Annotated in this window: 53 protein-coding genes and 5 pseudogenes (2 of these 58 running past the window's edge); 27 read left to right on the forward strand and 31 right to left on the reverse strand. The window is 56.1% G+C overall.

Annotation, left to right across the window (positions count from 1 at the left end; translation table 11 throughout):
• On the forward strand, window positions 1-597 hold the 3' portion of the coding sequence (locus tag ACR0AH_RS00285) for a LacI family DNA-binding transcriptional regulator (RefSeq protein WP_480589798.1). It extends 411 nt beyond the left edge of the window; only the last 597 of its 1,008 coding nucleotides appear in the window; its start codon lies beyond the left edge, outside the window; its stop codon occupies window positions 595-597.
• Window positions 598-903: 306 nt separating this feature from the next.
• A pseudogene (locus ACR0AH_RS00290) lies at window positions 904-1,611 on the forward strand (IS6 family transposase).
• A gap of 598 nt (window positions 1,612-2,209) precedes the next feature.
• On the opposite strand, the gene ACR0AH_RS00295 reads toward ACR0AH_RS00290, so the two are convergent.
• On the reverse strand, window positions 2,210-2,356 hold the full coding sequence (locus ACR0AH_RS00295) for a GntR family transcriptional regulator (protein ID WP_480589800.1): 147 nt from the start codon (window positions 2,354-2,356) through the stop codon (window positions 2,210-2,212).
• An 82-nt stretch (window positions 2,357-2,438) separates the two neighbouring features.
• Here ACR0AH_RS00295 and ACR0AH_RS00300 point away from each other — a divergent pair, with 82 nt between their 5' ends.
• From ACR0AH_RS00300 to ACR0AH_RS00350, 11 genes and pseudogenes are all read left to right on the forward strand, one after another.
• A complete protein-coding gene (locus ACR0AH_RS00300) occupies window positions 2,439-3,446 on the forward strand; it encodes a LacI family DNA-binding transcriptional regulator (protein ID WP_170686775.1) in 1,008 nt (335 codons plus the stop codon).
• Window positions 3,447-3,557: 111 nt separating this feature from the next.
• Window positions 3,558-4,865: an ABC transporter substrate-binding protein gene (locus tag ACR0AH_RS00305; RefSeq protein ID WP_170511702.1), complete on the forward strand. Its 1,308-nt coding sequence runs from the start codon at window positions 3,558-3,560 to the stop codon at window positions 4,863-4,865.
• A gap of 120 nt (window positions 4,866-4,985) precedes the next feature.
• On the forward strand, window positions 4,986-5,852 hold the full coding sequence (locus ACR0AH_RS00310) for a carbohydrate ABC transporter permease (protein ID WP_170800117.1): 867 nt from the start codon (window positions 4,986-4,988) through the stop codon (window positions 5,850-5,852).
• A gap of 10 nt (window positions 5,853-5,862) precedes the next feature.
• Window positions 5,863-6,693: a carbohydrate ABC transporter permease gene (locus tag ACR0AH_RS00315; protein ID WP_170403632.1), complete on the forward strand. Its 831-nt coding sequence runs from the start codon at window positions 5,863-5,865 to the stop codon at window positions 6,691-6,693.
• A 12-nt stretch (window positions 6,694-6,705) separates the two neighbouring features.
• Window positions 6,706-7,710 (forward strand): ABC transporter ATP-binding protein, encoded by a 1,005-nt coding sequence (locus ACR0AH_RS00320; protein WP_170383437.1) that lies wholly within the window; start codon window positions 6,706-6,708, stop codon window positions 7,708-7,710.
• Complete coding sequence (locus ACR0AH_RS00325; RefSeq protein WP_480438860.1) at window positions 7,707-8,480, forward strand: L-iditol 2-dehydrogenase; 774 nt, start codon at window positions 7,707-7,709, stop codon at window positions 8,478-8,480. The genes ACR0AH_RS00320 and ACR0AH_RS00325 overlap by 4 nt, the downstream gene beginning before the upstream one ends.
• A complete protein-coding gene (locus ACR0AH_RS00330; RefSeq protein ID WP_170733478.1) occupies window positions 8,468-9,943 on the forward strand; it encodes a mannitol dehydrogenase family protein in 1,476 nt (491 codons plus the stop codon). The genes ACR0AH_RS00325 and ACR0AH_RS00330 overlap by 13 nt, the downstream gene beginning before the upstream one ends.
• Before the next feature lie 185 nt (window positions 9,944-10,128).
• Window positions 10,129-10,365, forward strand: coding sequence for a helix-turn-helix domain-containing protein (locus tag ACR0AH_RS00335; RefSeq protein ID WP_170733477.1), 237 nt, complete (start codon window positions 10,129-10,131; stop codon window positions 10,363-10,365).
• A 2-nt stretch (window positions 10,366-10,367) separates the two neighbouring features.
• Window positions 10,368-10,631, forward strand: coding sequence for a hypothetical protein (locus ACR0AH_RS00340; protein ID WP_480589806.1), 264 nt, complete (start codon window positions 10,368-10,370; stop codon window positions 10,629-10,631).
• A 15-nt stretch (window positions 10,632-10,646) separates the two neighbouring features.
• Window positions 10,647-11,054: pseudogene (locus tag ACR0AH_RS00345) on the forward strand (glycogen/starch/alpha-glucan phosphorylase); the annotation flags it as partial.
• 31 nt (window positions 11,055-11,085) lie between these two features.
• A pseudogene (locus ACR0AH_RS00350) lies at window positions 11,086-11,793 on the forward strand (IS6 family transposase).
• 258 nt (window positions 11,794-12,051) lie between these two features.
• On the opposite strand, the gene ACR0AH_RS00355 reads toward ACR0AH_RS00350, so the two are convergent.
• From ACR0AH_RS00355 to ACR0AH_RS00380, 6 genes are all read right to left on the reverse strand, one after another.
• Window positions 12,052-12,909 (reverse strand): SDR family oxidoreductase, encoded by an 858-nt coding sequence (locus ACR0AH_RS00355; RefSeq protein WP_170733476.1) that lies wholly within the window; start codon window positions 12,907-12,909, stop codon window positions 12,052-12,054.
• Between the two features lie 63 nt (window positions 12,910-12,972).
• Window positions 12,973-13,536, reverse strand: a complete 564-nt coding sequence (locus ACR0AH_RS00360; protein ID WP_170399724.1) for a TetR/AcrR family transcriptional regulator — start codon at window positions 13,534-13,536, stop codon at window positions 12,973-12,975.
• 6 nt (window positions 13,537-13,542) lie between these two features.
• Complete coding sequence (locus ACR0AH_RS00365; RefSeq protein ID WP_480589808.1) at window positions 13,543-14,604, reverse strand: flavin monoamine oxidase family protein; 1,062 nt, start codon at window positions 14,602-14,604, stop codon at window positions 13,543-13,545.
• Window positions 14,605-14,607: 3 nt separating this feature from the next.
• The gene (locus ACR0AH_RS00370) at window positions 14,608-15,291 is read right to left on the reverse strand and encodes an SDR family NAD(P)-dependent oxidoreductase (RefSeq protein WP_170399731.1); all 684 of its coding nucleotides are present in this window, start codon (window positions 15,289-15,291) and stop codon (window positions 14,608-14,610) included.
• A 3-nt stretch (window positions 15,292-15,294) separates the two neighbouring features.
• Window positions 15,295-15,963, reverse strand: coding sequence for a cupin domain-containing protein (locus ACR0AH_RS00375; protein WP_170399734.1), 669 nt, complete (start codon window positions 15,961-15,963; stop codon window positions 15,295-15,297).
• Window positions 15,964-15,999: 36 nt separating this feature from the next.
• Complete coding sequence (locus tag ACR0AH_RS00380) at window positions 16,000-16,620, reverse strand: glutathione S-transferase family protein (protein ID WP_480589810.1); 621 nt, start codon at window positions 16,618-16,620, stop codon at window positions 16,000-16,002.
• 159 nt (window positions 16,621-16,779) lie between these two features.
• Between ACR0AH_RS00380 and ACR0AH_RS00385 the strand changes: the two are divergent.
• Window positions 16,780-17,486: pseudogene (locus tag ACR0AH_RS00385) on the forward strand (IS6 family transposase).
• A 60-nt stretch (window positions 17,487-17,546) separates the two neighbouring features.
• Here ACR0AH_RS00385 and ACR0AH_RS00390 read toward each other — a convergent pair.
• The 5 genes from ACR0AH_RS00390 to ACR0AH_RS00410 all read right to left on the reverse strand — a co-directional run bounded on the left by ACR0AH_RS00390 (window position 17,547) and on the right by ACR0AH_RS00410 (window position 21,860).
• The gene (locus tag ACR0AH_RS00390) at window positions 17,547-18,062 is read right to left on the reverse strand and encodes a redoxin domain-containing protein (RefSeq protein ID WP_170733474.1); all 516 of its coding nucleotides are present in this window, start codon (window positions 18,060-18,062) and stop codon (window positions 17,547-17,549) included.
• A gap of 84 nt (window positions 18,063-18,146) precedes the next feature.
• Window positions 18,147-19,427 carry a TRAP transporter large permease gene (locus ACR0AH_RS00395; RefSeq protein ID WP_480590829.1) on the reverse strand — a complete coding sequence of 427 codons (1,281 nt, stop codon included), beginning with the start codon at window positions 19,425-19,427 and terminating at the stop codon, window positions 18,147-18,149.
• 9 nt (window positions 19,428-19,436) lie between these two features.
• Window positions 19,437-19,964, reverse strand: a complete 528-nt coding sequence (locus tag ACR0AH_RS00400; protein ID WP_480589812.1) for a TRAP transporter small permease — start codon at window positions 19,962-19,964, stop codon at window positions 19,437-19,439.
• A gap of 75 nt (window positions 19,965-20,039) precedes the next feature.
• On the reverse strand, window positions 20,040-21,023 hold the full coding sequence (locus tag ACR0AH_RS00405) for a TRAP transporter substrate-binding protein (RefSeq protein ID WP_170512686.1): 984 nt from the start codon (window positions 21,021-21,023) through the stop codon (window positions 20,040-20,042).
• 51 nt (window positions 21,024-21,074) lie between these two features.
• Window positions 21,075-21,860, reverse strand: a complete 786-nt coding sequence (locus ACR0AH_RS00410; RefSeq protein ID WP_480438726.1) for an SDR family NAD(P)-dependent oxidoreductase — start codon at window positions 21,858-21,860, stop codon at window positions 21,075-21,077.
• Between the two features lie 260 nt (window positions 21,861-22,120).
• On the opposite strand from ACR0AH_RS00410, the gene ACR0AH_RS00415 reads away from it, so the two are divergent.
• On the forward strand, window positions 22,121-22,801 hold the full coding sequence (locus ACR0AH_RS00415) for a GntR family transcriptional regulator (RefSeq protein ID WP_170733473.1): 681 nt from the start codon (window positions 22,121-22,123) through the stop codon (window positions 22,799-22,801).
• Window positions 22,802-22,836: 35 nt separating this feature from the next.
• Window positions 22,837-23,148, forward strand: coding sequence for a cupin domain-containing protein (locus ACR0AH_RS00420; RefSeq protein ID WP_170396125.1), 312 nt, complete (start codon window positions 22,837-22,839; stop codon window positions 23,146-23,148).
• 140 nt (window positions 23,149-23,288) lie between these two features.
• Here ACR0AH_RS00420 and ACR0AH_RS00425 read toward each other — a convergent pair whose 3' ends face one another.
• Window positions 23,289-24,926, reverse strand: coding sequence for a GMC family oxidoreductase (locus ACR0AH_RS00425; protein WP_480589815.1), 1,638 nt, complete (start codon window positions 24,924-24,926; stop codon window positions 23,289-23,291).
• Between the two features lie 10 nt (window positions 24,927-24,936).
• The gene (locus tag ACR0AH_RS00430) at window positions 24,937-25,965 is read right to left on the reverse strand and encodes a LacI family DNA-binding transcriptional regulator (RefSeq protein WP_480589818.1); all 1,029 of its coding nucleotides are present in this window, start codon (window positions 25,963-25,965) and stop codon (window positions 24,937-24,939) included.
• A 238-nt stretch (window positions 25,966-26,203) separates the two neighbouring features.
• Here ACR0AH_RS00430 and ACR0AH_RS00435 point away from each other — a divergent pair, with 238 nt between their 5' ends.
• The 8 genes from ACR0AH_RS00435 (at window position 26,204) to ACR0AH_RS00470 (ending at window position 35,168) form a co-directional block, all read left to right on the forward strand.
• Window positions 26,204-27,670 (forward strand): aldehyde dehydrogenase family protein, encoded by a 1,467-nt coding sequence (locus ACR0AH_RS00435; protein ID WP_480459264.1) that lies wholly within the window; start codon window positions 26,204-26,206, stop codon window positions 27,668-27,670.
• A 55-nt stretch (window positions 27,671-27,725) separates the two neighbouring features.
• Window positions 27,726-28,700 (forward strand): ABC transporter substrate-binding protein, encoded by a 975-nt coding sequence (locus tag ACR0AH_RS00440; protein ID WP_170396129.1) that lies wholly within the window; start codon window positions 27,726-27,728, stop codon window positions 28,698-28,700.
• A gap of 67 nt (window positions 28,701-28,767) precedes the next feature.
• On the forward strand, window positions 28,768-30,303 hold the full coding sequence (locus tag ACR0AH_RS00445; RefSeq protein ID WP_480589820.1) for a sugar ABC transporter ATP-binding protein: 1,536 nt from the start codon (window positions 28,768-28,770) through the stop codon (window positions 30,301-30,303).
• A complete protein-coding gene (locus ACR0AH_RS00450; protein WP_170565646.1) occupies window positions 30,288-31,265 on the forward strand; it encodes an ABC transporter permease in 978 nt (325 codons plus the stop codon). Before ACR0AH_RS00445 ends, ACR0AH_RS00450 begins: the two co-directional genes overlap by 16 nt.
• 3 nt (window positions 31,266-31,268) lie before the next feature.
• Window positions 31,269-32,264 carry an ABC transporter permease gene (locus ACR0AH_RS00455; RefSeq protein ID WP_170403549.1) on the forward strand — a complete coding sequence of 332 codons (996 nt, stop codon included), beginning with the start codon at window positions 31,269-31,271 and terminating at the stop codon, window positions 32,262-32,264.
• On the forward strand, window positions 32,264-33,364 hold the full coding sequence (locus tag ACR0AH_RS00460; protein ID WP_480589823.1) for a mandelate racemase/muconate lactonizing enzyme family protein: 1,101 nt from the start codon (window positions 32,264-32,266) through the stop codon (window positions 33,362-33,364). The genes ACR0AH_RS00455 and ACR0AH_RS00460 overlap by 1 nt, the downstream gene beginning before the upstream one ends.
• Complete coding sequence (locus ACR0AH_RS00465) at window positions 33,361-34,401, forward strand: zinc-dependent alcohol dehydrogenase (RefSeq protein WP_480589826.1); 1,041 nt, start codon at window positions 33,361-33,363, stop codon at window positions 34,399-34,401. The genes ACR0AH_RS00460 and ACR0AH_RS00465 overlap by 4 nt, the downstream gene beginning before the upstream one ends.
• Entirely contained in the window at window positions 34,398-35,168 is a 771-nt protein-coding gene (locus tag ACR0AH_RS00470) for an SDR family oxidoreductase (RefSeq protein ID WP_170800150.1), read from the forward strand. The genes ACR0AH_RS00465 and ACR0AH_RS00470 overlap by 4 nt, the downstream gene beginning before the upstream one ends.
• Before the next feature lie 30 nt (window positions 35,169-35,198).
• On the opposite strand, the gene ACR0AH_RS00475 is transcribed toward ACR0AH_RS00470, so the two are convergent.
• From ACR0AH_RS00475 to ACR0AH_RS00505, 7 genes are all read right to left on the reverse strand, one after another.
• Window positions 35,199-35,618, reverse strand: a complete 420-nt coding sequence (locus tag ACR0AH_RS00475) for a secondary thiamine-phosphate synthase enzyme YjbQ (protein ID WP_480589828.1) — start codon at window positions 35,616-35,618, stop codon at window positions 35,199-35,201.
• A gap of 112 nt (window positions 35,619-35,730) precedes the next feature.
• The gene (locus tag ACR0AH_RS00480) at window positions 35,731-36,594 is read right to left on the reverse strand and encodes a sugar phosphate isomerase/epimerase family protein (protein WP_170733467.1); all 864 of its coding nucleotides are present in this window, start codon (window positions 36,592-36,594) and stop codon (window positions 35,731-35,733) included.
• A gap of 11 nt (window positions 36,595-36,605) precedes the next feature.
• Window positions 36,606-37,496: an NAD(P)-dependent oxidoreductase gene (locus ACR0AH_RS00485; RefSeq protein WP_480589831.1), complete on the reverse strand. Its 891-nt coding sequence runs from the start codon at window positions 37,494-37,496 to the stop codon at window positions 36,606-36,608.
• Window positions 37,497-37,720: 224 nt separating this feature from the next.
• Entirely contained in the window at window positions 37,721-38,902 is a 1,182-nt protein-coding gene (gene uxuA, locus ACR0AH_RS00490) for a mannonate dehydratase (RefSeq protein ID WP_170733465.1), read from the reverse strand.
• The gene (locus ACR0AH_RS00495) at window positions 38,899-39,951 is read right to left on the reverse strand and encodes a Gfo/Idh/MocA family protein (protein ID WP_170733464.1); all 1,053 of its coding nucleotides are present in this window, start codon (window positions 39,949-39,951) and stop codon (window positions 38,899-38,901) included. Before ACR0AH_RS00495 ends, uxuA begins: the two co-directional genes overlap by 4 nt.
• Window positions 39,948-40,949 (reverse strand): Gfo/Idh/MocA family protein, encoded by a 1,002-nt coding sequence (locus ACR0AH_RS00500; RefSeq protein WP_480589834.1) that lies wholly within the window; start codon window positions 40,947-40,949, stop codon window positions 39,948-39,950. Before ACR0AH_RS00500 ends, ACR0AH_RS00495 begins: the two co-directional genes overlap by 4 nt.
• Window positions 40,946-41,962 (reverse strand): Gfo/Idh/MocA family protein, encoded by a 1,017-nt coding sequence (locus ACR0AH_RS00505; RefSeq protein ID WP_480589837.1) that lies wholly within the window; start codon window positions 41,960-41,962, stop codon window positions 40,946-40,948. The genes ACR0AH_RS00500 and ACR0AH_RS00505 overlap by 4 nt, the downstream gene beginning before the upstream one ends.
• A 123-nt stretch (window positions 41,963-42,085) precedes the next feature.
• Between ACR0AH_RS00505 and uxaC the strand changes: the two genes are divergently transcribed.
• On the forward strand, window positions 42,086-43,429 hold the full coding sequence (gene uxaC, locus ACR0AH_RS00510) for a glucuronate isomerase (RefSeq protein WP_480590831.1): 1,344 nt from the start codon (window positions 42,086-42,088) through the stop codon (window positions 43,427-43,429).
• The gene (locus ACR0AH_RS00515) at window positions 43,430-44,626 is read left to right on the forward strand and encodes a mannitol dehydrogenase family protein (RefSeq protein WP_480589840.1); all 1,197 of its coding nucleotides are present in this window, start codon (window positions 43,430-43,432) and stop codon (window positions 44,624-44,626) included.
• Here ACR0AH_RS00515 and ACR0AH_RS00520 read toward each other — a convergent pair.
• The 10 genes and pseudogenes from ACR0AH_RS00520 to ACR0AH_RS00565 all read right to left on the reverse strand — a co-directional run bounded on the left by ACR0AH_RS00520 (window position 44,613) and on the right by ACR0AH_RS00565 (window position 55,617).
• A complete protein-coding gene (locus ACR0AH_RS00520; RefSeq protein WP_480589842.1) occupies window positions 44,613-45,476 on the reverse strand; it encodes a sugar kinase in 864 nt (287 codons plus the stop codon). The two genes, ACR0AH_RS00515 and ACR0AH_RS00520, sit on opposite strands and share 14 nt — an antisense overlap.
• Window positions 45,473-46,354, reverse strand: a complete 882-nt coding sequence (locus tag ACR0AH_RS00525) for a DMT family transporter (RefSeq protein ID WP_170423974.1) — start codon at window positions 46,352-46,354, stop codon at window positions 45,473-45,475. Before ACR0AH_RS00525 ends, ACR0AH_RS00520 begins: the two co-directional genes overlap by 4 nt.
• A gap of 3 nt (window positions 46,355-46,357) precedes the next feature.
• Window positions 46,358-47,278: pseudogene (locus ACR0AH_RS00530) on the reverse strand (NAD(P)-dependent oxidoreductase); the annotation flags it as partial.
• A gap of 106 nt (window positions 47,279-47,384) precedes the next feature.
• Window positions 47,385-48,389, reverse strand: a complete 1,005-nt coding sequence (locus ACR0AH_RS00535; protein WP_170733458.1) for a Gfo/Idh/MocA family protein — start codon at window positions 48,387-48,389, stop codon at window positions 47,385-47,387.
• Window positions 48,386-49,888 carry a UxaA family hydrolase gene (locus ACR0AH_RS00540; protein WP_480589844.1) on the reverse strand — a complete coding sequence of 501 codons (1,503 nt, stop codon included), beginning with the start codon at window positions 49,886-49,888 and terminating at the stop codon, window positions 48,386-48,388. Before ACR0AH_RS00540 ends, ACR0AH_RS00535 begins: the two co-directional genes overlap by 4 nt.
• Before the next feature lie 24 nt (window positions 49,889-49,912).
• Window positions 49,913-50,863 (reverse strand): phytanoyl-CoA dioxygenase family protein, encoded by a 951-nt coding sequence (locus ACR0AH_RS00545; protein WP_170423968.1) that lies wholly within the window; start codon window positions 50,861-50,863, stop codon window positions 49,913-49,915.
• 10 nt (window positions 50,864-50,873) lie between these two features.
• Window positions 50,874-52,496, reverse strand: a complete 1,623-nt coding sequence (locus tag ACR0AH_RS00550; protein WP_170403499.1) for a TRAP transporter large permease — start codon at window positions 52,494-52,496, stop codon at window positions 50,874-50,876.
• A complete protein-coding gene (locus ACR0AH_RS00555; protein WP_255612041.1) occupies window positions 52,496-53,338 on the reverse strand; it encodes a TRAP transporter small permease subunit in 843 nt (280 codons plus the stop codon). Before ACR0AH_RS00555 ends, ACR0AH_RS00550 begins: the two co-directional genes overlap by 1 nt.
• A gap of 16 nt (window positions 53,339-53,354) precedes the next feature.
• A complete protein-coding gene (locus ACR0AH_RS00560; RefSeq protein ID WP_480589848.1) occupies window positions 53,355-54,524 on the reverse strand; it encodes a mandelate racemase/muconate lactonizing enzyme family protein in 1,170 nt (389 codons plus the stop codon).
• A gap of 79 nt (window positions 54,525-54,603) precedes the next feature.
• The gene (locus tag ACR0AH_RS00565) at window positions 54,604-55,617 is read right to left on the reverse strand and encodes a TRAP transporter substrate-binding protein (protein ID WP_170396175.1); all 1,014 of its coding nucleotides are present in this window, start codon (window positions 55,615-55,617) and stop codon (window positions 54,604-54,606) included.
• A gap of 197 nt (window positions 55,618-55,814) precedes the next feature.
• On the opposite strand from ACR0AH_RS00565, the gene ACR0AH_RS00570 reads away from it, so the two are divergent.
• A protein-coding gene (locus tag ACR0AH_RS00570) for a GntR family transcriptional regulator (RefSeq protein ID WP_170396177.1) crosses the window boundary here: on the forward strand, window positions 55,815-56,145 show its 5' portion. Its footprint extends 320 nt past the window's final position; the window shows 331 of its 651 coding nt (coding positions 1-331); its start codon is at window positions 55,815-55,817; its stop codon lies beyond the right edge, outside the window.

A 56,145-nucleotide genomic window follows, 5' to 3' on the forward strand; every position in this document is an offset into this window, starting at 1 on the left:
GAGCGAGCTGGCATTCCGTTGATGCAAGTCTTGCGACAGGTTGAAAGCGAAACAGGCAGATTTCCCTTTATCGCCCCTGATTACGCAGAGGGTGGACGCGCGGCAACGCAGTATCTGATCGAAACGGGCGCGCGGAACATCGCCTTTGTCGGTGGTCTGGATGGTGCCGAAGTCACTCAGGAAAGACTGTCCGGCTATATCAGTGCGATGAAAGACAACCACTTGCAGCCTATTGTAAAAACAGGGGAATCCAGCCGATCATTTGGACATGAAACAACGGTCAACCTCTTCAAAGAGCATCCTGCGTGCGATGCCGCAGTCTGTTTCAATGATCTTGTTGCTTTTGGGATGATTAATGCCTGCCATGAAACTCAGGTAAAGATTGGCACGGAGTTTCAGATTGTCGGTTTCGACGACATCAAGGAAGCATCAGAATGCTGGCCAGCTTTGTCTACCGTACACTGCGGCGTCTCTGAGTTTGGAGAACAAGTTGCGGACACTGTTTTGCAGTGGTTGCAGGATGGTGCTACGCCAGCACAACCCACGCGGACTTCAACGCGCTTGGTATTGAGGCAAACTACGAAAGACACGGTGTAGCAAAAGACTATACCAGCCTTTGTCCAGAGGTCTTGTCAGAAGAGCTTTTGTTGAGCGGGACATAGCGGTCGCGTGGTTTTGCCATGACCAGACCTGCCTCTTTCAAATTCTTTGAAATTAGTCCCGTGATCATCCGCATTGCGGTGACGCTATACAATCGATTGCCGCTCTCGCTTCGAAATCTCGAAGATCTGCTGCAAAAGTTTGGCATCGAAGTGAGTTCCGAAACTTTCCACCAATGTGCTTATTGGTCTTGTCAGAAGAACTTTGATTGAGCGGGGTAGGGTTGTTGTGTAGCTTTTGCCCATGATCAGGCCTGCCTCATTCAAATACTTTAAAACCAGTCCCGAGATCATCCGCCTTGCGGTGATGCTGAACATCCGTTTCCCGCTCTCGCTTCGGAATGTCGAAGACTTGTTGCACGAGCGAAGCATCGACGTGAGCCACGAAACCGTCCGATACTGGTGGAACAAGTTCGGCCCGATGTTTGCATCAGAGATCCGAATATAACGGGTTCAGCAACTCCGTGCCTTTTCAAGATGGAAGTGGCACGTAGACGAAATACTCGTGAAAGTGAACGGCAAACGCCACTACTTCTGGCGTGCCGTCGATCACTAAGGTGAAGTGCTTGAGGCCGTCGTCACCAAACGCCGAATCAAAGCTGCAGCACTGAAATTCCTCAAGAAATTGATGAAGCAGCACGGTTGCGCCGAAGAGATCGTCACAGATCGCTTCGCTTTCTACAAGGCTGCGCTCAAAGAAATGGGCGCGCTCAAAAAACAGCAGACGGGCAGGTGCCTCAATAAGCGCGTCGAGAATTCGCACCTGCCGTTTCGACGACGCGAACGCGCGATGCAACGTTTCAGGCGCATGCGAAGTTTGCAGAAATTCGCCTCCATCCATTCCTACGTCTACAACCACTTCAACCAGGAAAGATCGCTTGCCAGCAGAGACACCTTCAAGCTGACACGCAGCGCCGCACTTGCCGAGTGGCGTCGACTTTGTTCCGGATAGGTTCGCGGTTTCCGCGGCAAACTGAGACTGGTTCGAATTCGTCTTACAGCACCTCCAGAACTGGAAACCCTGATATAGGAGATCAGAAATGCTGAATTGTCAGTCCTCAATGCTTCGCGCGGCAGGCGCAGTAGCCCCTTAAAGCGGTCTGACAGATTTCCGATCTGAAGGCCGCCTCGTGAGCGGCCTTTTTTGTGTTTTCTTCACGTGGCGGCTTTCCATAATCAATAGAGAGAACAATGCCAACCTTATCACTATACATCCCCTTCAAACGGTCGCGTGGCCTCTTGCTGCGGCTGGATGCTGTACTTGCCTTGCGATCCAGCAAAGAACGGCCTCTTCTGCGCAAGCCAGCTGAACTGCCGGATTACCATAGGGAGGACGTCGGCCTCCCGCCACAGATTGAACGCCCACCGCCTTCACACCATCGGGTTCCTTTCTGAACAGCAAATCAAGCAAGGGCAGCTTGCTGCCCCTGCACTCAACTATGTCACAATGCCCGGTTTGCGAAATGAGGCTGTCTTTTCTATCGTGCAAGCTCGTCCGCACTCGAACCAAACCGTCCCTTCGCACCAACGATAACCAGTTGCCAATCGTTCTACACAGGCCAACGGCAGGTAAGTGCTTCGCGAACAGGTCTTGCGCCGGTGTCCAGAAGCCCGCGAAGCTGTTCAACTTTGAGTTTTTGTCTAGGAGGCAGCTCGCCGGTTAGGATCATTTCGCGTAACTTGACACCGCAGGTCATTCACTACTAAATTTGACAAAATTTATCGCGCGATAGGTTGTAATTTGGTGTGAGGTAAAATTTGCAACGTAAAATCCGAAATATGGAAGAGTTTGCAGCTATCAGTGGGATTTCTCGACCTACCGTCTCGAAATACTTCAATGATCCAGAAAGCGTGCGTGTTTCCACAAGAAAAAAGATAGAAGCGGCGCTGGAAGAGTACGACTATCATCCGAATATTTTTGCGATGAACCAAAACAGGCGCACCACCAAGAACATTGGCGTTGTAGTACCTAACTTAGCTGACCCGTTCTTTTCCGAGATTGGCAGACGTGTGGAGCTCGCATGCATTGAGGCCGGCTACAGCCCGATTTTACTCAGTTCACACGGTAATCCGGAAATGGAGCGAGATAACCTTAACTCCCTTAAATCCTTGAAACCGGCGGGTGTATTATTGGCTCCGTTCGGCAGGCTGTCTGATACAGACGCCGTAAAAGCATTTGATGCGGATATTCCGGTCGTCTTGTTTGATGCTAACATGCCTGATGTCGGACGGGCATTTGTTGGTACCGATCATTTTCAAAGTGTTGACTTAATGGTTGAGTATCTTTGCCGCAGCGGTGAACCGCCTTGCTTTTTCGAAATGAAGAAGCCTCTGAACCCGAATGCCAACAAACACCGACAAGCCTATATCGAAAGCATGGAGCGGCACGGTAAGACGCCGAACATTTTTCGAGTAAACGGAGAGGGCTGGGACTTCGAGGAAATTGGAAAAGTTGAAGGGGGGCGACTTTTGTCTGAGGGAGCATTCAGTACTAACACGATCCTGTGCAGCAATGATCGCTTTGCAATTGGCCTTTTGTCAGCCGCCTATGGACTTGGCTTTAAGGTTGGTCATGGTCCAGAATGTAACCTCCGGATCGCAGGCCACGACGATCACCCGTTTTCCAGGTTTACATGCCCTCCACTGACGACAATCGCGCAAGATTACGAAGCTATTGCGAATTGGTCGGTGTCCACATTGTTTGCGTTGTTCGAGAATGGAGAAGTCCCGTCGGAAAGGCAGGAAAAACTGTTTGAGGGCCGTTTGATCATGCGGGAGTCGGCCTGAGGATGTTAGTGCGCAGCCATCCTTAAATTTACGCGCGTAAATTATTAATTGACTTCGCGTTGCGAATTTGGCTAGAGTCGAATTCATCATCCAACGAGGAGGAGAATTAGGATGTCATTCAAACAAGCTCTATATGCGGCGACGGCAATGACACTCGTCACTGCAAGTGGCGCACTAGCAGAGAATCTTGTCATCGCCACCGTGAACAATGGCGATATGATTCGCATGCAGGGGTTGACTCAGGACTTCACTGATAAGACCGGCCACACGGTCGAGTGGGTCACATTGGAAGAAAACGTATTGCGCCAGCGTGTCACAACGGACATCGCCGCAAAGGGCGGTTCTTTCGACATCATGACCATTGGCATGTACGAAACACCGATTTGGGGCGCCAATGGATGGTTGGTCTCGCTTGACGATCTTTCTGCTGAGTACGATGCGGATGATATTCTGCCAGCCATGCGAGCCGGTCTGAGCCACGACGGTACTCTCTATGCCGCGCCATTTTACGGCGAAAGCTCGATGATCATGTACCGGACTGACCTTATGGAGAAGGCCGGTCTGGAAATGCCTGAGGCGCCAACCTGGCAATTCATCCGCGAAGCTGCTGCAGCGATGACAGACCGTGACAATGACATCAACGGAATCTGCCTGCGCGGAAAAGCAGGCTGGGGTGAAGGCGGTGCCTTTATCACCGTAACCGGCAATTCCTTCGGTGCGCGCTGGTTTGACGAAGACTGGAATGCCCAGTTCGATCAGCCAGAGTGGAAAGAGGCGCTGACCTTCTTTGTCGACATGATGCAGGAATCCGGCCCAACCGGCTACGCGACCAACGGATTCAATGAAAACCTGAACCTGTTCCAGCAGGGCAAGTGTGGCATGTGGATTGACGCCACCGTCGCGGCTTCGTTTGTGACCAATCCTGATGACTCAACTGTTGCCGACAAGGTTGGATTCGCGCTAGCACCGAACAGTGAAGGTGTCGACAAGAAAGCAAACTGGCTTTGGGCATGGGCGCTGGCGGTTCCCGCCGGAACGCAAAAGGAAGCTGCAGCAAAAGCGTTCATCGAATGGGCAACGTCAAAAGACTATATTGAACTTGTCGCAGAAAACGAAGGTTGGGCGAACGTACCTCCGGGCGCGCGTACATCGCTTTACGAGAACCCCAACTATCAGGCGGTTCCCTTTGCCCAGAAGACGCTGGATTCAATTCTAGCTGCGGACCCGACAAACCCGACTGTGAAGCCGGTTCCGTATGTTGGCGTCCAGTTCGTGGCAATCCCGGAATTTGCGGGCATCGCGACGGAAGTGAGCCAGGAATTCTCTGCTGTCTATGCAGGTCAGCAGACCGTTGATGAGGCGCTTGCCAAAGCTCAGGCGCTGACAAACGACGCTATGGAAGCCGCTGGCTACCGCTAAGCGCTCCACCGGTCTCGGGCAACACTCTTCTCCCAAGTGTTTCCCGAGGCACCATAAATTTTCGATAACTATGCACTGTTTAAGATAGCCTCATGGCAATCAACAGAGGAGGTATGCCCGATGGCTACTAAACACTCCCGATCAGCGGCGCGGCTTATGATGGCCCCAGCAGTCATCTTGCTCCTCGGCTGGATGCTCGTGCCTCTGATCATGACGCTCATTTTCTCATTCAAGCAATACCTTCCACTGCGTGGAGGAGATCTTGGGTGGGTCGGTTTCGATAACTATGTTCGTTTCGTTAGCTCCAGCGCGTTCTGGCCGTCAGTGATAGCAACCCTGACCATCGTCGGTGGAGTTCTTTTAATCACCGTGATCCTTGGTGTGTTGCTGGCGATCTTGTTGAACCAACCAATGTGGGGGCAAGGTGTTGTCCGCATTCTGGTGATCGCACCATTCTTTGTCATGCCAACTGTTTCTGCGTTGGTGTGGAAGAATATGTTCATGGATCCGGTAAACGGTCTGTTCGCCCATCTGTGGCGCTTTTTCGGGGCTGAGCCGATCGCGTGGCTGTCTGAGGCTTCACTGCCTTCAATCGTCATGATCGTTTCCTGGCAATGGTTGCCGTTCGCAACGCTTATCCTGTTGACGGCAATCCAGTCTCTGGACGGTGAACAATTGGAAGCAGCAGAAATGGATGGTGCTCCGCCGCTGAAGCGGTTTGGTTACATCACTCTGCCACATCTCAGCCGTGCGATTACGATCGTGGTTCTTATCCAGACGATCTTCCTGCTGGCAATCTTTGCAGAAATATTTGTCACGACCGGAGGCGCGTTTGGCACCCGTACTCTGACCTATCTGATTTTCCAACGTGTTCTTGAAAGTCAGAATGTTGGCCTCGGTTCCGCTGGTGGTGTCTATGCAATCATTCTCGCCAACATCGTTGCGATCTTCCTGATGCGCATCGTCGGCAAGAACCTGGACGCGTGAGGAGGAAAAGATGGCCCGCGCAGTAACTCAACAACGTAAGATCATCAACACAGCCGCCGCTTGGGGTGTTGGACTGCTGATCTTTTTTCCGATCCTCTGGACTGTCCTGACCAGCTTCAAAACCGAAGCTACCGCAATCGCAGACCCTCCGGTGTTCCTGGCATTTGACTGGACGCTTGAAAACTACTCTGCGGTGATGGAGCGGTCCAACTACGCCCGGTTCCTTTGGAACTCGATCATCATCGCCGGGGGTTCGACAATATTGGGTATCATCGTGGCGGTCCCTGCGGCCTGGTCGATGGCTTTCGTTCCTTCCAATCGCACCAAGGACATTCTCCTCTGGATGCTGTCCACTAAAATGCTACCGGCGGTTGGTGTTCTGTACCCGATCTACCTGATCTGCATCAAACTTGGCATCCTCGACAGCCGAGGCGCGCTGGTCATCATCCTCATGCTGATGAATCTGCCGATCATCGTCTGGATGCTGTACACATACTTCAAGGAAATCCCAGGTGAGATCCTTGAAGCGGCCCGAATGGACGGTGCGACGCTGAAAGAGGAAATCCTTCACGTTCTCACACCGATGGCAGTTCCCGGCATAGCTTCGACCTTGCTGCTGAACTTCATTCTGGCCTGGAACGAGGCGTTTTGGACACTGAACCTTACAGCAGCTAATGCGGCTCCGCTGACGGCCTTCATTGCTAGCTACTCCAGCCCCGAAGGCCTGTTCTTTGCCAAACTCAGTGCAGCATCAACCATGGCCATTGCGCCGATCCTCATCCTTGGCTGGTTCAGCCAGAAACAACTTGTCAGCGGCCTGACCTTCGGCGCCGTCAAATAAGGAACTTGACCAATGGGACAAATCAAACTCAACCAAGTGACCAAAAGCTTCGGCGACGTTCAAGTCATTCCGCCGCTGGACCTGACAATTGGAGACGGCGAGTTCACGGTTTTTGTCGGGCCTTCGGGCTGCGGTAAATCCACACTATTGCGCCTGATCGCGGGACTCGAAGACATCACTACGGGTCATATCGAAATTGATGGCTCGGATGCTACTGACGTGCCCCCCGCAAAGCGCGGCTTGGCAATGGTCTTCCAGTCTTACGCCCTGTACCCGCATATGTCGGTGCGCAAAAACATCGCGTTCCCGATGAAAATGGCAGGGATCGATGAGGACGAACAAAATCGCCGGATTGAAGGAGCCGCAAAGGCGCTGAATCTTACCGATTATCTGGATCGGCGTCCGGGGCAATTGTCGGGCGGTCAGCGTCAGCGCGTTGCTATTGGCCGGGCAATTGTTCGGGAACCGGCGGCATTCCTTTTCGACGAACCGCTGTCCAACCTCGACGCGGCCCTGCGTGTTGGTATGCGGCTTGAAATCAGTGAACTTCACGAACGGCTCAAGACGACAATGATCTACGTGACCCACGACCAGGTTGAAGCCATGACCATGGCGGACAAGATCGTCGTTTTGCGGGCTGGCGTGATCGAACAGGTGGGGTCACCGCTAGAGCTCTATCACAGTCCACGTAACGAATTTGTCGCGGGGTTCATAGGGTCTCCGAAAATGAACCTGATCTCAGGTGCTGAGGCCGAGAAAAACGGGGCAACCACAATCGGCATTCGTCCTGAACACACAGATGTCAGCATGACTGATGGAATGTGGAAAGGCGTCGTTGGTGTGGCGGAGCACCTGGGATCGGACACCTTCATTCACGTCCATGACACGGGTCTTGCTGACATGGTCACCGTGCGGATTACAGGTGACATTCAGGCCAAGCACGGCGACACGATCTACCTGACACCGCAAATGGACAAGTTGCACAAGTTCGACGCTCAAGGTCTAAGGATCGAATAATGCAACTGGCTGGAAAAACAGCCCTGATCACAGGTGCCGCCCGAGGAATCGGGCGGGCCTTTGCCGAAGCCTACGTCAGTGAAGGCGCTCGAGTCGCCATCGCCGACATCAATATTGATGGCGCTCGCCAAAGCGCTGCCGCACTTGGAGAAAATGCAATCGCGGTGGCTATGGATGTGACCGACCAGGCCAGCATCGACAACGCTGTGGGCAATACAATAGGGGAGTTCGGGCATATAGACATTCTGGTCAACAACGCAGCACTTTTCACAGCAGCCCCGATTGTTGAAATCGAACGCGCCGACTATCAACGCGCTTTTGACATCAATGTAGCGGGTACTCTCTTTACGACGCAGGCCGTAGCGCGGTGCATGATTGAGCGCGGGAAAGGTGGCAAGATCATCAACATGGCAAGTCAAGCCGGACGGCGCGGTGAGCCGTTGGTTGCAGTCTATTGCGCGACAAAAGCGGCGGTCATCAGCCTGACTCAGTCGGCGGCGCTGAACCTGATCAAGCACGGCATAAACGTGAATGCGATTTCTCCGGGTGTCGTCGACGGCGAGCACTGGGACGGCGTGGATGCGTTCTTTGCCAAGTATGAAGACAAGGCACCCGGACAAAAGAAACAGGAAGTTGATGCCGCCGTGCCCTACGGACGCATGGGCACACCGGACGATTTGACCGGAATGGCTGTTTTTCTGGCAAGTGATGCGGCGAACTACATCGTCGCACAAACTTATAACGTGGATGGTGGGCAATGGATGAGCTGATCTCCCTTTCGAATGCGACACTCGACCAGCTCACCGTCGAGCGCCCAAGATATGACCGTACCACCCTGAAACCAGGTATTATTCATGTGGGCGTCGGCAATTTCCACCGCGCGCATCAAGCATGGTACTTGCACCGATTAATGCAGCAAGGAAAAGCTGAAGATTGGGCCATCATCGGCGCGGGCGTACGACCCTATGATGCGACTATGCGGGAGAAACTGCTTGCACAGGATTGCCTCACGACCCTGATCGAGCTCGATCCTGAAAAAATCTCAGCTGAAGTCATAGGCTCGATGATCAACTACCTGCCTATTGAAGACGGCAACGGAGCGCTAATTCGCACGATGTCGAATCCGGCCATTCGCATCGTTTCTATGACTGTAACCGAAAGTGGCTACTACGTTGATCCAGTCACGAACGGGTTTGACGCCAACCACCCTGACGTTCAGCACGACGCCAAAAATCCTTTGGCGCCCCGAACAGTCTTTGGTGCCATAGTGGCCGCCCTTCGCGTGAGACGAGACGCAGGGCATGCGCCCTTCACCGGGCTAAGTTGCGACAATCTGCAAAGCAACGGTGACGTCCTTAGGCAAACCGTTGTTTCGATGGCTCGCATGTCCGACCCTGAACTGGCCGATTGGATTGACACCAACGCCACATTTCCGAATTCGATGGTGGATTGCATCGCCCCTTCGACCGGTCCAAGCGAACTTGCACTTGCCATAGATTTTGGCATTGACGATGCTGCTGTGGTCACGCACGAAGCGTATCGCCAATGGGTGATTGAAGACAATTTCTGCGCTGGGCGTCCGGACTGGGGTGAGGTTGGCGCAATCTTCACTGACGACGTTCATGCGTTTGAAGCTATGAAAATTCGAGTCCTCAATGCCGGGCATCAGGTGCTCGCAAATGTGGGTGAGATATTAGGGCTCAAGACGATTTCCGAATGCATGAGACACCCGGTTGTTTCGCAGTTTTTTGGTAAAGTTCAGAGAATAGAGATTGCGCCAACGGTTTCATCGGTTTCCGGAAAAAGTCCGGAAGAGTATGTAGGCCTCGTTGAAAGCAGGTTTTCAAATCCAAGGATTGTGGACACGACCAGACGCGTGGCTTTCGACGGTTCAGCGCGCCATACAGGTTTCGTTTTGCCGATATTGCGAGACCAGTTGAAGGCTGGGCGTTCCGTTACCGGTTTAGCGCTCGTCGAGGCGCTATGGGCACGTATGTGCGCAGGCACACGCGAAGATGGTAGTGTGATCGAGGCGAATGATCCGATTTGGGATAGACTGAGTGAGGCAGCCCTTGCCGCCAAGTCAAACCCGGCGGTCTGGCTTGAACAAAGTCGGATTTACGGTGACTTGAAGGACGCCAAACCGTTTTCCAGTTCGTTTTCCAAGTGGCTCGACATGGTTTGGCAGAATGGTTGCGAAGCTGCTCTTATCGCGTACGTTGATGAGGCTTGAGGCAAATCTGTGGGTGGTGTCACTCGTGCTTTTGGTAGGAAATACTGGTTGACCGATCAGGAGTGTAAATCGCGTAGATCGCGGATGTGTTGGACCCGTTATTAAGAAAGTCAGATAGGGCAGGCTTGCTCATCTGTGATCCCCCAAAGATTCTGGAGAAAAACGTGAAACCAGAACAGCTTAGAATGGCCCGCAACGCGCCTGGATTGTCTATGAAGGGATTTGCCGATTTGTCGCGGGTTTCTCATATGACCGTACACCGGTTTGAAGCCGGAAAAAGCGGCGTGAAGCACGCTATTATCGAAGCGATGCGCACAACTCTTGAAGCCGAAGGTGTTCAATTCCTCAATTATGGAAGTGTGTCTGACGGCATAGGCGTCGCAATCAAACCCAACCCGACCAAAACTATTGGCCCTGTTTAATCATGCACTCACAAATCCTCAGACATCTCAACTATTCGCTCGGCAAAGACGCAGTACATGCGTCGACCTATGATTGGCGAATGGCGGTTTCGCTAACGTTGCGCGACCGCATAGTTGACCCTTGGTTCGAAAGCACGCGCGAGACGTGTCAGTCAGGCGCAAAACGTGTTCACTACCTTTCAATGGAGTTTTTGATTGGCCGACTTGTCGAAGACATGACCGCGAATCTGGGGCTGTTGGAAGAGGTTATGGAAGCTCTTGCGTAACTCGGCCAAGATGCGTCGGTCGTATTCAACGACGAACCTGATGCCGCCTTGGGGAATGGCGGCCTCGGACGGCTGGCGGCCTGTTTCATGGGCTCACTCGCTACTCTTGGCTTCCGGCTTATGGTTACGACATCCGCTATGAGCATGGCTTTTTTCGAGCAGAGTTTTGTCGAAGGTCAGCAGGTCGAAAAAGCGGAAACCTGGTTAAACCAGCGCTTCGCCTTAGAGTTTGAGCGTCCCGAAGTCCGATACCGGATCGCCTTTGGCGGCTATGTTTCCCATCACGATGGGAAGGCGGAATGGCATCCCGCCGATACGGTTCTGGCCCAAGCATTTGATACGCCGGTAGTTGGTTGGAAGGGCGCGTGGGGCGACACTCTGCGCCTATGGTCAGCCCGGTCTTGTCAGAAGAACTTGTATTGAGGCGGGCAGGGGTGTTGCATAGCTTTTGCCCATGACCAGACCTGCCTCTTTCAAATACTTCAAAACCAGTCCCGATATCATCCGTCTTGCGGTAGTGCTGTACATCCGTTTCCCGCTCTCGCTTCGGAATGTCGAAGACTTGTTGCACGAGCGAGGCATCGACGTGAGGCACGAAACTGTCCGATATTGGTGGAACAGGTTTGGCCCGATGTTTGCTGCTGAGATCCGAAGAAAGCGTGCTCAGCAATTGAGAGCATACTCCAAATGGAAGTGGCACGCGGACGAGGTTTTCGTGAAGGTGAATGGTAAGCGGCTTTGTCTTTGGCGGGCCGTCGATCATGAGGGCGAAGTGCTGGAAGCAATCGTTACCAAACGTCGAAACAAGCAAGCAGCATTGAAATTCCTCAGGAAATCGATGAGGCGGCGCGGTAAAGCTGAAGAAGTAGTCACCGATCGCTTCGCGTCGTATCGAGCTGCGTTCAGAGAAATGGGCGCGCTCGAAACACAAAAGACGGGAAGGTGGCTCAACAACCGCGTCGAGAGTTCGCACCTGCCGTTTCGACGACGCGAACGCGCGATGCAACGTTTCAGGCGCATGCGAAGTCGACAGAAATTCGCCTTCGTCCATTTCTCCGTCTACAACCACTTCAACTAGGAAAGATCGCTGACCAGCCGAGACACCTTCAAGTTGACACGAAGCGCCGCTCTTAGCGAGTGGCGCGAACTTGGTGCTGGATAAAGGACAGCGTCACTGGCCTAATAGAGACGAGTTCGAATTCGTCTGACAGCACCCTTTTCATGGCGCTGCTCGCGAAAAGCTTTACGATATTGCCGACAGAAACCGATCCGAAAAGGATCAGGGATTGTACGCATGATCGACGCGTGCTGGTGTTCCTCGACATCGCAAAAAGCGGACGTCGCCGTTGATGCAGCATGGAAACCTGTGGCAATTGCAGCAAGGCTGCCGCATTCCTAGCAGACTTACACGAGTAAGGTTTTAGCGTAGGAACTGCTCAATCACGGCTGCTTGTTGCTTTTTACCATCCGGGTCTGCTTCGGTTTTCAGGCGAGTAAACGCCTCACCCCAGTTTGAAGTGCGAACGCGGATCGGCGGGTCAGAGGCTTCAATCACGCCCAAGACAACTGATGCCACTTGTTCCGAAGTTTGATAGTTATCGCTGCCATCCATTCGCGCCTGAGCGCCGCCAATATACTTCTGGAGAATAGGTAGATACTCATCCTCAAGCATCCCGCCCGTGGCCTCGACATGTTTCAGCACATTGGTCGCAAACTCGGATTGAATACCGCCCGGTTCAACTGTCGAGAAATGGATACCGAAATTGGGCGTGACGTAGCTGGCCAAAGCCTCAGTGTACCCCTCAACCGCGAACTTTGCGGCGCAGTAGATCTCGTTGAACGGCTGACCCACTAGGCCGCCTACGGATGAGATTGTGATGACGTGGCCCGAGCGTGCTGCGCGCATGTGTGGCATCACCGCTTTTGTGCAGCGCACGACGCCCATGAAATTCACATCCATGACCCAGGCGACCTCTTCTTCGCTGGCTTGTTCGGTTGTACGAATAAATCCGGCACCCGCATTGTTGATCAGCTTATCGATCCGCCCCTCGTTCGCGATGATCTGATCGACTGCGGCGTTTACGCTGGCGCTGTCTTGCACGTCCAGCTCAAGCACGTTGAAATTGACGCCAGCGTCAGAGGCGGCCGCATCCAAGATGCCGCGCTTGGCGAGGTTTCGCATAGTAGCGTAGACAGTATGGCCCGCATGGGCCGCTTGTACGGCGATTTGAACACCAAGGCCGGTTGACGTGCCGGTGATCAGAATGACTTTGGGCATAATGGAAGCTCCGAATATCAAATGAATTGCTTGCGGCAACGATCCGATGTGTCGGGGCGAAGGTCAACAGCGGGACTTTAAAACGCCCAAAGCCTCATCGAAGGTATTCACATTCTCTTCTGCGCGCGCGGTCAGATGCGCGCCTTCCAAAAGGGCCAGTATCGCGCGGGACTCCGAGATCGGATCGGTGATACCGGTGATTGATTTATCCTCTTGGCCAAGCTTCAGGATCTCTTCGATTTGGGTAACCATCATGGCGCGGAATTTTCTGATCTTTTGGATCACGTCATCCGAAAGGCTTTCACGGCTGCTGATGAGCGACACGCAGAGACACAAGGTTTTCCCGTCATTGAGTGCATCCCGGTAGAGGTCGATCAGGGCCAGCATTTGCTCGGCCCCGGTTTTGTGTTCTACCCGGATGCGGTTGCACTCTGCCTGCAGGGTCTCATGATAGCGATCCATGAGTGCCGCCGACAGCGCTGCTTTGGTCGGGAAATGATAGTGGATTGACGCCTTGCGAATACCCACCGCCTCTGCCAGATCGGCATAGCTGAACCCGTCAAACCCCCTCGCGCGCGCAGCGTGTTCGGCAACATCCAGAAGGGCAGTCTTGGTATCACTCGTCATACGTGCTCAAACCTTTTCCGTCATGATCAGGGCCAGCGCGTTTTCCGCAGACTCCAGGGCGCCTTCGATATAGCCCCCGAACTGTGGTGCAACTTCGGTCCCGCCAAAGATTAGACGGCCATCCCACAGACGGGTCATCGCATGGGGCAGCCCGTATTGCGGATGAGCGTATAACGGCTGTTGATCCGCTTCGATAGAGGTGAACGGGTCAAAGGCCCAATCTTTAACAAAGAGTGTCTTTGGCTCCGCAGCTTCGGCGCCGAACAGCCTGGACAGTTGCCCTTTGAGCAACTGCCGCAGCCGTTCTTCGTTGCTACGGGTGCCCGGGGGTAAGCCGATAAAGCCGAACAACGCGTAAGGTCCGCCCTCGGCAGGGGAGGCGTCGTGTACTTCCACCATCGGCCCCCTGCGGCTCATCGCGTGACCGGACAGCCCGGCCGTGCGCCAGAACGGGGTATCATAGACAGCGATGACTTTGGCCTGGCCGGCCATCCAAGTCGCGATCCCAGTCATTGCCGCTAAAGCTTCATCTGGTAAAGCAGGTGAGAACGCGATCTTGCTCGCAACGCGAGGAGGGAGGGCCAGTACGACTTCCTGAGCATGGATGACCTGCCCAGTTTGAGCGGTCGCGGTGATCCCAGACGCAGACTTCTCTAACCCGACGATAGGCGCGGATAAGATGAGCCGCTTCGGCGGTATCTCAGCGGCAAGCGCATCAGTGAGGGCGCCCAGACCACCTTTCAAGCGATACGATCCTTGCATCGAGGCAAACCCGCGATCGCGCTCGACCTGGCCGATCTCGTTTTCAAAGCTGAGAGCGCCTGTTGAATATTGTTCGAACCACTCCAGACCGAGCCGCTTTATTAACGCTGCAATACGCGGCTGCCCGGGCCAGAACCAGGCGGGACCCATGTCGAAGTACCCACCCTCCAGCCTTTCCGTCAAGATACGTCCGCCCGGTCGACCCCGCGCTTCGACCAGCAGGTAGTCATGGTTTCGTGCCTGTAGCTGTCGCGCAAGGCAGAGGCCAGAAAGGCCTGCGCCAATGATCAGAGTTTGCGTCTGCATCGCTCAGAACCCCTCAGATGCCGGGCGCAGGTCCAGCTCATGGGTCCAGGTGGATTGCGGTTGATGGGCTAACTGCCAGTAGGCCTCGGCAATCTCGTCCGGTTTCATCATCTTCGACGGATCCAGCGAGTGCAAATCCCGCGAGCGGGGTGTATCGATGATCCCGTCCAAAACGACGTGCGAGATATGTACGCCAGCCGGTTGATATTCACGTGCCAGCGATTGTGTCAGCCCGCGCAGGGCGAACTTAGCCGACGCAAAAGCGGAAAACCGTGGGCCGCCGCGCAGCGACGCTGTGGCCCCCGAAACGATCAGCGCGCCACCACCGCCGCGCACCATCGGTTGCAGAACACATTGCCCCAGCAGGACCAAAGATTGCACCATTGATGTCCACGTTCTCTGATAGTCTTCCAATGCGGTTTCGGGGAATGGCGCGATCACCAGCTCAGCCGTATTGTGTACCACGAACTTCGGCGGGCCATGCGTAGCGATCAATTCAGAAATCACTGGCGCAACCGCACTCGGATCGGACAGATCGACCTGATGAAACGGCGCGATCGTTTCCTGCGGCTGCGTCCGTCCAAGACCAATGGCCGTCATGCCACCTGCCTGAAACCGCGCGAGAAGGGACTGGCCAAGGCCAGCCCCCGCACCGGCGACAATCGCCAGAGGTTTCTTGCTACTCATGAATTAAACCACCGGTGGCTGTGCAAAGGGCAGGTGGCCAGTCTTCATCCAGACCTTCGCCCCGTCTGGGCCAGCCATAGCCGACAGCGCTTCACCCTCAGGCAGGCGTAGCCAGTCGTTCTTTTTCAGAACGTCACCGCCTGAGGTCAGAGATCCGCCAATCATTAACAGCTCGATACCACCCGGCGCATTCGAAGTAATCTCGGTGCCTGCATCAACATGGCTGTAAGTGACAACCTCGCGGTCATCCTTGTGCAGGGTCGCAGTGGCGACCCCGTTCACGGGTGCGGCCAGTTCGTCGGCCATGGTTTTGCGGAACTGATTGCGGTCCTCCATGTCGAACTGCCAGAGTTTGACGAAGATCGTGCAGCCGGGTTCTGAGCCGGGCGTGTGCCCGGTTGTGGGCGGATTGCGCACATAGGTGCCTTCCGGGAAATCGCCATGCTCATCCTGAAAGACGCCGTCCAGAACGATGAACTCTTCACCGCCTGTATGGGTGTGGGCCGAAAACTTGCTGCCTGGTGCATAGCGCACAATGGTGGTGGCGCGGGCGACTTCGCCACCAATTCGGTCCAGCATGCGCCGGTCCACACCCTTCATGGGCGAGGCCTGCCACTCAAGCTGATCAGAGTGAACAACGACACGCGAAGAGAAGTCCGAGTTGAGTTCCATGGGAGGGGTCCTTTCAACTTAAATGGCAGTTCTCGCTTAGCCGGCGATAGATGGACGGGCCGCCATCTTAGCACGCCAAGCTTGCAGGTTGGTCAGGGTTTCAGGAATTTCAACTTTGGCAAAATCGGCGAACGCCAATCCTGCAAAGGCGGTGATATCAGCCACCGAGAATGTGTCTCCGGCCAAGTATTCGTTTTCGGCCAATACCGCATCCAGATAGGCCATAGTGTTTCCGGCAACCTCTTTCTGTTTGTTGCCCCATTCGGCGCATTGATAGGTTTCCAGTTCCGGGCCGAGGCCAGGTGTGGCATGGTGGAAGTAGGTGCCGACCGCATTCAACAGACCGTTTTCCGCGCGCAGATTCATCATCGAGATTCGGGCGCGCTCTTGCGCAGTCACGCCGGTCAATGATGGGCCATCGAAGGTTGCATCGATATATTCTGTGATCGCGATGCATTGAGCGATGTGCGATCCATCTTCCAGTTCCAAACAAGGCACTGCGGCATCGGGGTTTTTGGCTTTGAACTCAGGGGTGCGATGTTCGCCGCCCATCACATCCACAGGGATGAATTCAACTTTGTCTGACGCGCCTTTTTCAGCCAGCGCAATACGAACACGGGCAGGGTTCGGGAACCCTTCGACATCATAAATCTTCATCTGAGTACCTCCGTCGGGGTTTGTACTTCATGTAATCTACCTATCAATAGGTAGATATTATTGCAAGCCTTTTTACGTCTTGTCAGATTGAATTGCTCTGATGGTCTTTTCAGAAGAACTTTGCTTGAGCGGGGTAGGGGTGTTGCGTAGCTTTTGCGCATGACCAGACCTGCCTCTTTCAAATACTTAAAAACCAGTCCCGAGATCATCCGCCTTTCGGTGATGCTGTACATCCGTTTCTCGCTCTCGCTTCGGAATGTCGAAGATCTGCTGCACGAGCGAGGTATCGATGTCAGCCACGAAACTGTCCGATATTGGTGGAACAGGTTTGGCCCGATGTTTGTTGCTGAGATAAGGCAGAAGCGTGTTCAGCAACTCCGAGCCTTTTCAAAATGGAAGTGGCACGTTGACGAGACTTTCGTGAATGTGAATGGCAAGCGGCATTACCTCTGGCGGGCCGTAGATCATGAGGGCGAAGTACTGGAGGCCGTTGTCACCAAACGCCGAAACAAAGCTGCAGCGCTGAAATTCATCTAGAAACTGATGAAGCGATATGGTTGCGCCGATGAGATCGTGACCGACTGTTTTGCATTCTATAAGGCTGCACTCAGACACTAGGGCGTGCTAAAAAACAAAGGACGGGCAGGTGGCTCAATAACCCCGTCGAGAACTCGCACCTTCCTTTCCGACGGCGTGAACGCGCCATGCAGCGTTTCAGGCGCATGCGAAGTCTACAGAAATTCGCCTCCGTCCGTTCCTCCGTTTACGACCACTTCAACAAGGAAAGATCGCTAGCCAGTCGAGACACCTTGAAGCTAACCCGCGCCGCCACACTTAGCGAGTGGCGTCAACTTTGTTCCGGATAGGTTCGCTGTTTCTGCGGTAAACTGAGACTGGTTCGAATTCGCCTGACTGCACCGTTGCAGTTATAAAACTGTTCCCCGAGTCGGGCGGTTGTTTTCGATATTGAACTTCATTCCGTCTAGCAATTCTTCAAGATCCGGGCGCGCAGCAGGGCCATTCGAAATGTCGACCAACATCAAACTGCCATCTGGCCGAATTCCGAATGCGCCGGGCTCTGCAAACAGTGTCGTTGTCTCAGCCTCTGAAAGAGGGGCCGACACGTAGAGGCCAAGTGATCGCATCTGCGTTTCGGTCAATCCAAAGCCCAAATTAAATGTCCAACCGAACTCTTCCTTGTCGGCCAAAGCCTTTTCTTTAGAGTCGGCAGAAACGACCACCACATCCATGACGCTGCTCCAATCAGCCAGCATGGCGTTCAATTTATTGAGAAATCGCTTGCATCTGGGACAGTGACGCCCGCGATAGACGAAAAGCATCGTCCATCGATCTTTGGGCCGACCAATCTCTATTTCGCCACCGCAGACATCAAAAACACTGATCTGCTCGACGGGAGCATTCACTTTGGGTTTTTGCGACATGTCAGCTTCCTTTTTTTATTAAGAGAGAAACTCGAACACAAGCTTAGCTTCAAGTGTCTGCCTTTAAACTTGAATGTACTTTATTCACCCAACCAAGCTTGGCAGTGTTAGTGAAATCGCGGGTACAAAAGTGATAATCATTAATGCGAAGAGAATTGCCAAGTAGAAGGGCCATATTGTTCGCACGGCTTTCTCCATTGGCAATTTACCCACGGCGCAACCGACAAACAGGCAGGATCCGACCGGTGGTGTGCACAATCCTAATCCCAAATTCACGAGCAAGATCATCCCGAATTGCAGCGGATCAATCCCAAGGCTGTTGGCAACGGGTAGAAAAATGGGTGTGCAGATCAGAATTAGAGCTGCCATATCCATAATCATTCCAAGCAACAACAAAACCGCATTTACCATCAGCAGGATGAGTATCGGATTTTCTGTCAACCCAGTAAGCAGATCTACGGTTCTGCCCGGAACTCTGTAAAAGGTCAGCATGTAGGCAAACGCACCAGCGCATGCGATTAATATCATTACCATCGCCGTCGTGCGCACAGCAGAAGAGACGGCAATACAAAAGTTTTCCCACGTTATGCTTCTGTAGACGATCAGAGTGACCACAAATGCGTAAATGGCCCCAAAAGCTCCGGACTCCGTAACGGTGAAAATACCCGACAACACACCGCCGACGATAATCACAGCCGTCAAAAGTCCTGGAATTGCACTGAAGAAGCTCACTACGAGCGCTGACCAACCCGGGAAAGTCTCAGCTTGATAACCTCTGCGCACCGCTACAAGGTACGCCGCCACAGCAAGGCAAAGGCACATTAAAACTCCTGGAACAACGCCCGCAAGAAACAGCTTCGAGATCGATATTCCACCCCCGGCTGCGATCGCGAAAATGATCATATTGTGACTGGGTGGAATAATTATACCGGCAATCGAGGACGTAACGGTCACGTTTACGGCGTAATCTGCATCGTAACCTTTCTCTTTCATCACAGGAACCAAGATAGACCCTAGTGCGGAAATGTCTGCGATGGCCGATCCTGAAATCCCCCCAAAAAGCATCGAAGAAAACACGTTCACAATTCCCAAGCCGCCGCGCACGGCCCCGACAGCGGCTGAAGCAAACCTGACGAGACGCATGGCTATCCCGCCGTGGAACATCAGTTCACCCGCAAAAATGAAGAACGGGATCGCCATCAACGAGAATACATTGATCCCGGAGACGATCCGCTGAAATCCGATCATCAAGGGTAAGCCTTCGAACCAAAATGCCGAAATGGCCGCTATTCCAAGCGCGAATGCTATAGGCGTTCCGATCAGAACGCAGAGGGCGAACACGCCAAGCAACAGAAGTATTCCCATCATTCGCCTCTATTCGATGCTGTCATTGCGCTCGTCAAAACCGACATAGAGGCGGATTAGATGACCAACGGAAAAGAGTAATATGAGTCCTCCGCCAATTGTGAGAGGCAATGAACGCAAGCCTTCGGGGACTTGAATCAATGGGATTAGCGATCCCCACTTAAAGATCGTAAGTCGAGCTCCGAACCACAGCATCAAAGCGCCGAACCCAGCCATAAGCACGTCTGTGCAGATAACCAAAATGGTCCTCACACGTGGAGGAACCGCAGAACGCACGAGAGACACGGACAAGTGCGTGTTATCGTGTACACCTACTGCCGCACCGAGAAACGCAATTGTCATGACGAGAAGCAAGGCGACTTGCTCGACCCAGGTCGGCGTCGCATTCAGAACATAGCGACCAAATACTAGCCATCCGAATATGACCGTGATGACAACCAGTGCGACACCGGTCAAAACCCGGCACACGTCGGCGATCCAATCCATGATCTGGATCATCTTGCGCACAGATGTCGGGGGCAGGGAAGTATAACTCATTGGCTCACAACTCTTGATCAGGCGTCCGGACCCGCATGTGCGGGACCGGACAATATCAGACCCAAAGTAGCTAAATCAGTCCGTCGCCTGGATAGTCTCGACAAGCGGGCGTAAATCGGGGTTCGTAGCAAAGTAGGCTTCGTAAACCGGGCCCATAGCCGCTTGGAACGGGGCTTTGTCTGCCACTTCATTCACGACCACACCAGCTTCTTCGACGGCTGTGCGGCTGGCTGCTTCGCGCTCGGCCCACAATTGCCGCTGAAGTTTTGCAGATTCCTGAGCTGCCTCTCGAACCGCGGCCTGCATCTCAGGTGAAAGTGCGTTGAACGTGTCGGTATTAATGCAGATACATTCGGGTATGATCAGGTGCTGAGACAGCGAATAGAAACCTGCAACTTCGAAGTGGCCAGTTGACTCGTACGATGGCCAGTTGTTTTCGGCACCATCGACGACACCGGTTTTCAGGGCCTGATAAACTTCGGCAAACGCCATTGGCGATGGGTTGCCACCAAGCTCAGAAATCATGCCTGTAAACAGGTCGTTGTTCATGACCCGAACTTTCATTCCCTCAACATCGGCAGGTGCGTTGATTGCCTTTGTTCCGTTGTAGAAGGAGCGAGCGCCAGCGTCATACCACGCAAGAGGTGTCAAGCCTTTGGCTGCCATACCTGCCGCAATTGCCTCGCCACCCTCGCTGTCCAAGACGCGGAACATGTGCGGGACGTCTTTGAATATAAAGGGCAACGATACAACATTGGCCTCGGCGACAATCGGGCCAATTGGGCCCAGGTTAAAGTTGCCGACTTCCAATGCGCCTGCGCGGACCTGTTCAACCGCGTCGGGCTGACTGCCCAGCGTGCCCCCATGGAACATTTGAAGGCTGATTTCACCGCCAGTTTTTTCCGTAACGAGTTCTGCGAATTTGTCCATCGCGATGGTGTTTGGGTAACCATCCACGTGGATATTCCACCCGCGCCAATCCTCTGCGAAGGATGCGCTCCCGGTAATTGCGACCACGGTCGCGGCACTCATCAGCGTTTTAGTCAGTTTGATATTCATAATTTCCTCCCTAGAAAACAGACAGTTGACTCGATGCCCGGCGAAGGCCGGTTATGAAAAGAGCAGGCCTCCGTTGATGTCGATGTTCGCGCCCGTAATGAAAGCAGCGGCGTCTGAGGCCAGATAGGCGACCAGATTGGCGACATCCTCAGATGTGCCTTCGCGTTTAAGCGGCGTGGCGCCGGCCACGTTGGTCCGCACTTCGCTTTTTGTGAAGACATTGTGAAAATCGGTGTCGATCATGCCCGGGCAAACCGAATTTACCCGGATGTCCGGCCCCAGTTCTTTGGCCAATCCACGCGTCATCGTCATGACCGCACCCTTCGAGGCCGCATAGGCGACCGCGCCTGGGCCGCCCCCGTCACGCCCCGCCTGACTCGCAAACCCGACGATCGCGCCGCCTTTTTTCATATGCGGCAACACGGCCTGAACAGTGCGAGCAAAAGAAGTGGTGTTCAGGTCCATGACATGGCACCAATGTTCCATATCCATCTCAGACAGGGTCTTCCGGGCCAGCAATCCGCCGGTCACGTGGGCAAGAATGTCGATCCGAGGTCCGAATGTCGCGATAGTCTCCGAGATCAGCCTTTCCACATCTGCACCGGAGGTCATGTCGCCCTGTATGGCAATCGCCTTACCTCCGGCAGCCGTTATTTCCTGAACCGCCGATTCCGCACCCGAAGATGAGCTGTGATAGTTGATCGCGATCGACGCTCCAGCCTTGGCCAGTTTCATGACGCAGGCGCGGCCAATGTCCCGTCCGCCGCCGGTTACGATCGCAACCTTCCCTGCCAGTTCCATGTTCGGGCCAATCTGTTCAGCGTTCAATTCGGTCATTTTCTTGCCCCCTTGGCTCCCCGGTCATCCAGTCAGTGCGCCCGTTTTGGTCTTTGAGCCTTAACGAGCATTCAGCCGTGTTGCCTATTGTAGTCGACTAGGATACTAGTATTGTCAACAAATTTGTTTGGGAGCCACAAAAGGCTTCGCACGGCCCGTGCTAAATGGATTGGCTGGAGATACATTGAGGAGTATCGGAGGGAGAGGCCTAGTGGCCCAGAATGCCGCCGGTGTTGGTCACGCGCAGAAAAAGGCAGGAAATGCAAAGTATTACGGATAAAATCGAGCGGCGCACAACCACTGACATCGTATATGAGAGTTTGTACGAGGCGATCGTTTCACTGGAAATTCTGCCGGGAACAAAACTGTCCGAAGCAGATATTGCAAAAAAGTTCGAAGTGTCGAGGCAGCCGGTCCGCGATGCTTTCAACAGGCTTGAGGCGCAGGATTTGCTGCTGATCCGACCACAGAAAGCCACGCGGGTACGTAGTTTTTCCATGGAACGGATCGGTCATGCGCGCTTTGTTCGCCTCTCGGTCGAGTTGGAAGTGGTGCGCGCTGCATGTCGGAACTGGAAGCCCGAATATTCGAAGCTGCTGGGGGGCAATCTCAAGCAGCAGAAAGACGTCGTTTCAAGGAACGAAGCCGAAAAGTTCCATCAGCTCGACTACGACTTTCACCGGCTGATTTGTGAGTTGAGCGGCAACCCACTGGCCTTCAATACGATTCAGGAATGCAAAAGAAAGATCGATCGCCTGTGCGTTTTGAGCCTAGGGCGCGAGAGCGAGGCCGACATTCTGGTTCGGGATCATGTTGAGCTGGCAAAAGCGCTAGCAGACCGCGACGAGGCGACTGCAACCGAGACGATACGCCGTCATTTGGGCCGCATCGACAAGACCATCGAGGAGGTTCACTCGAAACATGCCGAGTATTTCGAATAAATTGAACGCCGCCAACTGAATAAGGACCTCGCATTATGACCAAGAGCTATCCGATTGTATCACCTGCCTCAGGTGTCACGCGCCAGGTTTTGGCGGATAATGAAGACCTCATGATGGTTTCATTCCGGTTTGAAGAAGGTGCCGAAGGCGTGTTGCACGACCATCCGCATGTGCAGTCGACATTTGTGCGGTCCGGGCGGTTCAACTTTGTCATCGGAGATCAGGAGCGAGCGTTGGAACCCGGTGACAGCCTGATTATTCCGTCCGGTGTAAGCCATGGTTGTGTTTGCCTGGCTGCCGGAGAGTTGATCGACTGCTTCACGCCCAGGCGGGACGATTTTCTGTAAGGCGTTTTCCGTCCGCGCCATGACCTTTGGCCACGTTCTGCGCATTGAGGCAGGGTAGTCTATTTTCGGTGGGTCGGGCAGGGCGACGCCATATTCTGCATTAGAAATAGGATCAATGACGGGCGACGCCGCAGCTCAGGTTAGGAATTGCGTATCTCGCGGGCTGATCCGATGCCGAGGATCAGGTCGGCGCATCGTTCGCCCAGCATCATGGCAGGTGCGTTTGTATTGCCGGCGTTGATGTCGGGCACGGCTGACATGTCGCACACCCGCAAGCTCTCGATTCCGCGCACGCGCATCCTGGCGTCCAGCACGGCCATTCCGTCGCCGTCCCGGCCCATTTTGGCAGTGCCCGCCGGGTGATAGTTGGTTTTTACGAATCGCTTGCAATGTGCTCGTAGCGTCTGGTCGTCGTCCGCTGTGGGAATGACGATTTCGCGAACCCTTTGAGCAAGCGGGCCCGACGTGAATGCCCGGCGAAAGAACCGCTGCCCCCGGATCATCTCTTGCATGTCGTCTTCATGCTTCAGAAGGTTTGGCGAGACCACTGGCATGGCGTGAGGATCGGCCGAGCGAAGCCGGACCTCTCCGCGTGATTTCGGTTTTACCACGACGGTCGTAACGGTCAGGCCAAAGTCATCCTGCACCTCGTCCAGAGCGTCGCGATCCAGATAAACAATTGGCACGCAAAAAGCTTGAATGGTCGGTTCTCCATCAGGAATCGATGGATTGACAAACGCGCCGGCTTCGACTCCGGCGGAAGTCACCGGTCCGCTGCCGAACAGTTTGAACTGGATGCCGTTGCGAAGCATCCGCCAGCCCTCACCTTGTTTGAAGTATCCGTAGGGACCGTTGGCAAAGGCGGTAATTGGAACTTCGGGGTGGTCGATCAGGTTCTGGCCAACCCCAGGCAATGGGCAGATCACGGGAATACCGTGATCGGCAAGATGTGCATCAGGTCCGATGCCTGATAGCATTAGGATTTTTGGCGTCACCAGAGCGCCCGCCGCAACGACAACTTCACCATCGCACCGGACCGTGTGGGCTCCGCGTTTGTCTCGATACTGCACGCCGACGGCCTTATCGTTTTCGATGATGACTTTGTTGACCGTTGCGCCAAGCTGGATGGTCAAGTTCGGGTTCGTCTCGAGAGGGGCGAGAAAAGCATAGGCCGACGAACTGCGCTTACCGGCGCGATTGGTGAACTGATAGAACCCGACACCGCGCTGCGTTGCGCCGTTGAAATCCGTGTTGAATGGTTCGCCAAGGGCCTGGACCGACTGAACGAACCAACGTGACATGTCGTCGATATGCCCCGGATCCGAGACCTGCACCGGACCGTTGCTGCCATGCAGGTCATTGTGAAGCCTGTTATTGTCTTCCATTCTACGGAAGTAGGGCAGCACATCATCCCATCCCCAGCCGACCCCGTCGTTGGTCTGTCGTAGCAGGTCGTCCCACGCGTCATAATCAGAAGGGCGGCCGCGCATATAGACCTGGGCATTCACAGACGACCCGCCACCCAGCACGTTGGCCTGCGGAATGTCATGCACGCGACCGTCCAGGTGGTCCTGCGGTTCGGTCTGGTGGTAGGTCATGAACTTGGACCCGTTGATCATCTTGAAGATACCCGGCGGCATGTCCAGCAACGGATGGCGGTGCGAATGCCCGGCCTCCAGCACCAGAACCCTGCACTTGCCCTGGTTGACCAGTCGCGCTGCAGCGGCTGCGCCGGCAGAGCCGCCGCCGATGACGATATGATCGAAGGTTTCCGTCATGAGTTCGCCTTCAGGCCCGGCGTTTGGGTTCGCTGATCGAGTCGCGCTCCACCAGTTCGCATTCAAGCTTCACGAGAGGGTGTCGCTGACCATCCGTCGGACCGTGGAACAACTGTTCGATGACCCAGCGTCCCATCGCCCTAGTTGGAAGGATCATCGAGGTCAGGGGGGGCGACAGGTGTCGCGCGGTTTCGTCATCGTCAAATCCGATGACCGAGATGTCTTCGGGGATGGATAGGCCAAGTTCCTTGAGCGCCTCATAGCAGCCGATTGCCATTCGGTCATTCTGACAGAAAATGGCGGTTGGCGGAGAGGGCAGGTCCATCAATTCGCGCGTGGCAGCATAGCCTGCGCTGGGCAGCCAGTTGCCCTCGATGACCAAATCCTCGTCAAATGGGATGTCGGCGGAAGCAAGGGCGTTTCTGTACCCGGTCGTTCGCCCTGCGGCGCATTCCATGAACGGCTCGCCGGTGATGGTGGCGATTCGTTTGTGCCCCGCCTTGATCAGGGCGTTGGTCGCCGTATGTCCAGCAGCGACTTCGCCGGGGATCACCGCAGGAAAAGAGAGGTCGTCGCAAAAGCAGTTCAGCAGCAGAACCGGGGTTGCGGTCTGCCTGAGTATTTCCGGAACGACCACCCGCCGGGTGAAAACGGTTGCGTAAATGATGCCCGCAACCTGTTGGTCGAGGAAATACCTAAGCGTTCTGGGTTCGACCTCGGGGTCGTTTTGGGTTTCTGCCAGCAATACAAGATTTCCCGTGTCCCGAACGGCCTGTTTCACGCCATTAAACGCGTTTACCATTTCGGGGCTCGACGCCAGATCGTCCACGACAAAAGCGATGGTGCCGTCTAACGCCGAGGGTCGAGGCGCGCTGTCCTGGGGTTTCCTGAGTTGAGAGGGCATGGCGTATCCAAGCGTGTTGGCGGCATTCAGGACTCTTTGCTTTGTGTCCTCGGAGATTTTGACGGAATCGTTCTTGTTTAGAACCAGCGATACTGTCGTCTGTGAGCACCCGGCGACGCGTGCAATATCATGCATCGTTATGCGCTGCCGGCCCGCGACTCGTCCCACGCCCCTGTGCTGCCCGGCCTTGTTCGCTTGATCATTCATTGCTCAACCTTTTTGTTCGCTTCCTTTTTATCGACTATACGGGGGGCGCGCAACTAATATTAGTGAATAGTAATTAATATTAGTGTTGACGAAATAATATTATTAGTGTTTTGATCGACGGTGCGGTCGCCAATGTGGTCTGACCGAGTAAGCGCGGGAGGCGAAATTGCGGTCTGTAGTGGGGGAGTTGGGTCAGGTGGTTCGGCATTCGATGTTCATCGATGGCCGCTTTACCGACTCTGACGCGGACACGGTTGGTGTCGAGAACCCTGCAAATGAAGAGATCTTTGCGCAAGTTCCAGATGGCGGTGCCGCTCATGCGGATGCGGCCGTCGAGGCGGCCCATCGTGCTTTTGGCTCGTGGTCCTCGCGCCCGGCGATCGAGCGGGCGCGACTGGTTCAGCGGTTGGCCGAGGCCATCCGGATTGACGCCGGGCGTCTGGCCGCTCTGATCACGGTCGAGCAGGGCAAGCCGATCACGCAGGCCCGAAGTGAAGTTGATGCCGCTGTTACCTTTCTTTGCCATGCGGCTGAAGAGGCCCGGAGGATTTCGGGTGACATAGTGGCATCGGACAACAAGTCCGAGGAAATCCAGATCCGGCGTCATCCTTATGGCGTTGTTGTTGCGTTGACGGCCTGGAACTATCCGCTGGCATTGGCCGCCAGGAAAGTCGGGCCTGCGCTGGTCGCGGGCAATACTGTTGTTCTGTTGGGGCACGAAATCACACCGCTGTCCGGTCTCGCGATCGCCGAGCTTGCCGAAAAGGTCGGGTTTCCGGCCGGTGTTCTGAATGTTCTGACAGGCAAGGGGCCGGTGGTAGGGCAGCGGTTGGTCGAACACCCCGATACCTCGCTGATCACAATGACCGGCAGCACACGAGCCGGTAAAGAGATTTTTCGCGCCGCGGCCGACCGGATCAAGGTTGTCCGGCTCGAGCTTGGCGGTAAGGCTCCGTTCATCGTGATGGAGGATGCGGATATTGACGCTGCTGTTTCGGCCGCCATTGCCGCCCGGTTTGCCAATTGCGGCCAGATTTGCACCTGCAACGAGCGTATGTATCTACATCGCGGCATTGCGGATCAGTTTCTTGAAAAATTCGTGTCTGCGGCCCGCGCTTTGTCGATCGGGGATCCGATGGAGGACTGCGATCTGGGTCCCAAAGTCAGCAAGGCCGAGGTGTCCAAGGTCGACGAAATCATCAAGCGCAGCATCACGGAAGGTGCCACGGTCCATCTGGAAGGCGGGCCCCTGTTGGACAGCGCGCACCGCAAAGGACACTGGATGTCCCCGACGGTTCTTGAGGTCTCAGACAACGGCAATGCCGCTATGCAAGAGGAGGTCTTTGGCCCTGTGGCGACAGCCATGCGAGTCGAAGATTTTGATCAGGCGATAGAATTTGCGAATGACACATCATTCGGGCTGTCTGCCTATCTCTTTACGGGATCGCACCGGCGATTGATGGAGGCCCCGAGCCGTTTGAAGTTCGGCGAATTGTACCTGAACCGCTCCAATGGTGAGGCCGTACAGGGATTTCACACCGGTTGGGGTTTGTCCGGGGTTGGGGGCGAAGACGGCGCGTATGGCTTCGATGGCTATCTGAGGAAACAGACGACTTACATGAATTGGGCATGACCTGAGAACTCGCGGTCAAAACGGAGGCGACCGCACCAATGGAGGAGGAATAACCATGAAACGCAGAACTCTTTTGATCTCGACGGTTGTCGCGGGTGCGCTGTTGGGCACCACGGTGATCGCGCAGGATCTGCCACCGCTTGAGCAGAAGGATCGCTACAAGGTCGGCTTTGCGCAGATGGAATCGAACAACCCGTGGCGCATTGCCGAAACGAAATCTTTCCATGACACAGCCGAGGCCTGTGGCTGGGATCTGATCGCGACGGATGCGGCCGGATCTGCGGCAAAGCAGGTTGCGGATGTGGACAGCATGATCGCCCAAGGCATCGACGTTCTGTTCCTGCCCCCGCGGGAAGAAAAGCCGTTGATCCCAGCCGTTATGAAGGCCCGTGCAGCGGGAATCCCGACCTTTTTGGTGGACCGCTCGGTTGATCCGGCCGTTGCCAAGCCGGGCGAGCATTTTGTGGCGTTCCTTGGGTCGGATTTTATTGATCAGGGCAACCGGGCCGCACAGTGGCTGATGGAGAATTTCGACGGCGACAATGGCGTCATCGTCCAGTTGGAGGGCACGACTGGTTCTTCACCTGCAAATGACCGCAAAAAAGGTTTCGACGACGCGATTGCAGCGGATGACCGCTTTGAAATCGTGGCTTCTCAGACCGGTGACTTTGCGCGCGACCTGGGTCGTCAGGTGATGGAAACCCTGCTGCAGGCGCACCCCGATGTGAACGTGGTCTACGCCCACAATGACGAGATGGCAATCGGTGCGATCCAGGCTCTGGAACTGGCCGGCCGCAAGCCCGGCGAGGACGTGACCATCGTTTCGATCGACGGGACACGCGATGCACTTCAGGCTATTATCGATGGCAAGATGGGGGTGACGGTGGAAAGCTCACCCTTCTTCGGCCCTCTGGCTTGTGAAGTCATGAAAAAATACGCAGCTGGCGAGGCGATCCCGGAATGGGTGAAAGTCGAAGATCGCATCTTTACCAAGGACAATGCGGCCGATCACATCGACGAAGCCTATTGATTCTCCCTGGTGGGTGGTGCTGGCCTGTGGTCGGCGCCGCCTGCAAGCAATCGGAGGAAGACATCTCATGAATACGCTCGTCTCGATGTCGGGAATTGAAAAGTCCTTTGCCGGCGTGCCGGCACTTAGCCAGGCCAACCTGGAAATCGCGCCCGGCGAGGTTCATGCGCTGATCGGCCAGAACGGTGCGGGCAAATCGACGATGATCAAGGTTCTGACCGGAGTTTACGATCGGGATGCCGGCGACGTTCATCTGGCGGGTGTGCCGAGCCGCATCTCCACTCCGCGCGAAGCGCAGGAATCCGGAATTGCCACCATCTATCAAGAGCTCAACCTGGTACCGCTGCGGTCAGTGACTGAAAACATCATCATGGGGTACGAGCCCAAACGTCTCGGCTTTCTGGTCGACTGGCGCGAGGGCAACAGGCGCGCACGCGAGGTGCTTACGCGCTTTGGCATAGATATCGACGTGACCGAGCCGTTAGGAAATTTCTCGACAGCGATCCAGCAGTTGGTTGCAATTGCGCGGGCTGTTTCGCTGGATGCGAAACTTGTCATCATGGACGAACCCACGTCGTCGCTGGATGCCAGCGAAGTCGAGGTGCTGTTCGGTGTTGTGCGCGAGTTGAAGAAACAGGGCGTGTCTGTTCTTTATGTTTCGCATTTCCTCGATGAGCTGTTCCAAATATGCGATCGAGTCACAACGATGCGAGATGGGCGCACCGTCAGCACGCGTAACGTCCAGGACACGACCAAACTGGAAATGATCGCGGACATGCTGGGCCGCAACAAGGATGAGATCGCGGCAGACGGTTTGACGGACTTCGCAGGTGCCAAGGCCAAGAAAGGCGATATCGTTTTACGGGCGGACTCTGTTTCAACAGGCCCGCGGCTGACGCATTTCGACCTCACGCTCCACCGTGGGGAAATCGTCGGGTTGGGCGGATTGCTGGGCTCTGGCCGGACCGAGGCGGCGCGCGCTTTGTTCGGAGTGGACGGGAAACGCAGCGGCGCAATCGAGTTGCATGGCACGGTCGGTCAACCGTCCGGACCGGGTGACGCGATCGCAAACGGCGTCGGCTTTCTGACCGAAGATCGCAAGGCCGAAGGGATCATTCCAGAGATGTCCGTGCGCGAGAACATGACGCTGGCCCTGCTGCCGAAACTGGCCAGCCGTGGTCAGATCGACTTTGCCCGCGAGCGCGAAATCGTTCAGGCGTTCATCGACGATCTGGGCATCAAGGCGGCGCATATGGACCAGCCCATTCGCGAGTTGTCCGGCGGCAACCAGCAGAAGGTGCTGCTTGCCCGTTGGCTGGCGACGCAGCCCGACATCCTGATACTCGACGAGCCGACCCGAGGCGTGGATGTTGGCGCCAAGCGAGAGATCCAATCGTTCATTCGGTCTTATGTCGAGAAGGGGTTTGGTGTCGTCCTCATCAGTTCGGAATTCGAAGAGCTGGTGGAAGGCGCCGATCGCATCGTGGTCATGCACGAGGGACGCTCGGTCAAGGAACTGACCAACCCCGGGGTTACCGAGAACATACTGGTGCGCGCGCTCGCGCATCATGAAGAAGGAACTGGTTCATGGACCGCGCAATGAAGTTGCCGCAACGGGTCGCATCAATGCCCTTCCGCTTTCACGGCGGCATCGCCGCGTTGGTCGCCCTATTAGTGTTCAACGCGTTTTTCACACCTAATTTCCTGCAACTGCAAACCCTGTTCGTAAATATCAGCCAGGTCGCTACGATCGCCATCGTGGCCATGGGGATGACGCTGGTAATCGCCACGGGTGGGATCGATCTGTCGGTTGGGGCGGTCATGGCGCTGGCGGGGGCGCTTGCTCCGCTGATCTTTCTGTCGGATCTGGGTGCTGCCAATCCGATGCTAGGCGTCACATTGGCCATTGTCCTGCCGCTGTTCATTGCGGCGCTATGCGGGGTATTCAACGGCGTGATGGTTGCCGTGTTGAACGTGCAGCCCATCGTTGCGACGCTCATTCTCTTCATCTCTGGTCGCGGTATTGCCCAAGTCTTGACGAACGGGAACCTGCAGACGTTTTCAAACCCTTCATTCAGTTATCTTGGAACTGGTAAAGTGCTTGGTTTGCCGTTCCAGGGCTGGCTGGCGCTGGCCATTGCCTGTGTGCTGTTTTGGGTGATCACCAGAACCACATGGGGCCGTTACCTGCTGGCCATTGGGGGCAATGAACGCGCGGCCTATCTGTCGGGTGGTCCCGTCCGACGGGTCAAGATCGGGGCCTATGTCATCTGCGCGGTGCTTGCGGGCTTAGCCGGTTTGATCGTGGTTGCAATCAACTCGGCCTCGGACGCCGCGCGCAACGGCAATCTGATGGAGCTTGATGCCATCGCGGCCGCGGTTGTTGGCGGGGCTCTTTTGCAAGGCGGGCGAGCGCCGATCTTTGGTGCCATACTGGGTGCCGTCATCATCCAGTTGGTCAAATATACATTGTTGGCCAACGGGGTAGAGGACGAAGTTGCACTGATCGCCAAAGCCGTCATCATTATTCTGGCCGTTTGGGTCCAGCAGTTTCGGAGGGCTTAATCGATGTTGGATGAAACGGCTTTTGACCTGCGAAAATACCTTCGACGTAATTCGGCCTCGGTGACGGTTTGGATCGCACTGCTGGCTTTGATTCTGTTCGGGCTGATGCGCTATGACAACTTTGGCAGCGCCTACAATTTCTCGTCTTTCCTGAATTACAACGCGATGTTCATCGCGATTGCGCTGGGCATGTGTTTTGTGATCATGACCGGCGGGATTGATCTGTCGGTCGGATCCGTGGCGGCCTTTACCTCGGTTGTTGCGGCCTATCTCAGCCCGTATGGGATTCAGGTTGCGTTGCCGGGGGCCGTTCTTGCCGGGGTTGGTTTCGGGGCGATCAACGCCTTTTGCATAATCATCCTTCGGATCCCGCCCTTCATCGCCACGCTGGCCACCATGCTGGCCGCAAAAGGCGGCGCATTGGTGATTTCGGGCGCCCAGACAATTTCGGTCGATTGGGGGTCGAACTTCACCAAGCTTGGCATGGGGCAGGCGTTTGGCCTGTTTCCATGGGCGATCGTCATCGTGGCCGGACTGACTCTGGCACTTTGGCTGGTGCTGGAAAGAACAACCATCGGGCGGACCGTCTTGGCGATCGGTGGCAGCGAGGATGCCTCGAACCTCATGGGCCTGAAGGTCAATCGCGCCAAGGCTTTTGTCTACCTGCTGTCGGGTGGCTGTGCGGGGCTGGCCGGAGTCTTTCTTGCCTCGGGTTTTGGAGCTGGGCAACCCCTTGAAGGCATCGGATGGGAATTGTCAGCCATCGCTTCTGTGGTTGTAGGCGGCACTTTGTTGACGGGTGGGATGGGATCGATCCCTGCGACCGTCGCCGGCGCGCTGTTGCTGGGGCTGGTCTTCAACGTTCTAAACTTTGAAAACGGTCAGGGCACCATCAGTTTCAGTGCCTATTGGCAAATGGTCATACGTGGAGGCTTTCTATTTGCGGTCATCCTTTTACAGTCTCGGGTTATTGCCAGGCAGCAGAAGGTCTTAGGTTAATGAATCGCATAGAAAGTGTATCAGCGCGGCTGTTCAACGTTCCGCTCGCCGAAGTCCTAGTCGATGCCAAACATGGGGATCACACGTTTTTTCAATTGATCACGGTCACCATTCAAACCTCGGATGGGGTCGAGGGGGTCGGGTATACCTATACCGGGGGAAAGGGTGGTCACGCCATTCTGGCGATGATCAAGCATGACCTGGCACCGTTCCTTGTTGGACAAGACGCCGAACAGATCGAAAGCCTGTACGATGCCATGCAGTGGCACGTGCACTACGTGGCACGGGGCGGGATCGCCTCGTTTGCCATCTCGGCCGTGGATATTGCACTGTGGGATATTCGCGGCAGAACGCAGAATGCGCCATTGTGGCAGATGGCCGGTGGAGCGTCGAAAAGGTGCAAGGCCTATGCCGGCGGGATCGACCTGAATTTCTCGTTGGAGAAACTGCTGCGTCAGACCGATGGTTACCTTGCGCGTGGGTTCAACGCAGTCAAGATCAAGGTCGGTCAACCAGACCTGGCCGACGATCTTGCACGTGCCCGGGCGGTGCGCGAGATGCTGGGGCCGGACCGGTTCTTCATGGTCGATGCGAATTACTCTATGAGCGTTGAACAGTCCATCGTGGCTGCCAGAGGGTTCGCCGATTGCGATATTCTGTGGTTCGAGGAACCGACTATTCCAGACGATTACAAAGGTTATGGTCGGATTGTCGAAGCGACGGGTATTCCCCTTGCCATGGGTGAAAACCTGCACACCATACACGAATTTGAATACGCCTTTGATGACGCGAAACTGAGTTATATCCAGCCCGATGCCTCAAACTGCGGTGGAATCACCGGCTGGCTGCGCGTGGCCGCGCTAAGCGCACAGCACGACATTCCGGTTTGCAGTCATGGGATGCAGGAGCTGCACGTCAGCCTTGTTTCTGCGCAACCCAACGCAGGCTGGCTAGAAGTACACTCATTCCCGATAGACCAGTACACGACCCGTCCACTAGTTGTCGAAGACTGTCTGGCCGTGGCCCCGGATACCCCGGGAACCGGAGTGGAATTCGACTGGGACAAATTGAATGCGGAACACAAGGAGATGCATAGATGACGACCCAGACGATCACTGCCGCATACTACAGGGGCGGTAAGAGCTTTGCAGTAGAGCAAGCCCAAGCGACAGATCCGGGTCCCGGCGAGGCTGCCATTCGTGTTGCCTATTGTGGGATTTGCGGGACGGATATGCACGTCTACCACGGCAACATGGACGCCCGCGTCGGCCTGAACCGGGTGATCGGGCATGAGATGTCAGGTGTCGTCGAAGCGGTGGGCGAGGGCGTCGATACGGTCGAACCCAGCCAGAAGGTCGTTGTCCGACCGCTTGATCACTGCGGAGAATGCCCAGCTTGCAAGCGGGGGCATCAGCATATCTGTCAGAATCTCAAGTTTCTCGGCCTCGACACCGATGGCGCGATGCAAGAGATCTGGACTGTTCCGGCCCACACGTTGCACGTTCTGCCGGATGACTTGCGCATGGATCACGCGGCGCTGATCGAGCCGGTTGCCGTTGCCTGCCACGATGTGCGGCTGTCTGACCTGCAACCTGGAGAGGACGTTGTCGTTATCGGCGGCGGCCCGATTGGCATCCTGGTTGCCATGGTTGCGCGGGACGCGGGTGGAAATGTCGTGATTTCCGAAGTGAATCCGAACCGTCTTGCGATTGCTGAAAAACTTGGCTTTGACACGATCAACCCAATCGAAACCGATCTGGTGTCCACAATCAACGCGCGCACGGGCGACAAAGGGGCAGATGTGGTTTTCGAGGTGTCAGGAACGCAGCCCGGTGTCGATGCAATGACCGCCGTTGCCGCGACTCGGGCCCGGATCGTAATGGTCGCGATCCATGCTCAAAAGCCCCAGATCGACCTGTTCCAGTTCTTCTGGCGAGAGCTGCGACTGATCGGTGCTCGGGTCTATGAGCCAGAGGATTACGAGAAAGCCATTGCAGTTGTCGCTTCGGGCGGAGTGGACGCGGATGTTGTGATCACGGACGTCAGCCCTCTGGCAGACATCCAGGCCGCGTTCGAAGCACTGGATCGCAGCCCAACCGCAATGAAAAGCCTGATCGAAGTAGGACCGCGTTCATGAGTGTTTTGCAAAGTTTCGACCTGACGGGAAAGACGGCCCTTGTGACCGGGTGCAAACGCGGTATCGGGCGCGGTATGGCCGAAGCATTGGCATCGGCCGGAGCCAATATCATCGGAGTGTCCGCCTCGCTCGAGCTGTCTGGCTCGGATGTCGAAAAAGCCGTGACGGCGATGGGACGCAATTTCCGGGCCTACCAATGCGACTTTTCGGATCGCGCCGCGCTGCATGGGTTCATTGATCAGTTGAGGGCCGACGGACAAACCCCTGATATACTTGTCAACAATGCCGGCACGATCAAACGCAAACCCGCCGCCGAACACCCGGACGACTGGTGGGACGACGTGATTGAGGTGAACCTGTCCTCGCAGTTCGTTCTGTCACGCGAGATCGGCAAGGACATGCTGGCGCGCGGCTCGGGGAAGATCATTTTCACGGCATCGCTGCTTACTTTTCAGGGCGGCATCACCGTTCCGGGCTATGCGGCCTCGAAAGGCGGGATTGGACAGCTGACCAAAGCCTTGGCCAACGAATGGGCCGGGCAGGGCGTAAACGTGAATGCGATCGCGCCTGGCTACATCGCGACCGACAACACCCAAGCCCTGCGGGATGATCCGGTCCGGTCGAAGTCGATCCTGGAACGAACACCCCAAGGCCGTTGGGGTACGCCTGTTGATTTTGCGGGACCGGTGGTCTTTCTGGCCTCCGCTGCGTCGGACTTCGTCAACGGTGAAATCCTTGTAGTCGACGGGGGCTGGATGGGGCGTTAGCACTGCCAAAGCTCCATGTGATCCAAGGCATCACGTCCCGATGTAGTGCACCTTCAATCGGCGTGCCTTGGGTGCTTCCCGATGTTCGAACAGGTATAGGCTTTGTACGCGACCCAGCGGAAGCTGCCCCTGTTCGACCGGGGTCGATACCTGAGTTTGCGTCAACAGCGCCCGCAGATGCGATGGAGCGTTGTCGTCCTCGGTCGGGCGGTGGTGATACTTGACTGGTGACTTGGGTACGAGTTTCTCGAAGAACGTCTCGATATCCTTGAGCACATCGGGATCGGCATTGGCCTGCACCAATAGCGCGGCACCGGTGTGGACGCACCAAAGGGTCAACAGGCCCGAGACAAATTCGTGTTCGGACACCGCACGCTGCACGATCCCGCTGATGTCTATGAGGGATTTGCCCGGCGTTTCAATGGACAGGTCAAAAAACTCTTGCTTCATCCAGCAGGTCCTTTCCTTGATTTCACGCGAACGCGCCCAGCTTTCTACACCCCATTTGGCATTCAGCAATGGGGATCAAACTTTTGATTTTGAACGCATATTGACTGCACGTTCATGCAAACAGGCTTTTGAACCTGTCCACACACAGACGAAAACCATCTTCGAAATTCCCGTTGCCGGGGTGATAAACGCTTTCGAAAGAAATGACGCCATCATAGCCGTCGGATCTGAGTGCGTCCGCGATGGGTTGGAACAATGGCGCAAGCTGACCTTCCCCCATGCGGCGCACTTCCAGTGTTGCCCGCGGCGTGTCGACCTTTACGTCCTTGATATGAATGTGACCCAGATAGCCGCCGCGCAGTTCTTCATAACCGTCCGGGTATGCCAGTTCATGGCACCAGCAGTTGTTTCCGGGGTCCCACAGCACTTTCAAAGAGTCTTTGGCGTCCAACTCGTCAATCAGCTTTCGGGCTGTATAGTTGGAATTGACCAGCGTGCCGTTTCCGGTTTCCACGACAAGCGTCACGCCCTCAGCTCTTGCCAGTTCAACCGCCGGCGCGATCAGCGGTGGCATCGAGTCCCATACCCCATGCGCTACGTTCCACTTCTCGGCGCCGTTTTTTCCCCACAGTATCTGCTCTTTTCGTTGCGTCATGATCCGAACCAGCGGAGACCCAACAACATGCGCCATGTCGATTACGCGTTTCAAGGCGTCCATATGCCGAGTGTGGAGGTCGTCGCCGGGCCTATTGGCAGCTGTCATCCCCGCAAAGATATGGCGCGACAGACATGACACAGGCTTGCCCCGGTCGCGCAAAAGCGCGTCGATCTCGGCAATTTGCTGCGGGGAATGATCCCCGACCTCCGCATCGCCAACGAATTGAAGCTCTGCATAGTCCAGGCTGAACTCGTCCATCACGTCCACGGCATGCCGCAGATCGCGGGAAATGCCGTCGCAAATTACACCCAATTTCATGTCCGGTCCCCTCAGCGATGCAATTCTGCGCCAACGATCTCTTCGATGACGCGAGTACACACCCAGTTGTCGCCATTCGGGTATTTAGTTTTTCCTGCGTGAAAGATCTGCATTGCGGATGACGCTGTGTGCATGGGAACGCCCAATGCACCGGCGAGTGCCAGCGAGATCGTCAGGTCCTTATGCATGGTTGCGATATGGCTGCCGGTGGCCTCGAACTTGCGATCAATGATGTTTTCAAGGGCGGAATTCACGACGCCGCACCCCGCGCTGGATGAGGAGAAAACATCAAGCAATGCCTGACCGCTGACACCGGCTTTGGCCGCCAGGGCCGCAGCCTCGAATGTGGCGGAAAAGATCGATCCGATCAGGGATTGCAGGCAGGATTTCACGGTTTGCCCGTCGCCAGCGTTTTCTCCGACTCGATGAATTGTTGCAGACACTGCCTGCATGACTTCGGCGTTTCGGTCCAGCACATCCGCAGCACCGGCAGCCATCATCGTCAATGTGCCGTTCTGCGCGCCGGGAAACCCACCTGAGACCGGCGTGTCGATCAGATGTATGCCCGAGCCTTCCATATCCTGCCCGATGGCGCGGGCTTCGGTCGGGGTAATGGTCGCCGACAGGATGACCGTTCCGCCTTTGGCCATGTTCGCAACCAGCCCGTTTTCACCCAGAATGACATCGCGGGCCTGATCTCCGTTCATCACCATGACAAACACACTGGCGGCGTGTCGACCGACCTGTCCCACGCTGTCCTTGGGTCGGCCGCCCATGTCAGCAAATGCCGTCATGCGCGTCTCGCTCAGGTCGAAACCAGATGTTTCAAAGCCATTCTTGATCAGGTTCTTGGCAAGGCCGCTGCCCATGTCGCCAAGACCTATTACGCCTGCAGTATTCATTTGGGCTCCTCCCGATATTTCGCCGTTGCCGTATGGCAGGCGTTTCGAAAAATGATGCCTAATCGCATCGGTTTTCGCGGGAGTTTCACGCGTCTTGAACAGACGTCGGGCGAGTCCGGAAGACACCCCGCTGCCCGTTTACGTAACGTAAGTAAACGAAGAATGCGGCGCTCAGGCAAGCAAAGAAGTGTTGCGGGCCAAAAGAAACCGCCTGATCCGACGCGTTAGGAGAACGCCGCCATGATGCCGCGCAGTTCCGCAAGCCCGCGCATACGCCCGATCAACGGATAGCCGGGAGTACTGTGTCCACCCAGATCGCTCAGCAGTTCTTGTCCGTGGTCGGGCCGCATCGGAATTTGCAAGTCGCCACGCCCTTGGGATTTGCGGCGGCGCTGTTCGTTCATCAGTTCGCGAATGGTGCCGACCATGTCGGTGTCGCCCTCCAGATGCGAGGCCTCAAAGAAGTCCGGCTTCTGGCTGTCTGATCCGGCGATGCGTTTGGTATTCCTCAGATGGACAAAGTGAATTCGGTCGCCATGCCTGCGCACGAAGTCCGGCCCATCAAATTCGGGGGAGACTCCCAGCGATCCGGTACACAACGTTGCGCCGTTCGCCAGCAAATCAACCGCATCCAGAACGACGCCGTAGTCATCGGTGCTGGACATGATCCGCGGCAGACCAAGCAACGAGAACGGCGGATCATCCGGATGACAGCACAAGCGTAGTTCTAGTTCTTGGGCGACTGGGGCGACCTCTGACAGGAAGTCGATCAGGTTTGCGCGAAGCCGGTCACGATCGATATGTGCATAGGTCTGCAACAAAGCGCGCACGTCCTGCACGCTCCACTGATCATTCGCGCCAGGCAGCCCTGCAGTGACATTGTGTTGCAACTGGGCCTTGGATTCATCCGACATGCGCAAGAAGCGATCCTTGGCCGTTTGCTGGACGACGCTGGAATAGTCTTCGGACGCGCCCGGTCGCTTGAGAATATGTATGTCGAAAACAGCAAAATCGGTCAGGTCGAACAGCATGGCTGTTCCGCCGTGCGGCTGCGGGGCGCGAAGGGCGGTGCGCGTCCAATCCAGGATTGGCATGAAGTTGTAGCAAACGACTTTGATGCCACGGGCGGACAGGGACCTGAGGCTGGACTTATACGCCTGCAGATGTTCAGCCATGTCTGCGGACTGTGTTTTGATCGCCTCGGAGACGGGCAGGCTTTCGACAACGTCCCAACTGTACCCGGCAGTAGCCAGAACTGCCTGCCGATCGGCGATGCTTGGTTCGTCCCAGGGCTGTCCCGGCGGGATGTGATGCAGCGCGGTGACGATGCCCTGAACCCCGACTTGATGGAGAGCGGCCAGGGCGATCGGATCATCGGGTCCGAACCAACGCCAGCATTGTTTCATGGCAGCCATCCTTCATACAGCGGGTGATCGGACCTGATGGGAAGAGCAACGCGCTGCCCGGTGCGCGCCGCGTGATAAATCGCGGTCACAAGGCCGATGGACGCGGCGCCATCCTTCAGCGTAACGGCCGAATTTGCCTCGGACCGCAGCGCCCTGCCGACTTCGGTAAAGAACCCTTCGAAACCTGTTGGCTCGTCAGTGGCGGCTGCAAGGGCCTCGTCGATAGCGGCTTGATTCACAGGGTCTCGCGCGACGAATGTCCAGGGCGTTTGACCCGGGGCATAGGGTTCGGTGCCAGAGGTGGCGGTCACCTTTTCAAAGACGAACCGCAGGCGGGTTTCGTCCGTGGCGGCGCCCAAGGTGATATTGCTTGTGCACAAAGCACCGGAAGTCATGCCAAAACAGATCGCGGCGCAGTCTTCGGTCTCGATCGGGTTGACCCGCGTTGTCGCCATTGCAGACACCCAGGCGATATCACCCGCAATATGAGTCAGCAGATCATGGTTGTGGATGGCATGGCCCAGCACTGCGCCGCCGCGTTCACCGGCCCATGTTCCTCGCCACGGCACTGCGTAATAGTCAGCCCCTCGGGACCAATGAGTTTCAAGCGCGGCAGTTTGGACCGCTCCGGTCAGGCCTGCGCGTTGCAAGTGGCGCAATTGGGCAAGTGACGGGCCCCACCGGTATTGAAACACCGGAAACACCTGCTTGCCCGCGTTGCGTGTGGCTGCCGTGATCCGATCCACATCTTGCATCGAGGTCGCAAGAGGCTTTTCGCAGACAACGTGTTTTCCTGCGGCCAGTGCCGCAAGCGTGGTTGGTACATGCAGATGCGGCGGCAGGCAGATGTCGATGACATCAATCGCCGGATCATCCAGAGCGTCCTGAATGTTGGTTAGTGCTCGAAAATCCGAGTTCTGCCGTATCTGTTCGATCCGGTCCGTATTCTGGTCGACCACGGCGGCTACGCGGAAGGTGCGGTCAAGCCGTTCCAGAGCGTCCAGATGTTGCGCACCGATACCTGCGCCAAGGATCGCAACGTTGATCATCTGCGTTCCGCCATTTCCTGCGCGTGCAGTGCCAGCTCCATGACCGTAAAGCAGTGGGTCTGTGTCATCGCGGTTTCGGTCCGGCTGCGGATGTCATCGGCCAGGCGCGCGAAGTAGGGAAGGCCGGCGTCGGCTGCGTCGATCTTTTGGCAGGTTTCACCATTGACGAGGATCAGATGGTCTGTCCCTGAGGCGCCACCCACATCGACGTATTTCCGCAACTCGATATATCCTTCGGTTCCGAGGATCGTCAGACGACCATCCCCCCAGTTTGGCAAGGCATCCGGCGTGAACCAGTCAACCCGGATGTACCCGGTACCATTCTCGCTTCTTAGATTGAGTTCTCCGAAATCTTGCAATCCGGGATCTTTGGGGTTTGCGTAGTTCGCCACATAAGCGTTCGTGATTTCTGCGGTTTTCGAACCTGTGTAATGCAAGAACTGATCGATTTGATGCGAGGCGATGTCGGTCAGAATGCCGCCATAGCGGTCACGCTGAAAAAACCAATCCGGCCGGGTTGCCCGGTTCAATCGGTGCGGGCCAAGCCCAACCGTCTGGATCACGCGCCCGATGGCACCGGACTCGACCAACTCGGTCGCCCGGGTGCTGACGGGCGTTTCAAATCGTTCGGAAAAATTCACCGACCAGATTCGACCGGTGTCGGCGGCCGCTCGCTTGATCTGGTCGAGTTGCTCGAACGTCGTGCAGCCCGGCTTGTCGCTCATGACATCCATGCCGTTTTGCATGGCGCGGATCGTCAACGCGGCCCTATCTGCCGGTATTGCCGAAATCAGCGCCAGATCCGCCCCACTGGTTAGGGCGTCTTCCAGTCGGGCCAGCCGCGGAATATCGGGAAACCTTTTGACGTAGCCCGGTAGCGTTTCCGGATCGCCTTGTGTCCAGTAGCCAACGCAGTCCACGCCGATTTTACGCATGTTTTCCGTCATGCCATAGATATGGCGGTGGTCCAGGCCAAGGGCGACGCAGGTCAGGCTCATGAGATGACTCGTGTTTTCTGGCCGGTTCGATTGGCGATCTGCATCGCGTCTATGACGGCGTTGGTCAAAAGGGCACTGCGTCCGGTGGCCATGGGCAGCGTGCCATCGGCAACAGCCTTGGCGAAATCCTCGATGACCGCCTGATGCCAAGCATGGGTGAACGCCATGGGATCGGCCCCTCCGCCTGTGGCGGACGTTTCGCCAACCGTGGATTTATGATCATCGAAAGTCGTTAAGGTCAGGACACCTGACTCCAGATGCGCTTTGGCGCGTGTGCCTTGGATGGTAATGGACTCAGCGGCCCCGGGATATTCGGCAGTAGTCGCCATCATAGTGCCCACTGCGCCGTTATCCATTTCAAAGATTGTACCTGCCCAATCCTCAGCTTCGAGATCGTGTAACGGAGTTTTTCTCATCATGGCTTGAATGTCCGAGATCGGCCCCAGCAGCCACATCGCAAGGTCAAGCGTGTGGATTGCCTGCGAGATCATGACACCGCCTCCGTCGCGCGCATAAGTGCCGCGACCCGGCTCGTCATAGTAGCTCTGATCGCGCCACCAGGGGACACGGATCTCCACCGTGGCGATCGCGCCCAGCTCACCCTGTTCAATGGCTGATTTCAGCGCCTGCGAGGCGGCGCGGGCGCGGTGCTGAAAGACTATGCCCAGCGGCACACCGGATACCTCGCACTGCTCGACGATGGCCGTCGCGGCGCCCAGCGTTCTCTCGATGGGCTTTTCCATCAGGATCGGTTTCGAAGCGCTCGAAAGAACCCGAACCAACTCTGAGCGCTGATCGGGCGGTGTTGCGATGATCGCAAAGTCGACGTTTGGGTCGTCTGCGATTTCCTCGATCGAGCCGAATGCGCGGGTGCCGTTTCGCCGCGCGAACTCAGCTGCTTTTTCAGAGTTGCGCCCGAGGACGCCGGCAAGACTGAGGCCTTGATCCGATGCTTGAATGGCAGCGACATGCGTGCCCGAAACCATCCCCAAACCAATCAGCGCAATATTCATTCATTCCCCCGGATCACTCGGTCAGTCTGCGGGTTCGAACGGGAAAGATGCAACCATTAAAAACTGTGTTAACAATTGCGGGCAGCAGTATCGGAGGCAGAATTGACTGGCAATTTGAATGGCATGGCAGAAAACCTGTACTTGGGCATCAAGGACCTGCCAATCGTGTCTCCGCATGGTCACTGCGATCCGGGGTGGTTTGCAACCGATGAGCCGTTTCCCAACCCGGCAGAGCTGCTTGTGGTTCCCGACCATTACGTGTTCCGTATGCTCTATTCGCAGGGCGTTCCTTTGTCCGAACTTGGCGTTGGGGAAGAGGGGCGAAAGAAGGATCCCCGCGCCGTTTTTCGCACCTTTGCCGAACACTGGCATCTGTTTCTGGGAACGCCATCCCGGATCTGGATGAGCTACGTGCTGCACGAAACGCTGGGCGTGTCTGAGGCGTTGTCTTTGCGCACGGCTGACCTGATTTTTGATAAAATCTCAGAAAAGCTGGCGCGACCCGAATTTCGTCCGAGGGCTTTGTTCGACAGGTTTGGGATCGAGGTTCTGGCCACCACAGATTCGGCTCTCGACAGCCTGGCTGAGCATCAGGAGATTCGAACAAGCGGTTGGGGCGGGCGGGTTGTTCCGACGTTCCGCCCAGACGGGGTTTTGGATGGGGCGGACCCGGAGTTCGTACAGAACCTGAACAAGTTGGCCGAGCTGACAGGCTGCGATCTGGACAGCTATGATGGCTACCTCAACGCGCTGCGAATGCGGCGGGCTTATTTCAACCAGTTGGGATGTACTGCCACCGACCACGGTATCGAACGCGTACAGACCGAGTGGCTGGACGACCCGGAAGCGCTGTACCAGCGGCTGAGACGGCGGGAAGGTACCGAACAGGATGCTCGCCGGTTCTATGGGCATATGCTGATCGAAATGGCGCAAATGTCTGTCGATGATGGCCTGACAATGCAGATACATGCTGGCAGCAAGCGCAACACGAACCACGCGGTACTGCGGGACTTCGGACGGGACAAGGGGGCCGACATTCCAATCGCGATGGATTGGGCCACGGGCCTTGAGGCGCTGTTGAACCGGGTCGGTAACTCGGCGGAACTGCGCATCATTCTGTTCACACTGGACGAAAGCACCTATGCCCGCGAACTGGCCCCGATGGCGGGACATTGGCCGTGCCTTAGGATCGGGCCGCCTTGGTGGTTCCACGACAGCCCAGCCGGGATTGCGCGGTATTTCGATCAGGTCGTTGAAACGGCCGGATATTACAATCTGGCCGGATTCAATGACGACACGCGGGCTTTTCTGTCCATTCCTGCACGTCACGACCTGTGGCGACGGGGTGTGGCGTTTCATCTGGCCGAGCAGGTTGCGCGCGGCTATTTCGGTCGGGACAGTGCCGAGCATCTGGCGCGGTTGTTAGCGGTCGATCTGGCGAAACAGGTTTACAGGTTGCAAAGCTAGATGGGTACAATTCTTCATTTCGGCCTTGGAAACTTTGCCCGGGCGCATTTGCTGGATTACACGGATCAAGAGGGCGGATGGGACGTTGTCGGCGTCAGCCTGCGTTCATCCTCGGTTCGGGATGGATTGGCCCGACAGGGTTTCGAGTACGATTTGTGCGTACAGGGGCAGGGAGTCCGGCGCATCAAAGCTCTGCGTGACGTTCTGGTCGCGCCCAAGGATCGCGCAGAGATATTCGATGTGATGGCGGATGCCGAGATCATTTCGGCAACCGTAACCGAGAAAGGTTATCACTTGGACGCCGCGGGCAAGCTGAACCTTCAGGACCCGGCGATTGCCGCCGATCTGGCAGGGCAAGAGCCTGCGACGCTGATCGGGTTTTTAGCTTATGGCCTTGCGGAACGGCGCAAGCCAGTAACGGTACTAAGTTGTGACAATCGCATGGAAAACGGCAAGACGCTCGAAACGGCAGTTGCCGATTTTGCGGAAGCAGCCGGTCTGGACGTGAATTGGGACTCTGTTCGCTTTCCCAACGCGATGGTCGACCGGATCACCCCGGCTACCACGGACGCCGTTCGCGCAATCAGCGGCGATCCTATGGCTGTTCCGACCGAGGCGTTCTCGGAGTGGGTGATCGAAGACAGTTTCTCCGGTCCGCACCCGGATTGGCCGGGAGTGCAACTGGTCGATGACGTAGCCCCGCACGAGATGCGAAAGCTGCGCATGTTGAACGGTGCCCATTCCCTGTTGGCTTATGCCGGGTTGGAGCGGGGCCTGACCTACGTCCACGAAGCGGTTCGAGACCCGGTTTTGCGCCCGCTGGTTTCTGAGTTGATGAAGGATGCGGGCGCAACGCTGCCCGCTGCACTGCAAGCACAGGTTCCGGATTATGCAGAGGCTTTGTTGCGCCGCTTTGAAAACCCCGAGCTGGCGCACCGTCTGGACCAAATCGCAATGGATGGCAGCCAGAAGCTGCCGTATCGGTTTGTTCCCACACTCCGTGAGACCGGCTCTCAGGCGGTGATTGCAGGGATGCGGGCCTGGATCTCTTTTTGCATGTCCGAGATCGCAAAGGGCAGGGCGCTGAACGATCCTTGCGCATTGGAAATTGCCTCGGCTGTCAAGCAGCCGGACCCGGTAGCGCCGCTTTTGGGTCTCGTTGGCGCTGAGGATCTCGCGCCACTTATCCGGGAATGATCGCGCCGCGGAATTGAACAACGGTGGAAGCCAAATTGTGTCCAGCCATCAGGGCGTCGGCCTGTGATTTCCCCATCAGCAAGGCCGCGAGGTACCCACCGTTGAAACTGTCGCCCGCCGCTGTCGTATCCAGCACGTTTTTGGCAGGTTCATAGGTTTGGTCAGTGTTCTGACCGATGGACAAAGGGCCATTCTCTCCGCGTTTCAACGCACCAACACCGTGATGATCGGCAAAGCGTGCAGCCACCTGGTCCGCGCTTTCCCCGAACAATGCCATCTCGTCGTCAATGGACGGCAGGGCAATGTCTGCACGTTGCCAAAGCCGTTGGTTAATCTGCCGAGCGTGTTGGACGCTGTCCCAAAGGCGCGGACGAAAGTTGCTGTCATATACCAACCGGACGGAAGAGCCTTCGAGCCAGTCCAGAAGCGCAAGCCTGACTGCATGCGGAAGAATCGCCACGGAAATCCCTGACAAGTACAGCACGTCGTAAGCGTTCAGCGGGCTGAAGTCGTGATCGGCAAAAAGCTGACGGGCGGCCGCCTCGCTGCGCCAATAGGTAAAGCTGCGTTCACCGTCCGCAGATGTAGTGATCGCGTATAGTCCCGGAGAGGCGTTCGGAATGATGCGGATGCCGGATGTTCCGATGTCATGACTGGCGATGAAGTCCACGATACGCCTTGAGAACGGATCGTCGCCTAGACATGTCACATACTCCACCTGCAGGTCATGCGCGGCACGGTGCATGTAGATGGCCGTGTTCAGCGTATCCCCCGCGACGCCCACCTTCGCGCCGGTTTCCAGCATGGACAATTCGATCATTGCTTCGCCGATGCAGGCAATTCGCGTCATTTCTTTTCTCTTTTCCAGATGATGAGACCGGCAGCCATGATCAGCGCAGCCCCCGCCAACGTGAATGCGTCCGGTACCGTGTCAAAGAACAGATAACCCCAGATTGCCACGTAGATTAGGAACGAATAGGTGAATGGCATCAACTGGTTCGCCGTTCCAAACCGATGCGCGTTCGTCAGCAGCTGATGCCCGCACCAGCCAAACACACCAAGGCCGATCAGTACAATCAGGCTCCACGTGTTTTCTGGCTGGACCCAAAACCAGATGGCGAACGGCAACAGGACCACCGTACCGGTAAGCCCGAGGTAGAATTGCATAGTGTCCACGGCAACAACCCCGGACAGCCTGCGCGTCATAATCGAGTACAAAGCCAAAGCGGTGGCATTGTATACGATCAGCAGCATGGTCGGATGAAAGGCCGAACCAAACGGCCGTACGACAACCAACACCCCCAGAAAGCCCAGGATGATAGCCGCCCAACGCCATGGGCCCACGCTTTCTTTCAATACAAAGACGGACAGAAAGCACACGATGACCGGGCTTGAGAACATGATTGCCGACACAACGGTCAGTGGCAAAAACCGTAGGGCATAAAAATTGAAAACGGTCGCCGAGATCAGCAGCAAGGCCCGGCTTATCACCTGCCATGGATGGGCAGTCTTGAACCGACCCGCCTCTATCCCGCCCTTGGCGATCACGCCCACTGAGATCACGAAGTGCCCCGCATAGCGCATGAACGCCAACTGAAATGCCGGCACTCCGGCCAACGCCAACCACTTGGCCCCAAGGTCGACCAACGAAAAAAACAGCCACGCCATCAGCATCAGCACAATGCCAAGGCGCGGCAGGTCAGCGGTGGGGTTGGCGGAGACGGCCATCGATCAGGTGTTGAAACGTTTGACGTAGTAGTCAACCATCTGGCTTACCATGTCATCCGCCTGACCGTGGTCGCGGGCGTCATTCAGCGCCGAAAGCGCGCCCTGCGACATCACGCTGGCAACGCCCGCCTCGCGCGCCATTCGGTCATAATATCCGAGGTCTTTTGCCGCGTTCTTGATGGCAAAGGCCAGCTGATTTGGGTCGCTCTCAACGCCATAGGCTTTGACGAAATCCATCATTCCGGAATGCAGCGGCCCTGCGGCCATCACATCATACAGCTGCTTGCGGTCAACACCGGTGATGTCAGCCATGGCAAAGGCTTCGGCCATCGCGTTCGCAACGGTCATTCCGAAGAAGTTGTTGATCAGCTTGATCGTGTGTCCGGACCCAACGGGGCCAAGGTAAAAAACGTTTTCGCCCAAATCTTTCAGTGTCGGCTCGGCCTTGTCAAAGGCAGCCTTGTCGCCAGACGTCATAATGTTGAGCTTGCCTTCTAGCGCGTGTGAAGGTGTCCGGCCAAGCGGTGCATCAAGATAGCTTCCGCCGGCTGCGACAACCTCCTCGGCCAAGGCGCGTGTGCTGCCTGGGAGCGAGGTGCCAAAGTCAACGACGATCGCGCCGGATTTCAATCCCGCAATCACTCCATCTGCACCGTGCATTCGGCTCTCGACCTGTTCGGAGGTGCCCATGCACAGCATCACGATGTCGCTGGCCTGAGCCAGTTCTTGGGCGTTTCGCATCTCGCGGGCGCCTCGGTCAATCGCGGCGTCCAGGTACGTGCGGTCGCGGTTTCCCAATACCGTGACCGAGTATCCTTGGTCCAACAGTCGGCTCACCATGGCTCCGCCCATTAGTCCCAAGCCGATAAACCCGATTGATGGTTTGCTCATTGGTTTCCCTTTCCGTGAATGTGTCTGGTTTTTATTCTTGTGTTTGGTGCGGGCGGCTTTGCTTTTTTAATGCTCATATTGCCCGGTGGATAATCATTGGTTTTTGGGTGGTCCGGCATTTGGCCGGGCCGCATGTCCATCAGGCCGGCGCCCGCGCTCGAGTCGTTCGCGCCTTTAGCCCCTGTTCAATCCGTGATGTGACCTCGAGCGTTCGGGCTGCATCCTCGACGTCAATCAGTGGGGGAGCGCCATCGATCACGTCAAGGAAGTGATCCAGCTGCACCTCTAGCGGTGCGCGTTGTTGTTCCGGTCGTGTAAGTTGGTCTTTTTGGGCCGCAGTGCCCCAATCCTGTCCGCGCCACAGGGTCATGGAGGGAAAACTCACAGCGCCACTGGTTCCCGTGATCCAGATCATGTCCTGATGGGTCGTGCCGATGTTCGGGTTTTCGCCGGTTCCGGCCTCAAACCCCCAGGGGCTGGGTGCGGTATCGGCAAAGCTGATAGTGCCCGTCGCGCCGTTTTCGAATGCGATCGCGACAGCCCCGCTTTCTATCCTATCCGATCCGCGGATGGGCGCTCCGGGCAGGGCGACGACATCTGAGATTTCTCCTATCACAAAGCGCAGGACATCGATATCATGCACCAGATTGATCATGACTGGGCTGCCATCGGAAGTCCGCCAGTTCTGTTCAAAATAGCTGTCGGGTTTGCGCATGGCCCACAGCAACGAGACATTGATGACTTGTCCGATCGTACCTTGCGCGATCACCTCCTTCAGGTGTTGCAAGATTGTATGATACCGCCGATGGTGGCCTACAAGGCTGCGGACATTGGCCTGGCGAACGGCCGTCTTCAGGCGCAGTGCATCATCGACCGACGCGGCAACCGGCTTTTCGATCAGCATGTGCCAACCGCGGGATGCGGCCAGAATGCCATGTTCGGCATGCAGGCGGGTCGGAGTGGCGATGATGACGCCATCTACCGGGTCCTGCACCTCGTCCATACTGGCAAAACGCGGCGCGTCGATCTGGATCGAGCCATCTGGATCGGCCAACCCGACCAACATGCAGCCGGGATGCTCAATCACGGCGCGGACGTGGCGGATACCGATTAATCCGCCGCCGGCTACAAGGATCCGTTTCACATCACCGCTCCGATTTGCCAGGGAACAAATTCGTAGTCACCCAAGCCCTGCGCCTCGGACTTGGTCCGCGCGCCGGAGGCGACTTGGAGCAGCCGTCGGTATATTTCCTGTCCTTTTTCCTCGACGCTGGCGCCTTTGGTCAGAATGTCGCCCGCATCCACGTCCATGTCTTCGGGCATGCGTGCTGCCAATTCAGAGTTGGTAGCGATTTTCAGCGTGGGTGCCGGTTTGGACCCAAATGCAGAGCCGCGTCCCGTGGTGAAGCACACAAGGTTGCACCCAGCCGCGATCTGCCCGGTCACAGAGGCCGGGTCATATCCGGGGCTGTCCATGAAGGTGAAGCCTTTGGCGGTGATCGGTTCGGCGTATTTGAATACACCGGTCAAAGGGGTGGTGCCGCCCTTCGCCGCTGCCCCCAGCGACTTCTCTAGGATGGTCGTCAGACCCCCTTGCTTGTTGCCGGGGCTTGGGTTGTTGTCCATCGAACCGTGATTGCGAACGGTATAGTCCTGCCACCAATCGATCAGTCCGATCAGTTTTTCCCCAGTTGTGCGACTAAGGGCGCGGCGGGTCAAAAGGTGTTCGGCTCCGTAAATTTCGGGTGTTTCCGCAAGGACACCTGTGCCGCCTTGCGCAACCAACAGGTCGCAGGCATGTCCGAGCGCCGGGTTCGCGGTCACGCCGGACCAAGCGTCCGAGCCACCGCATTGCAGCGCAACCATCAGTTCGGACGCCGGGGCTTCGCTGCGCCTCGCCTCATTGGCAATGGGAAGCATCTGGTTGATCTTGTTGATGCCCATTTCCACGGTCCGACGCAATCCGGCGACGTTCTGGATGTTCATCGTTTGGAAGGTGGGACTTTGCTTCAGCCCATACGCGTCCAGCAGCCAGTCGATCTGGTTCATCTCGCAGCCCAGACCGACCATCAGAACGGCAGCGTGGTTGGGGTGTTTTGCAAACCCCCACATGACCCGTTGAAGGGCTTCGAAACCGTCGCCGGAATCGGCCATTCCGCAGCCTGTTCCATGGACAAAGGCCACCACGCCGTCGATGTTCGGAAACTTGGCCAGCTTGTCCGGCGTGAAGTGATTGGCGATCATGCGGGCCGCGGTCGCCGAACAGTTCACTGTGGTCAGAACCGCGATGTAATTGCGCGTGCCGACCCGACCGCTGTCCCGGTGGTAGCCCATGAATGTATCGACCGAGGTGGCAGGTTTCGTGGGTCTGTGATCCGTCGCAAACTCGTAGTTCACGCTGGTGTTGCGGAACTCGACATTGTGGGTGTGCACATGGTCGCCGGGTTCGATCGGTTGGGTGGCGTAACCGATGATCTGGGCGTACTTTCTGACCGGATCGCCGAGTGCAAGATTCCGCGTGGCGACCTTGTGCCCCGGGGGTATGCGCGCATTGGTCGTGACATCCTCGACCATACTGCCGGCCTCCAGGTGCCGACTTGCAACCACCACGCTATCCGTTCGATCTAAACGTACAAAAGTCATAATCAGCTTTCTTGGCGGCAGCAGCTAGGCGCAGAACGGTGAGTCCGATGTCCACCGGTGAATATCTATATGCGGCTTGCCAGACAGTCTTGCTCGCGCCGCCTCCCAATTGGACTTGCAGACGCGCCAATCTCGCAGCTCGGTTTCGGGGCGCGATCTGGACCTCGCGATGAAGCTGGGGAAATGATCTCGACCGGTCGGCTGGCCTGCCGCGCTAAAGCGGATGTCGAACGACCAGCGGAACCGGTCCGTTTTATTGATCAGCGAAGCGTGTGGCGTCAAAGGGTGAAACAGGATGATCCCGCCGGCCTTGACAGGAAGGGGCACGGCGCGGCCTTCATCAATGAACCCGTCGGCAATGCCTGTCTGCGTCCGGGCACAATGTGGCAGGATAGATTGGTCTTGTGCCATTGGCAGCACTTGCAGGCAGCCGTTTTCAACCGTTGCATCGTTGACGGCAATCCAAACCGTGACCATGTCGGTCTGATCAGCATCCTCCAGCGCAACCGCTCGGTCCTGATGCCAGTCCGTTGCGGTGATGTGCGCGCGCACCTCGTCCTTGGACAGCTTCAGGGCAGGTGGCTTCAGCCGAACGTGCTGGATTGGATTGCTCACCAACTCTGGCCCGATCAGCTGCTCGACGATGTCAAGCATGGGACGGGCCGTCAGCAAGTCGAACACTGCGGGCCCAATATGGAACGGTGTGTCCGCCATGATCCGATCGCCGGGCAGCGAGATGTCCAGCGGCTGGAAATAGTCGCATCCGGCCTGATAGGCGGACAGAAGTTTGTCCCAGAAGGTCATTCCGGACGGCTCATCCTTGACCAGTCCTTTTTTGTACCAACAGTCATAGAGCCGGTTCAGGACATCCGAGTATTCCGCTTGCACCCGACCCAGGACATCGCGGGGAATTACATCCTCAACCACGAGGTATCCATCGGTCTGGAACTTGCCAATCTGATCCTGTGTCAGCATGGGTGCAACCTCACAACAGCAGCGCGATGATGCCCGGCCAAATCAGAAGAACGGAAAGCGCCAGCAACTGGATCCCGATGAATGGCAGGAAGCCGCGGAAGATATCCGTCAGGCTAATATGTGGCGGGGCCACCGACTTCAGGTAGAACGCGGCCGGGCCGAAAGGGGGCGAGAGGAAGCTGACCTGCATGTTCATACAGAACACGACGCCGAACCAGATGGCGACATGACTCGGCTCCAACTGGCCAAAGACTCCGATTTCCTCGATAGGAAGGCGCAGGACGATCGGGAGAAAGACCGGAATGATCAACAGTACGATGCCGACCCAATCCATGAATGCGCCCATGAACAGCAAGATTAGCATCATTACCAGAATGACCAACATGGTCGGCAGCTCCTGGCCGACGATCAGGTCGGCCACGTATTGGGGCCCGCCAGCAATGGTGTAGGCACCCGCCAGCGCGGCGGCCCCGATCGTAACCCAGATGATGGTGCCTGTGGATTTTAACGTCCGCATCAAGCTGTCCCAAACCAGCTCGAACGATCCTTCGCCCCGCAGGATGGCGATGATCAGAACGGCGAAGGCGCCCATGCCTGCAGCCTCAGTGATCCCTGTGATCCCGCCATAGATCGAACCGAGCACGACGCCGATTACGACCAGCGGCGCGACGAGACCCTTGCCCATTTCCCAACCGATTTTTGCGCGTTGTCTGCCAAAGACGAAGAAAATCAGCAGAAGGGCGACGATCGTGATGCCGGCAAACCAGGGCAGGTAGTCAGCCGTTCCCAGCCTCGCGGGCTCACCCTGGCTGGCAGCGTTCGAGCCTGAGAGCTCGAAAAACGCGGCCCGGATAAACAGAACGGTGGAAAATCCGGCGACAACGATGCTCATGAAGGCCCCAAACAATTTGCGTTTTTCGGCCGGTTCTGGGTCGTTTGGGTCCGGTTCCGGCAGCGGAGCGTGATGAGGATTCAACCGCGTGCGGATGATGATGTACAGGATGATCATCGAGGCCAGCATGAAGCCGGGAATGAAAGACGCGGTGAACAGCGACTTGATCGAGGTTTCGGTGATCAGCCCATAGATGATCAGAACGATCGAAGGAGGGATCATGGTGCCCAGAGACCCTGAGGCGCAGATGACGCCGATCGCGAGATTCTGATCGTAGCCCAGGCGCAGCATCTGGGGCAGGGCGATAAGGCCCAGCAGGACAACCTCACCGCCGATGATGCCGGACATGGCAGCCATGATCACCGCCATGATCGAGGTCACGATCGCGATGCCGCCGCGTGTTCTGGACAGCCAGACATTCAGCGACGAATACATGTCGCGCGCGATCCCGGACCGCTCTAGCAGCGACGCCATGAAGATAAACAATGGCACGGATATGAGCACGTAGTCCGTTAAGAGCCCGTATATCTTCTGCGCCAGGATATAGAGCGGCCCAGTCCCTGGCCGACCGGTGAGAATCCCGTCGCCGAATGAAAACGGGTTTAAAAGCAGTGTCGGTTCGAATTTGAGCACAAGAACCAGAACCGCAAGCGAAGCCGAGGCCAGACCCAAGGGCATCCCGATCGCCAGAAGCACAATCAGGGCGACCATCAGGATGAGTGAGATTGTTCCAATGTCCATCAGTCTTGACCCACCGCCCGTTTGATCATTTCAATTTCGTCTTCGTCCGGTTCATCTGTGTGGATTTCCGGTTCTTTGTTCCAATCCGCGACCAGGTTCAAAATTGCTTGCATTGCGACGAGCGTAATCACGATCAGCACCATCGGCTGCAACGTCGCCGGGATCGGCGGATTGAAGGCAGAGCCATAAAGCTCCCATTTGTAGAGCTTGTTGACGAACACCTGTTTGTAGCTGCCGTAGACAAGAAAGAAGGCAAATAGCACGATCAGTATAGTCGAAACCGTATCAAAAACGCGCTGAAGCCAACGTGGAACTGCGTCGTACATCAGGAATATTCGAATGTGACTGCGTTGCTGCATGGCGTAGTAGCCAGACATCAAGAACACAAAACTGGCGAACCAGAGTGTCATTTCGTTCGCCCACTCGGTCGGCTTCTCCAGTATGTAGCGCATGAAGACTTCGTAGAGCATGACGACAGTCATGATTGCGATCATCATCATCGTCACTCGACCTATGAACAGGGCGAAACGGTCCATTACCGTCGAGCCTTCGAACTCCATCGTCGCCGGGCGCACGGTCTTGGTACCAATCACTGCAAGAAACGGTAGAAGGACGAGCGCGGCCATGTCGATGATGTCGACATACCCCCCGAATACGCCAGACAATTCGGGCGTAACGTCGCTGCGAAGATATATTTCAGTTACCTGACTTTTGAGGGATTCAGAGGTGTAAGGCAGCCAGTCCAATAGGAATGCGGGAAGATGCCAAACAAGCCAGCTGGCTGTTGCGACGAAGGCCAACGGTATGAGCCATTCAATTAGTCCGCCTGAGTTCTTGTGCATCGCGTAACCCTCGTCCTTATCCTTCGATCCTGTAGTGATCGATAAAGTCTCGGTCCGGCTCGACACCCAATCCGGGGCCAGTCGGGATCATGACTCGGCCGTTGTTGGCCTTGACCTGATTTTGAATTTCCAGCGGTTCGGTCAGCAGATCGTCCCGAAACTTGTTGTCCGTTGTGTCGAACTCCAGCATCGGCTCCCATGGATGCAAGCCGCCTGGAATTGCGGGCATGGCCGCTAGTAAATGCAGATTAGTTGCGACGGCGATGGCGCTACCCCAGACGTGATTTACGACCGGAGTGAAATGTGCGTGGCATAGAGACAGTACCCTGAGATACTCTGAAACACCGCCCAAAGCACAAACCTCTGGCTGCGCGATATCGATGCCACGGTTTTCAAGAAGATTGCGCCATGCCCAGCGATTGAATACCGCTTCTCCGCCCGAGATGTTTACTTTAAGCGAAGTGCGCAGTTCGCGGTATCCGTCAATGTCTTCTGGCGCGACCGGTTCTTCGAACCAATATGCGTCCAGTTCTTCCAGCGCCCGACCGACAAAGAACGCGTCTGAAGTCGTATAGGCATGGTTTGCATCGACCATAAAAGGAAAGTCGTCACCAACTCCGCGTCGAACTGCTTCGCACAGTTTCACATCAGGCTTCGGGCCAAAGCCCGTTTTCATTTTGGTGGCGGTAAATCCCATTGCCTTGATCTTTGCGGCTTCATCCTCAAAACGGCTTGCAAGACTAGATATCGGTTCATCCCGGAGCATCATGCCGTAGCCGTAGCAAGGAACGCTTGCGCGATGAGCCCCGCCGACAAGCTTATGGAGGGGGAGGCCAGAGATTTTGCCAGAGATGTCCCAAAGTGCGATGTCCATCCCGGACAAAGCCTGTATTGGCATTCCACTTTGGCCATGGTCTCGCAAAAGATTGTACACCTTGTGCCAGATCACGTCTTTGTCCAAAGGGTCCATGCCAAGGACCATTGGTTGGATTACATTTTCCACGATGGATTTGTTCGCAATGGCTACGTTTCCGGGACCAAAGCACTCCCCCCAACCGGTTACCCCTTCATCTGTCTGAATCTCGACCAGATGGGTTGTACGCTTGTCATAATACTGTTGCGAGTAGCCCAGAACTTCCGGCATGTCGTACTGCAGTACATGACTTATTATTCTGGTGATTTTCATGAAGTTCTGGATCCCGGCGCCGATCCGGAGAGGCCGCAAGCGCGGCCTTTCCGTGTGTCGTAGTTCGATCGAAGCCTGATTATTGCATTGCGCCCAGGTCACGCAGGAAGTTGATGTGGCTTTCCAAAAGCGCCTGTGCTTCAGGTGTCGTTGCGAACTCCGTCCAACCGACCTGAACGGCCGCGCGATACGCTGCCAGGTCTTCAGGCGACCATTCGTACAACTGCACGCCTTTTGCCTTCAAGTCTTTTGCAGTCTGAGCGTTCTGCACCTCATTGATTGTGGCATTGTGCAATGCCAGGCTATCCATTGCGACTTCCATGATCTTCTTGTGATGCGCGGGCATCGCTTCCCAGACGTCTTTGCGACAAGCTAGGTGATCTGCAGGCATCGAGTGGAAACCGGGATAGTTTGTGTGGCCTGCGATCTCGTACAGACCGAGGCCTACATTGTTCGTCAGGTTCGCAGCATCCGCACCATCAATGATACCGGTTTCCAAAGCCGTGAAGATTTCGTTGAAGTCCATCACGATCGGAGAAGCACCAAGTTCCGCGAACACCTTGGTAGCAAGGCCTGGAGGCGAGCGGAACTTCCAATCTTTGAAGTCTTCCACTTTTGCAATCGGCTTGGTCGAAGACAACGACTCTGGCCCGGGAATCCACCATCCGATGAATTCCATGTCGTAGCCGTTGTATAGATCATTTACAGCTTCTCTTCCGCCGCCATGAAGAAGCCAAGCCATTTGCTGATATGGGTTCTGATATCCGCCGAGCAGGTCGCCCGCAAACTGGAAGGCCGGGTTTTTACCGGTCTGATAGCCGCCGCCCGTCATGTCGCAATCCAGAATTCCTGTAGCTGCGGCATCGAAGGTTTCAACTGATTTGACCACCGAAGAGGAATAGAACATTTCGACTTCGATTTCGCCGTTCGACATTTCCTGAATGTCTTCAACGAATTTTGCAGCCATCTGGCCTGACAGAGTTTCGGGCGAAAAATGGGTTTGAATTCTAAGCTTCGTTGTTTCAGCCATCGCGAAACCGGCTGCCATTGTCGTGGCTACGGCCGCCAGGGCCGCTGTCTTGACTATTTTCATATTGTCCTCCCAGACGTTGAGCGTGCGCGGTGTGGAAGATCTTGCCGCCTCCTTTGCTGTCGCGCAGGTAAACGTTAAGCCGACGAATCGAATGCAACAAGAAAAAATTGAAATTTCTAAAAATTTCGAGATTCTTGCGATAATTCGAAAATAAGGTTAGGACGCTACTTGGACAAAACTTGAAGGTGCATACTGGAATGAACGACGAAATAGATATTTATCAAGATCTTAAGATGCGCCTGATCTCTAATGGATTCGAGCATGGAGCGAAGGTGCGGGCTGAAGAACTTCGTAAAGTGTATGGCTGTTCTGCGAGCGCCGTTCGTGAAGTCCTTTTTCGTTTGGCCGCTGTTGGTTTGGTGGACTTTCAGGAACAAAAAGGTTTCCGCGTGCCAATGCGTTCGCCGCAGAAGCTTATCGAATTGACGCACGTCCGTGTTCTGTTGGAGGCCGAAGGCACCGCAATGTCGATCCGTAATGGCGGGGTGGATTGGGAAGCAAGATTGACGGCCGCACATCACAAACTCA

This window comes from Ruegeria sp. AM5, assembly GCF_056540645.1.

What these genes read in the sequence shown, in the direction of transcription:
- ACR0AH_RS00410 (WP_480438726.1), bottom strand. Translation starts at nt 21,860, where the DNA reads ATGACCGAATTGAACGCTGAACAGATTGGCCCGAACATGGAACTGGCA.
- ACR0AH_RS00440 (WP_170396129.1), top strand. Translation starts at nt 27,726, where the DNA reads ATGAAACGCAGAACTCTTTTGATCTCGACGGTTGTCGCGGGTGCGCTG.
- ACR0AH_RS00340 (WP_480589806.1), top strand. Translation starts at nt 10,368, where the DNA reads ATGCACTCACAAATCCTCAGACATCTCAACTATTCGCTCGGCAAAGAC.
- ACR0AH_RS00540 (WP_480589844.1), bottom strand. Translation starts at nt 49,888, where the DNA reads ATGACTTTTGTACGTTTAGATCGAACGGATAGCGTGGTGGTTGCAAGT.
- ACR0AH_RS00560 (WP_480589848.1), bottom strand. Translation starts at nt 54,524, where the DNA reads ATGAAAATCACCAGAATAATAAGTCATGTACTGCAGTACGACATGCCG.
- ACR0AH_RS00360 (WP_170399724.1), bottom strand. Translation starts at nt 13,536, where the DNA reads ATGACGAGTGATACCAAGACTGCCCTTCTGGATGTTGCCGAACACGCT.
- ACR0AH_RS00475 (WP_480589828.1), bottom strand. Translation starts at nt 35,618, where the DNA reads ATGAAGCAAGAGTTTTTTGACCTGTCCATTGAAACGCCGGGCAAATCC.
- ACR0AH_RS00310 (WP_170800117.1), top strand. Translation starts at nt 4,986, where the DNA reads ATGGCTACTAAACACTCCCGATCAGCGGCGCGGCTTATGATGGCCCCA.
- ACR0AH_RS00500 (WP_480589834.1), bottom strand. Translation starts at nt 40,949, where the DNA reads ATGAGCCTGACCTGCGTCGCCCTTGGCCTGGACCACCGCCATATCTAT.
- uxaC (WP_480590831.1), top strand. Translation starts at nt 42,086, where the DNA reads ATGGCAGAAAACCTGTACTTGGGCATCAAGGACCTGCCAATCGTGTCT.
- ACR0AH_RS00400 (WP_480589812.1), bottom strand. Translation starts at nt 19,964, where the DNA reads ATGAGTTATACTTCCCTGCCCCCGACATCTGTGCGCAAGATGATCCAG.
- ACR0AH_RS00320 (WP_170383437.1), top strand. Translation starts at nt 6,706, where the DNA reads ATGGGACAAATCAAACTCAACCAAGTGACCAAAAGCTTCGGCGACGTT.
- ACR0AH_RS00295 (WP_480589800.1), bottom strand. Translation starts at nt 2,356, where the DNA reads ATGACCTGCGGTGTCAAGTTACGCGAAATGATCCTAACCGGCGAGCTG.
- ACR0AH_RS00380 (WP_480589810.1), bottom strand. Translation starts at nt 16,620, where the DNA reads ATGAAGATTTATGATGTCGAAGGGTTCCCGAACCCTGCCCGTGTTCGT.
- ACR0AH_RS00495 (WP_170733464.1), bottom strand. Translation starts at nt 39,951, where the DNA reads ATGATCAACGTTGCGATCCTTGGCGCAGGTATCGGTGCGCAACATCTG.
- ACR0AH_RS00460 (WP_480589823.1), top strand. Translation starts at nt 32,264, where the DNA reads ATGAATCGCATAGAAAGTGTATCAGCGCGGCTGTTCAACGTTCCGCTC.
- ACR0AH_RS00525 (WP_170423974.1), bottom strand. Translation starts at nt 46,354, where the DNA reads ATGGCCGTCTCCGCCAACCCCACCGCTGACCTGCCGCGCCTTGGCATT.
- ACR0AH_RS00395 (WP_480590829.1), bottom strand. Translation starts at nt 19,427, where the DNA reads ATGGGAATACTTCTGTTGCTTGGCGTGTTCGCCCTCTGCGTTCTGATC.
- ACR0AH_RS00305 (WP_170511702.1), top strand. Translation starts at nt 3,558, where the DNA reads ATGTCATTCAAACAAGCTCTATATGCGGCGACGGCAATGACACTCGTC.
- ACR0AH_RS00405 (WP_170512686.1), bottom strand. Translation starts at nt 21,023, where the DNA reads ATGAATATCAAACTGACTAAAACGCTGATGAGTGCCGCGACCGTGGTC.
- ACR0AH_RS00470 (WP_170800150.1), top strand. Translation starts at nt 34,398, where the DNA reads ATGAGTGTTTTGCAAAGTTTCGACCTGACGGGAAAGACGGCCCTTGTG.
- ACR0AH_RS00480 (WP_170733467.1), bottom strand. Translation starts at nt 36,594, where the DNA reads ATGAAATTGGGTGTAATTTGCGACGGCATTTCCCGCGATCTGCGGCAT.
- ACR0AH_RS00335 (WP_170733477.1), top strand. Translation starts at nt 10,129, where the DNA reads ATGGCCCGCAACGCGCCTGGATTGTCTATGAAGGGATTTGCCGATTTG.
- ACR0AH_RS00465 (WP_480589826.1), top strand. Translation starts at nt 33,361, where the DNA reads ATGACGACCCAGACGATCACTGCCGCATACTACAGGGGCGGTAAGAGC.
- ACR0AH_RS00455 (WP_170403549.1), top strand. Translation starts at nt 31,269, where the DNA reads ATGTTGGATGAAACGGCTTTTGACCTGCGAAAATACCTTCGACGTAAT.
- ACR0AH_RS00420 (WP_170396125.1), top strand. Translation starts at nt 22,837, where the DNA reads ATGACCAAGAGCTATCCGATTGTATCACCTGCCTCAGGTGTCACGCGC.
- ACR0AH_RS00370 (WP_170399731.1), bottom strand. Translation starts at nt 15,291, where the DNA reads ATGAGTAGCAAGAAACCTCTGGCGATTGTCGCCGGTGCGGGGGCTGGC.
- ACR0AH_RS00550 (WP_170403499.1), bottom strand. Translation starts at nt 52,496, where the DNA reads ATGGACATTGGAACAATCTCACTCATCCTGATGGTCGCCCTGATTGTG.
- ACR0AH_RS00375 (WP_170399734.1), bottom strand. Translation starts at nt 15,963, where the DNA reads ATGGAACTCAACTCGGACTTCTCTTCGCGTGTCGTTGTTCACTCTGAT.
- ACR0AH_RS00365 (WP_480589808.1), bottom strand. Translation starts at nt 14,604, where the DNA reads ATGCAGACGCAAACTCTGATCATTGGCGCAGGCCTTTCTGGCCTCTGC.
- ACR0AH_RS00450 (WP_170565646.1), top strand. Translation starts at nt 30,288, where the DNA reads ATGGACCGCGCAATGAAGTTGCCGCAACGGGTCGCATCAATGCCCTTC.
- ACR0AH_RS00315 (WP_170403632.1), top strand. Translation starts at nt 5,863, where the DNA reads ATGGCCCGCGCAGTAACTCAACAACGTAAGATCATCAACACAGCCGCC.
- ACR0AH_RS00355 (WP_170733476.1), bottom strand. Translation starts at nt 12,909, where the DNA reads ATGCCCAAAGTCATTCTGATCACCGGCACGTCAACCGGCCTTGGTGTT.
- ACR0AH_RS00425 (WP_480589815.1), bottom strand. Translation starts at nt 24,926, where the DNA reads ATGACGGAAACCTTCGATCATATCGTCATCGGCGGCGGCTCTGCCGGC.
- ACR0AH_RS00415 (WP_170733473.1), top strand. Translation starts at nt 22,121, where the DNA reads ATGCAAAGTATTACGGATAAAATCGAGCGGCGCACAACCACTGACATC.
- ACR0AH_RS00545 (WP_170423968.1), bottom strand. Translation starts at nt 50,863, where the DNA reads ATGCTGACACAGGATCAGATTGGCAAGTTCCAGACCGATGGATACCTC.
- ACR0AH_RS00430 (WP_480589818.1), bottom strand. Translation starts at nt 25,965, where the DNA reads ATGCATGATATTGCACGCGTCGCCGGGTGCTCACAGACGACAGTATCG.
- ACR0AH_RS00520 (WP_480589842.1), bottom strand. Translation starts at nt 45,476, where the DNA reads ATGACGCGAATTGCCTGCATCGGCGAAGCAATGATCGAATTGTCCATG.
- uxuA (WP_170733465.1), bottom strand. Translation starts at nt 38,902, where the DNA reads ATGAAACAATGCTGGCGTTGGTTCGGACCCGATGATCCGATCGCCCTG.
- ACR0AH_RS00300 (WP_170686775.1), top strand. Translation starts at nt 2,439, where the DNA reads ATGGAAGAGTTTGCAGCTATCAGTGGGATTTCTCGACCTACCGTCTCG.
- ACR0AH_RS00445 (WP_480589820.1), top strand. Translation starts at nt 28,768, where the DNA reads ATGAATACGCTCGTCTCGATGTCGGGAATTGAAAAGTCCTTTGCCGGC.
- ACR0AH_RS00515 (WP_480589840.1), top strand. Translation starts at nt 43,430, where the DNA reads ATGGGTACAATTCTTCATTTCGGCCTTGGAAACTTTGCCCGGGCGCAT.
- ACR0AH_RS00555 (WP_255612041.1), bottom strand. Translation starts at nt 53,338, where the DNA reads ATGCACAAGAACTCAGGCGGACTAATTGAATGGCTCATACCGTTGGCC.
- ACR0AH_RS00505 (WP_480589837.1), bottom strand. Translation starts at nt 41,962, where the DNA reads ATGAATATTGCGCTGATTGGTTTGGGGATGGTTTCGGGCACGCATGTC.
- ACR0AH_RS00390 (WP_170733474.1), bottom strand. Translation starts at nt 18,062, where the DNA reads ATGTCGCAAAAACCCAAAGTGAATGCTCCCGTCGAGCAGATCAGTGTT.
- ACR0AH_RS00565 (WP_170396175.1), bottom strand. Translation starts at nt 55,617, where the DNA reads ATGAAAATAGTCAAGACAGCGGCCCTGGCGGCCGTAGCCACGACAATG.
- ACR0AH_RS00485 (WP_480589831.1), bottom strand. Translation starts at nt 37,496, where the DNA reads ATGAATACTGCAGGCGTAATAGGTCTTGGCGACATGGGCAGCGGCCTT.
- ACR0AH_RS00330 (WP_170733478.1), top strand. Translation starts at nt 8,468, where the DNA reads ATGGATGAGCTGATCTCCCTTTCGAATGCGACACTCGACCAGCTCACC.